Source organism: Citrobacter sp. TBCS-15, from assembly GCF_005280815.1.
In the GTDB taxonomy this organism is placed as follows: domain Bacteria; phylum Pseudomonadota; class Gammaproteobacteria; order Enterobacterales; family Enterobacteriaceae; genus Citrobacter; species Citrobacter werkmanii.
Genome location: NZ_SZWK01000101.1, coordinates 115,344 through 172,085, shown reverse-complemented (window position 1 = coordinate 172,085; position 56,742 = coordinate 115,344). Strand labels below are relative to the sequence as shown.

The following is a 56,742-nucleotide window of genomic DNA, read 5'->3' as shown; positions in this document are numbered from 1 at the left end:
TCTATAAACACCCACGCGACCAGAAAAAACTGTCTGACGAAGAACGTGATTACATTCTGAACGGCCAGGAATCACAGCATAAAAACACGACCTCGAAGAAAATGTCGCTCGGCCAGATCCTGCGTAACCGCCAGTTCTGGGGCATCGCGCTGCCGCGTTTCCTGGCTGAACCGGCGTGGGGGACTTTCAACGCCTGGATCCCGCTGTTCATGTTTAAAGTCTACGGCTTTAACCTGAAAGAAATCGCCATGTTTGCCTGGATGCCGATGCTGTTTGCTGACCTGGGCTGTATCGTTGGGGGTTACTTACCACCGCTGTTCCAGCGTTGGTTTGGCGTGAACCTGATCGTGTCCCGTAAAATGGTGGTCACCATGGGCGCGCTGCTGATGATTGGCCCAGGGATGATTGGTCTGTTCACCAGCCCGTACATCGCTATCGCCCTGCTGTGCGTCGGCGGCTTTGCTCACCAGGCGCTGTCCGGTGCGCTGATTACACTCTCTTCTGACGTATTTGGTCGTAATGAAGTGGCAACCGCGAACGGTCTGACCGGTATGTCCGCCTGGCTTGCCAGTACGCTGTTTGCCCTGGTCGTTGGCGCGCTGGCCGACACCATCGGCTTTAGCCCGCTGTTCGCCGTGCTGGCGGTATTCGACCTGCTTGGCGCGTTAGTCATCTGGACGGTACTGCAGAACAAATCAGCCAGCGAGATAGATTCAGGTCCGCAAACTGGCGATCCCGCGACGCAAAGTTAACCGGATGCGATACAAAAAGGTTATATAATGCTAAGCCGTCAGTTATCTGGCGGCTTTTTTGTCCTCGCGAGTGGAGGCGTAATCGCAAAAGTGGTATAACAAATATAGTCTGCCGTATCATGCCTGGAGCGCATATGGAAATCACCGAACCACGCCGTTTATACCAACAACTTGCCGCTGATCTTAAAGAACGCATCGAGCAGGGTGTCTATCTGGTGGGTGACAAACTCCCCGCCGAGCGCTTTATCGCCGATGAAAAAAATGTCAGCCGTACCGTGGTTCGTGAAGCGATTATCATGCTGGAAGTTGAGGGCTATGTTGAGGTGCGTAAAGGATCGGGGATCCACGTCATCTCTAACCAACCCAAACATTATGTTGCTCCCGACGAAGGTTTGGAATTCGCCAGCTACGGTCCTTTTGAATTGCTGCAAGCGCGTCAACTTATTGAGAGCAACATCGCCGAGTTTGCCGCCACCCAGGTGACCAAGCAGGACATTATGAAACTGATGGAAATCCAGGAGAAGTCGCGCAACGAAAAAAGCTTTCGTGACTCCGAGTGGGATCTCCAGTTCCATGTGCAGGTTGCGCTGGCCACGCAGAACTCCGCCCTGGCCGCCATCGTGGAAAAAATGTGGACTCAGCGTATCCATAACCCCTACTGGAAAAAACTGCACGACCACATCGACTCGCGTACGGTCGATAACTGGTGCGATGACCATGACCAGATCCTACGGGCGCTGATTCGCAAAGATCCCCATGCCGCTAAACTGGCGATGTGGCAGCACCTTGAGAACACGAAGCAGATGCTGTTTAACGAAACCAGCGATGATTTTGAGTTCAACGCGGACCGTTACCTTTTTACTGAAAATCCGGTCGTTCATCTCGATACGGCCGCTAACGGCGCAAAATAATCAATCTTATCGATACAGGCGTGACGGCGCGCCTGTACCTGATGCTGAGTAAGCATTAGGTATAAAATGTCAGCCTGTGTAAATCCTCTCGCCTCCCTCTAATGCGATAAGCAAAATCAGAGTTCAGCAACCGTAATTTCTATAACGGACAACGTTGACCTTTGTTACAATTAGATGCTATTTGAATTTTTGTGTTTAAGAGCTTGCTAACTTCACAACTTCACAGGGAACAGTTCAGGCCGTGAATTTGTATCAGACCGCGCACCTTGCAAAAAACATCAATAAAATCGCGGTGTTACAAAATCCATAAAAACCGGCATGACGATAACCGATTCTCCAGGAATATTGAATGGAACTACTGACTCAATTACTGAATGCTTTATGGGCTCAGGATTTTGAAACTCTGGCCAATCCTTCCATGATTGGCATGCTCTATTTTGTACTATTTACCATTTTGTTTCTGGAAAATGGACTGCTGCCAGCAGCGTTTTTACCCGGCGACAGTTTGCTGGTACTGGTCGGCGTACTTATTGCCAAAGGCGCAATGGGTTTTCCGCAAACAGTACTGCTACTCACCACCGCGGCCAGCCTCGGCTGTTGGCTCAGTTATATCCAGGGGCGATGGCTGGGGAATACCCGCACCGTACAAAATTGGTTGTCGCACCTTCCTGCGCATTATCATCAGCGCGCACATCATCTTTTTCATAAGCATGGCTTGTCTGCGCTGCTGGTTGGTCGCTTCATTGCGTTTGTCAGAACATTATTGCCGACCATCGCAGGGTTATCCGGCCTGAATAATGCGCGCTTTCAGTTCTTTAACTGGATGAGCGGATTGCTTTGGGTCCTGATCCTCACAACGCTTGGCTATCTGCTGGGTAAAACGCCGGTATTTCTTAAGTATGAAGATCAGCTCATGTCTTGCCTGATGCTGCTTCCTGTGGTGTTACTGGTGTTTGGTCTGGCAGGTTCACTGGTTGTGCTGTGGAAAAAGAAATACGGGAACCGAGGATAAATTATGCTGAAATCATGCATAACGTTCCGACGACTTGCCTGGACCACTACCTTTATGCTGTTTATCGGCGCGCTGCTCCTGACCTGGTCGGTTATTCGTCAGCAGGAGTCAACGCTTGCCATTCGCGCAGTAAACCAGGGAGCCAGCATGCCTGATGGCTTCTCTATCTGGCATCACCTGGATGCCAACGGCATCCGCTTTAAAAGCATTATCCCGCAAAATGACGCGCTGCTGATCACTTTTGATTCCAGCGCGCAGAGCGCAGCCGCCAAAGTGGTGCTGGACCGTACGTTGCCACATGGTTTCGTCATCGCTCAGCAGGATGATGATAATCAGGCGGTGCAGTGGTTATCCCGCTTACGTGATACCCCGCACCGTTTTGGTTAATCTCCAGGAATCTGAATTAGATCACTCACTTTGGTGATTTCACCGTTTAGCGCCTATGATTAATAAACTGGGATTATGGCCCAACGTTTTATTAATCTGGAGCATCGACCGCAAGCCACAACGTCGAATCACAATGGAAGGTTCAAGAATGAAATACCGCATCGCTTTGGCTATTAGCCTTTTCGCTCTCAGTGCCGGCAGTTACGCCACCACCCTCTGTCAGGAAAAAGAACAGGATATTCAGCGGGAGATTAGCTATGCCGAAAAGCACAACAATCAGAACCGCATCAATGGTCTGAACAAAGCGCTTAGCGAGGTTCGGGCTAACTGTACTGACAGCAAACTGCGCGCCGACCATCAGAAAAAAATCGCAGAGCAGAAAGATGAGATAGCCGAGCGTCAAGATGATTTAGCCGAGGCGAAGCAAAAAGGCGATGCGGATAAAATTGCCAAACGCGAACGTAAGCTTGCCGAAGCTCAGAATGAGCTGAAAGAACTCGAATCACGCGATTACTAAGTACGGTAACTACCCACTCAACTGGAGAAAACTATGTCGAAAGATAATGCTACGGACAACCTGCGCGCTGAGCTGAAATCTCTTGCGGATACGCTTGAAGAAGTACTTAGCTCCTCTGGCGATAAGTCGAAGGAAGAGATGAGTAAAATTCGCAGCAAAGCCGAACACGCCCTGCGGGAGAGCCGTCATCGCCTGAGTGAAACCAGCGATGTGATTGCCAAACAGACCCGTGAAGCCGCGGCCAAAGCCGATAACTATGTACGCGAAAACCCATGGACTGGCGTCGGGATTGGCGCTGCAGTCGGCGTGGTGCTTGGTGTACTGCTGTCGCGCCGTTAACAATGGCTGACTCTCAACACGCACAAGGTCCAGGCAAAAGCGTACTGGGTATTGGACAGCGGATCCTGACGATTCTCGTTGAGATCGTAGAAACGCGGTTGCGGCTGGCCGTCGTGGAACTGGAAGAGGAAAAATCAAATCTCATCCAGATCCTGCTGATGCTTGGGCTGACCATGCTGTTCGCGGCGTTTGGGCTGATGAGCCTGATGGTGCTTATCATCTGGGCCATTGATCCGCAATATCGCCTGAACGCAATGATTGCCACCACCGTTGTGCTGTTGGTTATGGCGCTTATTGGCGGGATATGGACTCTGCGTAAAGCTCGCAAAACAACGCTGCTACGCCATACGCGCCACGAACTCGCAAACGACAGGCAGGCCCTGGAGGATGATGCATAATGAGCAGTAAAGTCGAACGTCAACAACGTAAGGCGCAACTGCTTGGACAGATCCAGCAGCAACGGCTGGATCTGTCTGCTACTCGCCGCGACTGGCTGGAGGCCACCGAAGTCTACGATCGTGGCTGGAAAACGCTGTTGAACCTACGTGGCTGGGTGTTAGTGGGTAGCAGTATCATGGCAGTTCGTACCATTCGTAATCCTAATCTGCTGGTACGCTGGGCTAAGCGCGGTTTTAGCGTCTGGAGCATCTGGCGTCTGGTTAAAGCGACCATCAGACAGCAGCAACTGCGCGGCTAATCCCTCTCACTCCCCCTAACCTCAAAATTTTTGAAAAAATTTGACAGTTTTCCTTGCTAACAATTGTCATTAAGCACGTTTATGATTCTCTCCATCGACAGCAACGACGCGCTCTGCAGCGTCGTTGCACACAAAACAAAATAAGCCGCCTGAGTGGTTTCCTGGAGTGAATGATGAAGAAATTAGAAGATGTTGGTGTACTGGTAGCGCGCATTCTGATGCCAATCCTGTTTATTTCCTCAGGCTGGGGCAAAATCACCGGATATGCGGGTACCCAACAGTATATGGAAGCCATGGGCGTGCCTGGTTTTATGTTGCCGCTGGTCATCCTGCTTGAGTTTGGCGGCGGTCTGGCAATCCTGTTCGGCTTCCTGACCCGCACAACCGCGCTGTTCACCGCAGGCTTCACGCTGCTGACAGCGTTCATCTTCCACAGCAACTTTGCGGAAGGCGTGAACTCTCTGATGTTCATGAAAAACCTGACCATCGCAGGCGGTTTCCTGCTGCTGGCTATCACCGGTCCGGGCGCATTCAGCATCGACCGCGTTCTGAATAAAAAGTGGTAAGCGAGCTATACTGAACACACCAAAAAGCGAGGGGACATCTCCTCGCTTTTGCTATCTGAGGAGGCGATAAAATGGGACAACTGATTGACGGCGTATGGCATGACACCTGGTATGATACCAAATCAACCGGGGGAAAATTTCAACGTTCAGCATCGGCTTACCGCAACTGGCTCACCGCGGATGGCGCACCGGGTCCAACGGGCGAAGGGGGATTCGCTGCCGAAAAAGACCGCTATCATCTCTACGTTTCTCTGGCCTGTCCGTGGGCGCACCGTACGCTGATTTTGCGTAAGCTCAAAGGGCTGGAACCGTTTATTTCCGTCTCCGTTGTACATCCGCTGATGCTAGAAAACGGCTGGACCTTTGACGATACCTTCCCGGCTGCAACCGGCGATACGCTGTATCAACACGAGTTTCTTTACCAGCTCTATCTGCACGCCGATCCGCATTACAGCGGTAGGGTAACCGTCCCGGTGCTGTGGGATAAAAAAAATCACACCATTGTCAGCAACGAATCTGCGGAGATCATCCGCATGTTTAACACCGCTTTTGATGCTTTGGGCGCAAAAGCTGGGGATTACTATCCGCCAGCCCTGCAAAGTCAAATCGACGAGCTGAATGGCTGGATTTATGACAACGTCAATAACGGTGTGTACAAAGCCGGATTTGCCACCAGCCAGGAAGCGTACGACGACGCCGTGGAAAAAGTCTTCCAATCCCTGGCGCGACTGGAGCAAATCCTGGGGCAGCATCGCTACCTGACCGGCAATCAGTTAACAGAAGCAGATATTCGCCTGTGGACCACACTGGTACGTTTTGATCCAGTGTATGTGACCCATTTCAAGTGCGACAAACACCGGATTAGCGACTATCTGAACCTGTACGGTTTCCTGCGCGACATCTACCAGATACCGGGCATTGCGGAAACCGTCAATTTCGATCACATCCGTAATCACTACTTCCGTAGCCATAAAACCATTAACCCGACTGGTATTATTTCTGTTGGGCCGTGGCAGGACCTTAACGAACCCCACGGGCGTGACGAGCGTTTCGCCTGATTTACACGGGTCCACTTTGAGGTTAGGCCGATTATTTAACGCTTCTGTTTCAGAAAGTATCAACCAGTATTGGCGGAAGTAATGAACATGCAATATCAGAGAAAGGGTTCCGTTCACCTCATGTTAATCGTTTCTCTGAGACATCGATTCCTGTGAACGTGTAAAGGGCGTTCTCCGCCACGCCCTTTACAATCCCGGCTCCCGGCGGGAAAATTGCCACTTCGTGGTTCCCTCCGCTTATTCCTCCAGGCTACCGGGCCGGGCGCGAGGTAGCGTCCCTGCAAAGCGCGCCCTGAACCCGCATCCCTGCGGGTTCTCCCGGCCTTACGGAAACACGTCGGCAATTTTCAGCCGGACCAGCCTACACCTCACCATCTGAGTTTTGGTCTGAACAGCAAAACAGATTTAACTGGAAGTCAGAGCGTTGAAGCGATGGCCCCGGTCCGGCTGAAAATCGATGAGGCGTTGACGGCTGACCGGGGCTGTCCGCAGGGATGCGGACAGAGGGGACGGCCTGCATGGACGCAGGCTCGGCCCCGCCCCGACAGGCAGACGGCATAAGCCGAATGAATCGCATCGCGACGATTTTCCCGCCGGGAGCCTGGGATGCAAGGGAGGTGGCGATGAGCCTCCCTTGCACGTTCACAGGTATCTACGCTTCAGAGAAATCACGCAGCTAAGGTGAACGGAACCCTGAGCCGGAATCATATGTTCTCCATAATATTTAACTGACAAGCAATTCTCCAATGGGGTCAATAATTAACACCACAAATATTTACCATCATTTCATTCACGGCTATTCTTAATTTGATTACTTTAAAAACAAGTAATTGAATGCAGAACGAGGCAAAAATGGATTGGTATTTAAACGTATTAAAGAATTACTTTGGTTTTGGTGGTCGCGCGCGTCGTAAAGAATACTGGATGTTTGTGCTGGTCAACATCATCTTCACGTTCGTGCTGGGTATCCTGGACAGAATGCTTGGCTGGGAACGCGCCGGAGGGGAAGGCATACTAACAACGATTTATGGGGTTCTGGTGTTTATCCCCTGGTGGGCGGTACAGTTCAGGCGTTTGCATGACACCGATCGTTCAGCCTGGTGGCTGCTGGTGCTGCTGATCCCGATCGTTGGCTGGTTGATTATCATCATTTTCAACTGTCAAAACGGGACTCAGGGGAGTAACCGCTTCGGGCCCGATCCCAAACAGTTATCCTGACGTAGCATATGTAGATGCCTGATGGCGCTGCGCTTATCAGGCCTACAACATACTCCGTCTTCCAGGCCGGATAAGGTGCTTCGCACCGCATCCGGCGTAACAGTCCGGCTATTTACCCACAAACAGTTTGGGGATTTCCCGCAGACACCAGGATTTTGCCTCGCCCATACTGTCTCGCCGCCAGGCCATAATGATATCAATTTCACTTGTCGACTCAGGGCTTACTACCCGCAACCGACCAGCCGCAATATCCTCTTCCACCAGCGGGTAAGGCATCGTCGCCACACCCAGTCCGGCTAACAGCGCCTGACGTTTATCTTCTATCGAACTCACCGTCAGACGAGGTTGTTTATCCAACAGTTGCACAGTCAACACCGGACGTTCACGGGCGGTATCTGCAACCGCGATACCACGGTATTTCACGCGGGTGACTTCCGATAATGGTTCCGGCTCCTGATGGATAGGATGATCCGGTGCCGCCACATACACGTTCATCAACGAGTACAGCTTGCGCGAGTTGATTTCGGAAGATGAGCGAAAATGCATATCCGGCGCAATCACGATATCCGCTCGCCCTTGCTCCAGACGCTCCCACGCCCCGGCCAGAACTTCGGTGATAACGGAAAGCTGGGTATTGGCCTTCCCGGCAAGCCTGTCGATCAGCGGGAAAAACGCCGCCGTCGGCACCAACGCTTCGGTCACGATGGTCAGATGCGTTTCCCACCCACGCGCCAGCGCTTCGGCATCAGTAGTCAGCTTATCCGCAGCCTCCAGCAGGACGCGTCCACGCTCCAGCAGCATACGCCCGACGTTGGTGAATTTTGTGCGGTGACCTGAACGGTCAAACAAGACGACGTCCAGCTCTTCCTCCAGCTTCTGCATGGTATAGCTGAGGGCTGAAGGAACCCGCCCCAGTTCATCTGCCGCGGCGGCAAAGCTACCGCGTCTGTCTATTGCGTCCATGACGCGTAACGCTTCAAGCGTTAAAGCCCTTTCTTTGGCCATCTCGTTCTCATTCAGGAAATTTGAACATACCAGGCAGAATATCTGGCTAACAATGCAGCGTCTAGCCATTTAACATAAAAGGAAGTAAAGAGAGGTCAAGAACTATGATTACTACCCGTACAGCCAAACAATGCGGACAGGCAGACTACGGCTGGCTGCAGGCCCGTTATACCTTCTCCTTTGGACACTATTTTGATCCTAAACTGCTGGGTTATGCCTCGCTGCGTGTTCTGAACCAGGAAGTTCTGGCACCGGGGGCCTCTTTCCAGCCACGTACCTATCCGAAGGTAGATATCGTCAACCTGATCCTCGAAGGGGAAGCTGAGTACCGCGACAGCGAAGGCAACCATATCCAGGCTAAAGCGGGCGAAGTGCTATTGCTCGCGACACAGCCCGGGATCAGCTATAGCGAACACAATATCAGCAAAGATAAGCCGTTAACCAGAATGCAGCTCTGGCTGGATGCCTGCCCGCAGCGTGAAAATGCCTGCGTGCAGAAAGCCATGCTGAGTGCCGGTAAGCATCAACTGCTGGCCTCGCCGGACGGTGAGCAAGGCAGCCTGCATCTGCGCCAACAGGTTTGGGTGCATCATGTTGAGCTGCAACAAGGCGAATCGCTCAGTTTTCAGTTACATGGGCCGCGGGCTTACTTACAGTCGATTCACGGCAGATTCCATGCGGTGACGGCAGGTGCCGAAAAAGAAGCGCTCACCTGCGGCGATGGCGCATTTATTCGTGACGAAACTAACATAACGTTAGTCGCTGATACCCCGCTGCGCGCTTTGCTGATAGATTTGCCCGTATAGTCATGGAAAACAATGGAGTACGACTATTGAGCAAGAAAAAAACAAAAAAACGCCAGCCGCAGGTTGAGCCGCAAAAACAGGACACGGCGACTTTCGGTTATGAAGAAATGCTGACAGAACTGGAAGCGATTGTGGCCGATGCCGAGCTACGGCTCGAAGACGAAGAAGCCGCCTGAAAAGGCGGCTCAGGCTGATGCCGGGTAGCGGCTGCGCCTTACCCAGCCTACAGATTAATGCGCTTTACTGGCCATGATCTCAATGATCTGCTTGTCGGTTTCCTGCATTGACCGACACGCCAGCGCGCACAGGTTAGTGATAGATTGCTCCACATTATGCGCCACAATCCCTTCGTTACCCGTTACAGCAGTATCGTCCAGAGCCATCAGCACCGCTTTCCACGCCGCAGATGCGCTGGTTGAAACTTTCATCGCGCAGCTGTTTGAGGCGCCATCGCAAATCATTCCGCTCACGTCGCCAATCATGCTGCTGATCGCCATCGCTATGGTGTTGTAGCGCCCATCGACAATCCATGCCATACCCGCCGCAGCGCCCATCGCCGCCGTGGTTGCCGCACACAGTGCGGACAAACGTGGAAGCTGATGATGGATGTAGATTGCGCTCAGGTGAGACAGCATCAGCGCACGCGCCAGTTTTTCCTCATCCGCGCCAAAGTGCTCAGCAACCACCATCACCGGAACGGTGGCGGTAATCCCCTGATTACCGGAGCCGGAATTACTCATCGCCGGTAGCGTCGCCCCGCCCATTCGCGCATCCGATGCCGCACTGGTACGGATCAGAATGGCGGTAGATAGATCGTCTGCCAGCAGGCCACGCGCGCACTGCTTCTCAAGCGTGGTTCCGATGTGCAAACCCCAGTTACCGCGCAGCCCTTCCTGAGACAACGCCCCGTTCAGTTTTGCCGCATCGAGAATAAAGCGGATTGACGCAAACGGCACCGCATTCACAAACGCCAGAATCTCTTCCAGCGACGTGTGAGACAGCACCGCCAGCGGTGATTCCTGCTCCTCTTCCTGAGTGCTCTCTTCTGTCGCGAACACCACGCCTTTGTTGGTTTCAATGCGCACAACGTTGGTATGGCCGCCAACAATGGTCACGCACGCCCATCCTTCAGCGCTGTACACTTTCGCACGGGAAAAAAGAATATCTTCGCAAGGCTCTTGCAGCATCACCGTAACCTTCCCGGCGCTCAGCATCGCTTTGGCCTGCGCCACCGCCTCAGCCGAAGCGTCTTTCAGCACTTCCAGCCCGGCTTTGGCGTTACCACCGATCGCGCCCAGCGCGGCGGCAATCGGTAACCCCACCATGCCAGTCCCCGGAACGGTCACACCCAGGCCATTTTTCATCAGGTTTGGCGAGACCCACGCATCAATGCGTTCAACCGCGCCGTCCAGCTCAGACGATGCGACCGCCGCCGCCAGAGCCAGAGAGATAGGTTCCGTGCAGCCCAGCGCGGGCTTCACTTCTTCCTGCACTGCGCGAATAAAACTATCCCATAATGGATTCAATGTAGTCTCAAACATAACAACAACCTTTGCTCAGATAACTCAGGAAAATGCCAGGAACGGAGAAACGCACAGCAGCAAGCCCGTGATAATAATCAGATACAGGGAAGCGCCTTTGTATTTGTGCAGTGCAGGAACTTTGTAGACCAGCCACGCCGGGATCAGACAACCCACCATGCCGAAGATTGGACTACAAATAGACGTGAAGCTCAGTACCGGCGCATTGAGCACAATTGCGCTCCAGGCCAGCAGAATGGCGAAAACCATAATGCCGCGCTGCACCAGGGTTTCATTGATTTTCTCGGCTGGCATTTTACGGCGCAGCACGTTCATCACGATCCCCTGAGTAGCTTCACGGAAGCCTAAATAGACGCCGAAGAAGGCAGTCATTACGGCAAAGATGTTCAGGATAACGCTGACGATTTTCACCCAGCCAGCACCATCGCCGCTGATAAACTGCGCAGCAATCGCCAGAGCGGAAATGTTCTGCTCATAGGCTTTAACCGCTTCGTCATGGCCCATCGCCAGCGTGAAGGAAACGGCGTAGAAAAAGACCGTAACGAACAGAATACCAAACGCGATATTCATAGCGCGCAGCGCTTTATGACGCGCCACCTCAATGGATTTTTCGCGAGAACGATATGAGATAACCATTGGGCTAAGAGTCTGAATAAACAGAATCGAGGTCAGCGTAAACGGCAGCGTGATAATCGCGTTTTTGATCAGCAGCGCCATCGGCGGCAGCGAACCTACGTTATATAAATGCCACATCCCTACCATCGACACGCCAAGCGCCGCTACCACCAGCAGCTTGGTCAGTACCATACCGGTAGAGATTTTAAACAGCAGTTTTTCCCCGCGCGACGAGATGGCCACCAGGATGCAAATTAGCACCAGGCCATAGAACGGGCTGTCGGACAGTAAGCCTTCAGTCAGGCCAAACGTGTGCAGATAGGAGGCGCTGTCGTTAGTGATGGCGGTGGAATAGACGAACATCCAGATGACCAGCATCACAAAATACAATGCCCCCAACAGGATGCCCCAGTTTTTACCCAGGTAGCCGCTGATCACGCTCGGGTAGTCTTTGCATTCTGGGGATTCAGCCAGCGTATTGATAAACAGACGCTGGAACAGATACATGGCAGGGTAGCCGATGATAGAGGAGAGTAAGAATACCCACAGCCCCATCAGTCCTACCTGGACGGGAAGAAAAACAATCCCCGCGCCGATTGCCATACCGATACTCATAATGACCCAGCCGGTGTCCGTACTGTCGAATTTAATGGCTTCGCGCCATTCACTTTCGGTCATTCCCGCCCGACGTGCCGGAGCAGATGCGTCGAGTATTACGCTGCTATTCGTTGCCGTTTCCATAATTTCCCGCTCAATGTGTAGGTAGAGGTTTTTTTATTTTTTTCGTACTGCTTAATGCGATACGCAGTACATAAGGTGCAGGTGAGCTATTGGAGTAATGAAGAAATCATACGCGCAGGATCAGAGAAAAACTTTACAAATAAACCCCTGTAATTTCTAAAAGTTAAGAAATATTTTCTCTTTTAATAACATTAAATGCATTAAATTTCTGTTTTTGAAGCAGATCACAACAAAAAAGGTGCGCTAAAGTACTAATGTTTGTCAGTTAAGCATTATCGAGAACATGTGATTCTAGTTCAGGATTCCGTTCACCTCAGCGGTGTCATTTCTCTGAAACGCCGTTACCCGTGAACGTGCAAGGGAGGCTCATCGCCGCCTCCCTTGCAACCCAGGCTCCCGGCGGGAAAATCGTCGCTGCGCAATTCATTCGTCTTATGCCGTCTGCCTGTCGGGTCGGGGCCGAGCCTGCATCCCTGCAGGCCATCCCCTCTGCCCGCATCCCTGCGGGCAGACCCGGTCAGCCGTCAACACCTCATCGATTTTCAGCCGGACCGGGGTCATCGCTTCAATGCTCTGACTTCCAGTGAAACCTGTTTTGCTGTTTAAACAAAAAAACGCAGATGGTCAGGTGTGGGCTGGTCCGGCTGAAAATTGCCGACGTGTTTCCGTAAGGCAGGGAGAGCCAGCATGGATGCTGGCTCAGGGCGCGCTTTGCATGGATGCTACCTCGCGCCCGGCCCGGTCGCCTGAAGGAATAAGCGGAGGGTATTGCGCAGCAACAATTTTCCTGCCGGGAGCCGGGATTGTAAAGGGTGCGGCGATAGCACCCTTTACACGTTCACAGGAACCGGTACATAAGAGAAGCAATAAACATAAGGTGAACGGAACAATGCCTCAGATTCATCATCCTGGTCAGTGGATGTTAATTGATTCATTGCCGGATGGCGGCGCTTACGCCTTATCCGGCCTACAAACGCCCCCTTTCATCTCAGGTACAAACCACTTTAATCGCCAGGCCACCGCGCGAAGTTTCACGGTACTTGTCATTCATATCTTTGCCCGTTTCGTACATGGTCTCGATCACTTTATCGAGCGAAACGCGTGGCTCAGACGTCCGGCGTAGCGCCATACGCGCGGCGTTCACGGCTTTTACCGCGTTGATCGCATTGCGTTCGATACACGGTATTTGCACCTGCCCGGCCACCGGATCGCAGGTCAGCCCCAGGTTATGCTCCATAGCGATTTCCGCCGCAATGCATACCTGCGCAGGGCTACCGCCAAGCAACTCCGTCAGCCCGGCTGCCGCCATGGAACAGGCTACGCCAATCTCTCCCTGACAGCCCACTTCGGCACCAGAAATAGAAGCATTCATCTTATACAGCGCGCCTATAGCTCCTGCTGCCAGCAAATATCGGGCAATCGAGTTCGCATTCACCGGACGGCGGAATTTGTCGTAATAGGCCAGCACGGCGGGAATTATCCCGCATGCGCCGTTGGTTGGCGCGGTAACAACCCGACACCCGGCGGCGTTTTCTTCGCTCACGGCCAGCGCGAACATGTTGATCCAGTCGATCACGTTCATCGGGTCACTGGACAAGTTATCACTGGAAACCAACAGTCGCCGCAGCGCCACGGCGCGACGCGGGACGTTCAGCGGGCCCGGCAGGACGCCTTCGGTGTTCATGCCGCGCTCAATCCCGGCGTGCATGACGTCCCAGATGGCGGCAAAACCAGCATCGATTTCCTCTTTGCTGCGCATCGCCAGTTCGTTTTGCATCATCAGGCCGGAAACAGACAGCCCGTTGCGCTCGCACAGCTTCAGCAATTCGCTGGCGGAATGAAAATTGTAGGGTACGGGTGTTTCAACGTCATGCACCTGACCAAATTGCTCCTCTTCGACGATAAAACCGCCGCCGATGGAGTAATAGGTTTTACTTAACAGTGTCTCGTTACCATGCCACGCGGTAATACGCATACCATTTTCATGGCGCGGCAGCGTTTCGCTATGAAAGAGAATATTTTCGTCTGGGGAGAAATCGACAATATGCGTACCCTGAGCAACCGGCAAACGTCCGGTACGGGCCACTTCCTGAGTAAAACCAGGGATTGAATCTATATTAACGTTTTGCGGACTGTTACCGGCCAGTCCCATCATGATGGCGACGTCTGTCGCATGACCTTTGCCGGTCAGAGAGAGCGATCCATAAAGATCGACCACGATATGCGTGGTCCTGAAGAGTTCCCCGCTGCTGACCAACAGATCGATAAAGCTTTTACCTGCGTTCATTGGCCCCACGGTATGGGAGCTGGAAGGTCCAATGCCAATCTTGAAAATATCGAATGCGCTAATCATATCCACACCCTCGGATTGCCGTTCAGTGAAGACCAGGTTTCACACTCATTAAGGATCGGGGCGATCCTGCGATCGCCCCGCAAGGGATTACAGCGTATCGCCACGCACGGCGATGGCTTCAATCTCCAGCTTCACATCCTTTGGTAAGCGGGCGACCTGTACGCAGCTGCGCGTAGGGTAGATTGCCTTGTGCTCATCAAAAAACTGCTGGTACACCTGGTTAATGGTGGCGAAGTCGTTCAGGTCAGAAACGAAAACGGTGGTCTTGACGATATCGCTCACCTTCAACCCGGCGGACTCGACAATCGCTTTCACGTTTTCCAGGCTTTGACGCGCCTGATCGGCAACGTTTTCTGCCACTTCACCGGTCTGTGGACACACCGGAATCTGACCTGAGGTCAACACCATACTGCCCAGATCCACACCCTGTACGTAAGGTCCAATCGCCCCTGGCGCACATTCGGTTGCAATAACTTTTCTCATAACCCCTCCGGCGTTACAGCGCCTGGGTGAAAGTACGTGAAATAACGTCCTGCTGCTGTTCGCGGGTCAGCGCGTTGAAGCGCACCGCATAACCAGACACGCGGATCGTCAGGTTCGGATAGTTTTCCGGGTGCTCAATGGCATCCATCAACATTTCACGGTTCATAACGTTAACGTTCAGATGCTGCCCACCTTCCACATGCGCTTCATGGTGGAAGTAACCATCCAGCAGCCCGACCAGGTTGGTTTTACGCACGCTATCTTCTTTGCCCAGCGCAGCCGGCACAATGGAGAAGGTGTACGAAATACCGTCTTTGGCATAGGTAAACGGCAGTTTGGCGACCGAGGTTAACGACGCCACCGCACCTTTGCGATCGCGGCCGTGCATCGGGTTTGCCCCTGGCGCAAACGGCGTACCTGCGCGACGTCCATCCGGCGTGTTACCTGTTTTCTGGCCGTACACCACGTTGGAGGTGATGGTCAGAATGGACTGCGTCGGCACCGCGTTACGGTAGGTTGGCAACACCTTAATTTTTTTCATAAAGCGTTCGACCAGGTCGCAGGCAATGCTGTCTACGCGCTCGTCGTTGTTACCGTATTGCGGATAGTCGCCTTCGATTTCAAAATCGATCGCCAGACCGTTTTCATCACGAATCGGTTTCACGCGGGCGTATTTAATAGCCGACAGTGAATCCGCCGCTACGGACAGCCCCGCCATACCACAGGCCATCGTGCGATAAACATCACGATCGTGCAGCGCCATCAGCGAAGCTTCGTAGCTGTACTTGTCGTGCATGTAGTGGATGATGTTCAGCGCGCTGATGTACTGCACGGCCAGCCAGTCCATAAAGTGGTCCAGGCTCTCCATCACCGTGTCGTAATCCAGCACTTCATCCATCAGCGGCGCAGTTTTCGGTCCGACCTGGATTTTCAGTTTCTCATCCACACCGCCGTTGATTGCGTACAGCAACGTTTTGGCGAGGTTGGCGCGCGCACCGAAGAACTGCATTTGCTTGCCGATAACCATCGGGCTGACACAGCAGGCAATGGCATAGTCATCGCTGTTAAAGTCAGTACGCATCAGATCATCGTTTTCGTACTGTAAAGACGAGGTGATGATGGACACCTGAGCGGCATATTTTTTGAAGGCAATCGGTAGCTGCTCGGACCACAGCACCGTCAGGTTCGGTTCAGGCGCCGGCCCCATGGTGTGCAGCGTATGCAGGTAGCGGAACGAGTTTTTGGTCACCAGCGTACGACCATCCAGCCCCATACCACCGATGACTTCGGTCGCCCAGATAGGGTCGCCAGAGAACAGGGTGTCGAATTCCGGCGTACGCAGGAAGCGCACCATACGGATCTTCATAATGAAGTGGTCGATCAGCTCCTGCGCCTGCTGCTCGTTTAAAATTCCCGCTTTGAAGTCGCGCTCAATGTAGATGTCGAGGAACGAAGCGGTACGGCCCAGCGACATAGCGCCGCCGTTCTGCGATTTCACCGCAGCCAGGTAAGCAAAGTAGACCCACTGCACCGCTTCCTGCGCATTACGCGCCGGACGAGAGATATCGCAGCCGTATTTCGCTGCCATTTCCTGCATTTGCAGCAGAGCGCGACGGTGTTCAGACAGTTCTTCACGCAGACGAATCGTGGCTTCAAGATTCTGCCCCCACTCCAGATTCGACTGAAGATCGGCAAACTGCAGTTCACGCTCACGCACCAGGTAGCGGATACCGTACAGCGCGACGCGGCGGTAGTCACCGATGATGCGGCCACGGCCATAGCCGTCCGGCAGACCGGTCAGTACGCCGGATTTACGGCAGCGCAGCATATCCGGGGAATAAGCATCGAATACGCCCTGGTTGTGGGTCTTACGCAGGTCAGTAAACAGGTATTCAAAATTAGCATCCATCTCACGACCATAAGCATCAAAAGAGCTTTTGATCATGTTGATGCCGCCAAACGGATGCAGGGCGCGCTTGAGCGGCGCATCCGTTTGCAGACCGACGATTTTTTCCAGTTCTTGTTCAATATAACCGGCGTCATGCGCGGTTATAGTGGTGGCAATATTGGTATCGAAATCAACCGGCGCATGGGTCGAGTTTTCAATACGGATGCCCGCCATAACTTTTTCCCACAACGCCGTAGTTGCTGGCGTTGCTTCGGCGAGGAAAGATTCATCCCCTTCATAAGGCGTGTAGTTGTGCTGAATAAAATCACGGACATTAATTTCTTCTTTCCAGTCCGTACCTTTAAAGCCATTCCAGGCTTCGGCATACAGCATATCGCTGGTATCGATATTTACCTTCATGAAAAATAATCTCTCTGCTGAAAATTAATTATGCAAATGCTACTGGGATATTAATTTTGCCTAACGCAATGGCATCACGAGCAATCATTTTCTCTTCATTTGTGGGAATCACCGCACAAATAACACGAGCATCCTTATTAGAGATAATTCTTTCGCCATGGGAATTTGGCAGACTATTCATCTCGCTATCGATATTTACACCTAAAACGGCCAAATGCTCGATAACCAAACGGCGAATTAATACTGAGTTCTCACCGATTCCGCCGGTGAAAATAATGCCATCAAGACGATGCAGCGATGCGGCATGTCCGGCGATGTGACGCGCAATACGATGCACAAACGTTTTAATCGCCAATTGCGCGCGCTCATGTCCTTCGTGCCAGGCTTTTTCTAACGTACGTAAGTCAGAGGACAGACCGGAAATACCCAGCAAACCGGACTCTTTATTCACTACGCGCTCAAGGTCGCTCAGCGTCTGGTTGGTTTCAGCGGCAATCCACGCCATCGCGCCGAAATCCACGTCGCCGCTGCGTGTGCCCATCATCAGCCCTTCCAGCGGCGTCATGCCCATCGAGGTATCAACGCTCTGCCCGTTACGTACCGCACAGATAGACGCGCCGTTGCCCAGGTGCGCCACAACCAGACCTGAATCATCATTCTGCAGATCCAGAAGTTCATGCGCTCGTTGCGAAACATAGCGATGCGACGTGCCGTGGAAACCGTAACGACGAACGCCTAACTCCTCAAAATATTTCCACGGTAAACCGTACAGATAGGCTTCTGGGGCCATCGTCTGATGGAAGCTGGTATCAAATACCGCGACCTGCTGCACGCCTGGGAAAAGGTGCTGAGCAGATTCAATCCCGCTCAGGTTCGCATAATTATGTAGCGGTGCTAATGGCGATACCCGGCGAATATTGTCGATAACTTCCTCAGTAATAATTGCTGATTCGGTAAAGATATTTCCGCCGTGGGCAATGCGGTGGCCAATTAAGGCCACACTGTCCATTAAATTACGTTTTTCCAGTTCAACGGCAATCGCTTTTAATGCGTCTTCGTAGCTGTGGTGAGCCAGCTTAGCTGGCTCTCCTCCATTAATTGCTATGAACGCATTTTCAGAGTTAATACCGTCTGCAATTCCCGCCATTAAAACTTCACAGTTTGCTGCATCGAGCACTGAGAATTTAATGGAAGATGAACCACAGTTAATAACCAGTACTACCGGAAACTCATTCATTTCACTACTCCGCTCATCCTGAGCTTAAGGATTAAAACAGTTTGTAGACAATGTTCAGGATGGTCAGCAGACCAATCACGGTAACAAACACGTTATCCAGACGGCCACGGTATTTCGCCAGTGATGGCGCTTTACGGATGGCATACATCGGCAGCAGGCAGAGCAGAGAGGCAATAATCGGCGCGCCCATTGCTTCAATCAGGTCCAGGATGTTCGGGTTGGCGTATGCCACAACCCAGGTGGAACCCATGATGAAGATCATGCTGATGGTGTTGAGCTTACCCATGGAAACTTTGGTTTTATCGCCTTTGTAACCAAACTTCAGCACCAGACCGTTCAGACCTTCCAGCGTCCCCAGATAGTGGCCGAAGAAAGATTTGAAGATAGCAACCAGGGCGATGATTGAAGCACCGTATTCCAGAATGGTGGCGAAGGTAGACTTCGTACCGGACAGTGAAGCGAAGTGGTTCGCCAGGTAAGACAGCACTGGAATGTTTTGCGCTTTCGCATCCGCCATGTTTGCCGGAGAGAGCGTGAACAGGCAGCTAAAGGCGAAGAACATTACCACCGCAACCATCAGCATACTGGCGCGGGAGATGATTTTAGAACATTTCTGCTCGGTGAATTCGCGACCGTAATCTTTCTCATACTCTTCGCGTTTAGAGACTACGAAAGAAGAAACGATTGGAGAGAAGTTGAAAGAGAACACCATGATGGAAATACCCAGCCATACGGTAACCAGGATGCCGTCATGGCCAGTCAGGGCGATATTGCTGATATCCACCTGATCGATAACCGCAGAGTTCCAGTAAGGAATCAGTGACAGAGAGATAAGCACCAGGCTGGCAATGAACGGCCATACCAGGTAGCTCATCACTTTAACCATCAGATCTTTACCAAACCAGATGACGAATGCCATCAGCAGCAACAGGAACAGCGCCACGAAGCCACGGTTCAGCGCGGGCATCTGCAGCTGGTTTTCCCAGAAGGTCATAAAGGTGTTGGTAATGGTGACGCCATAAATCCACAGCAGCGGACAAATCGCAAAGAAGTAGAGGAACGTGATTACCACGCCGCCCGTTTTACCAAAGTGCTCTTCAACCGTTTCTGTGATGTTACCGGAAGGGTTAGAACCGGAAAGACACAGGCGTGCCAGCGCACGGTGGCAATAGAAAGCGATGGGGTATGCTAACACCAGCATGATCAGAATGGGGATCAGTCCGCCAAAACCTGCGCGGATAGGGAAGAACAGCACCCCTGCGCCGATGGCTGTACCAAATAAACCCAGTGTCCAGGTGGTGTCCGATTTGCGCCAGGACGACTGTTTTGTCTGGCTGGATACAATGCTATCAGTAGTACTCATATCCTATCCTCAACGAAGTATATTAAGCGTCAACTAAACCAGTAATTTGAGATACACGAGAAAGATCGATATTACCGCCAGAAATAATGCTGACTGTTTTTCTGTTCTGGATATAGCTATCTAATTTCCCGCTTAATAATGCTGCGCATGCCAGCGCACCGGCACCTTCAGTTACAACTTTATTTCGCTGAATTAATGCCACCATGCTATTGCGAATTTCATCTTCGCTGACCAGGACAATGTCATCCACCAACTCACGAACGATTTCATACGTTAAAGTACCCGGGCGAGAGACGTCACAACCATCCGCCAGGGTGCCGGTCGTTCGGTGCGTGGTTATTTCTCCAGCGCGGAAAGAAGCCGCCATGCCGTGAACGTTTTCAGACTGTACGCCAATAATCTTAATGGTCGGGTTAATAGATTTAATTGCCACCGCAATACCTGCAATCAGTCCGCCGCCGCCAATTGGCACAATCACGTTATCGACATCGTACAGATCTTCGAGAATTTCCAGACCAATAGTGCCCTGACCGGCAATGACTTTCGGGTCATCATATGGCGGAATAAAGATACGGCCTTCCGTTTCCACAATCTCGCTAACCTTCGCGATGGTGTCGTTGAAGTTGTCGCCGTGCAGCACAACTTCTGCGGAATAATCGCAGGTTGCCGCCACTTTAGACTTCGGCGCGCCTTTCGGCATCACCACTTTGCCGTCAATTCCGAGCATGGCGCAGGAGAGAGAAACCCCTTGCGCATGGTTCCCTGCAGAGCAAGCCACCACGCCTTTACATCTTTCAGCTTCGGTTAATGAACTGAGCTTGTTAAAAGCGCCACGGATTTTAAATGAACCGGTACGCTGCATGTTTTCAAACTTGAGGAAAATTTCCCCTTTGCAACGTTCACTAAAATAGTTAGAGCGAGGCATTCCCGTTTTATATATTTTCCCCGCCAGTCTTTTTTTCGCTTCGAGGATATCTTCAATTGCAACTGGGAGATCGTATGTAATGTGCATTAGAACCTCTTACCTGGGTATTAAAGTAAATAGATAGCCGTAACCATTGTCAGATATAGACAGATGGCGTTGAGTCCGTGTTAAAACAAATTCAATCTTTAATCAACTTCAACTAATTGCCTTCGTCTTCGACAATTATATGATGAATATTCCTTGGCTAATTCCACCAAAATAGATGCTGCTTTTTTAATTCGATAATTTTTCGACCACACGGCGGCATAACGCGCGACGGGTAACGTCTCTTGTACCGGGATAGTAATAAACTGGTTTGAGCCAAACGGTGTGGTCATATCACAGGGAATTACAGTTAAGAAATCAGCATTGAGAACAAGATTATAAATGGTGACGACGGAGTCAGTATTAACGATGTTTTCACTGCTGATGCCATTATTTTGTAACGTAGTTAGAAGTTCGCGGTAGTATCCCATATTCGTTTGTGGCAACACCCACTGTTCGTTTTTCAACGCGCTCAGCGAGGTGATGCCGGTGCATGTTCGGGACTTGCTGGCGACCAGGATGAAGTCTGACTCAAAGAGCGGCTCAACATGGAGATCCTGTAGTTTCATCTCATCACTCAGCGTACCGATAGCGAAGTCCAGGCGCCCATCACGAAGCGCGGGTAAGAACGAGGAGAGTTGCGCTTCATACATGGAAACCTGCGCCTTCGGAAACACCTCTTTAAATTTTTTAATCATGCCGGACATGATGGTGAAGGCGATCAGTGAAGGAAAGCCAAACGACACATCAACCACCGCGTTACTCGTCATGCTGTTCATCTCATCAACCATGTTTTTCATTTCACGAGTAATGGATTCAGACCATGAGAGCATCACCTGGCCTGCCTGAGTCAAGGTAACACCGGTATTTTTACGCACCACTAACTCAATACCAAAATAAGCCTCAACATCATTAATGATTTTGCTGACCGCTGGTTGAGTTAAACCTAATTCTTTTGCAGCCGAACCGATAGAACCACTTCTAATGACTTCCTGAAAGACCACTAAGTGCTGTGTTTTAGGGAGAGAAATAGTATTCATATCGTCCTGCTCTAATAACTTTGTTGACGGCAGGAAGTGTACCAAATTAAGCAAACGAGGATATGTGCGACCACTCACAAATCCCCTTCACTTACATTTTGTAAGATTATCATTAAATTGATAATTGCTTATTAATCATAGACATAGGAAATATCAATCTCACTTAACCCTGACTTTAATCAAAAAAAGATGGGGGGATAACGATTTTTTATGGCTATAACGACATCATTTTCTCTGTTATTTCTTCGAACCATGAAAGGCTATATTTCAATCAATTACAGAGTAATTACCGGTAAAAAATGCGTTTAAATTTAATAAGTAATTTATCAAATATAATTATATTTTATCGTTTATGGTGTTTAAATAACGCCATGCATCACATTTTTTTTCCTTGTTTGTTTGTAAAAAAACATTGCATTTATCAATATTTAAACCAATGAAAACAAACCATCATCATATGCAACATTATATTAACACTGATTTTGCGCGCTTTGTCAGCAACTAATTTTGTGATGGCGATCGATTGCGCGTGATTATTCTCGATAAAAACGTATCGCATAGCGTTTTGTGTTGCTCATCACAAAACCAGAAATATCCCGAGAGACATTTCCTCTTATAAAAGAAATCAGGAACATTAATAAGAACGAAATAAAGGTTAGATGAGTGGGAAATAAACGTCAGATTTGTGGTGAATCAATCGCAATGCCATCAGGAAAACATTTGCCGGATGGCGGCGTAACCACCTTATCCAGCCTACAAAACCCGTTCCATACACCCAGTAGGCCTGATAAGCGCAGCGCCATCAGGCATGACAACCTACTCAGAAAGCAAAAACCCCGCCGAAGCGGGGTTTTATAAAGAGTGAAGCTGACCGATAAGCCGGGTTCTGTCGTGGACAGTCATTCATCTAGGCCAGCAATCGCTCACTGGCTCAAGCAGCCTACCCGGGTTCAGTACGGGCCGTACCTTGTGAACCCCTATTTGGCCTTGCTCCGGGTGGAGTTTACCGTGCCACGGACTGTTACCAGCCGCGCGGTGCGCTCTTACCGCACCCTTTCACCCTTACCTGATCCCACTTACGTGGGCCATCGGCGGTTTGCTCTCTGTTGCACTGGTCGTGGGTTTCCCCCCCAGGCGTTACCTGGCACCCTGCCCTATGGAGCCCGGACTTTCCTCCCCTCCGCCCGTCTCCCCCGAAGAGGACGACGACGAAGCGGCGACTGTCTGGTCAGCTTCGGCGCGCAGTATAGAGGGTTTGCGGGGCAATGTCACCCCGCACTGCGCATTCCTATCGCCAGCGTGGCGGCAATGTTCCTTGAAGCACGATAAATATTATCAAATGCCCCACGGAACGCCTCTTCCAGTGTGCTGATACTGGTCAATACGCTAAACACCGCATCGATACCATATTGATGCACCACCGCCACATCATGCGTCAGGCTGCCGCCAATACCAATCACTGGCTTGTGGTACTTCTTCGCGACATTCGCCACACCTACCGGCACTTTGCCGTGAATACTCTGGCTGTCGATCCGCCCCTCGCCAGTCACTACCAGCGTGCAATCGTGAATATGTTCTTCCAGATTAAGCGCCTGAGTCACAATCTCTATCCCACTGCGCAGATCCGCGCCTAAAAAAGCCATTAACGCTGCGCCCATCCCACCAGCCGCACCGGCGCCGGGAACGTCCTTCACGTCGACCCGCAGCGATTTTTTAATGATCTCAGCATAGTGAGACAGATTACGGTCCAGTTCGAGAATGCGTTCTTCCGTTGCCCCTTTCTGCGGGCCAAAGATACGTGAAGCGCCAGTGTCGCCGGTGAGTGGATTGGTCACATCACAGGCTACGCGAATTGAACAGGTTTTTAAGCGAGGATCCAGGCCCGAGATATCGATGGCGTTCAGACTCATCAGGCTACCACCGCCGTAGCCAATTTCAGTTCCGTTGGCGTCACAGAGTTTCGCTCCCAGCGCCTGCGCCATACCCGCGCCGCCGTCGTTGGTCGCGCTACCGCCAATGCCGATAATGATGCTCTGTGCGCCGCTGTTCAGCGCCTGCAAAATCAACTCTCCGGTACCACGCGACGTAGTGACTAACGGATTGCGCTTTTCAGGAGGAACCAGCGCCAGACCACTGGCTGCCGCCATTTCGATAAACGCGGTTTTACCGTCCCCGGACATGCCCCAGCAGGCATTCACTTTTTCGCCCAGCGGCCCCGTCACCCACGCGGAATGTTCACGCCCTTGCGTGGCAGCAATCATGGCTTCGACCGTTCCTTCGCCGCCATCGGCAACCGGAACAGACACATATTGCGCATCGGGGAAAATTTCCCGAAATCCTTTTTCTATTGCCTGAGCTACCTCGGTGGCAGAAAGGCTTTCTTTATAAGAGTCTGGGGCAATTACGATTTTCATAGTTATGTAGCCTGACAGTGCCGCGCAAGGCAAGAAATACAGGGCGCGCATCCGCGCCCTTCTTGTTAGCGAGTGACTTCCACTTTCGCCAGTTTTTCGTAGTAGCATGCGAGTGCGCTGTGATCGGCGGAGCCCAACCCATCTGCGCGAAGCGCCTGCATCATCTCCATGACTGCAGCCGTCAGCGGTAACTGAGCGCCAACACCATGCGAGGTATCCAGCGCATTGGCCAGATCTTTAATATGCAGGTCAATGCGGAAACCTGGTTTAAAGTTGCGGTCCATCACCATCGGCGCTTTCGCATCCAGTACGGTGCTGCCCGCCAGCCCGCCACGGATCGCCTGATACACCAGATCCGGGTTCACACCAGCTTTGGTTGCCAGCGTCAGCGCTTCAGACATCGCGGCAATGTTCAGCGCCACAATCACCTGATTCGCCAACTTGGTGACGTTACCCGCGCCAATTTCACCTGTATGCACCACGGAACCCGCCATCGCTTTCAGCAGATCATAGTACTTGTCGAAAATCGCTTTATCACCGCCGACCATCACCGACAACGTGCCATCAATCGCTTTTGGCTCGCCGCCGCTGACCGGCGCATCCAGCATATCCACACCTTTCGCTTTCAGCGCCTCGCTGATTTCACGGCTGGCTAGCGGTGCGATGGAACTCATATCGATCAGTACCGTCCCCGGTTTCGCCCCTTCAATGATGCCGCCTTCGCCCAGCGCCACCTCTTTCACGTGCGGAGAGTTCGGCAGCATGGTGATGATCACATCACACTGCTCGGCAATGTCTTTCGCCGTGACGGCGGTTTCTGCGCCTGCGGCAATCACTTCCGCAATAGATTCTGGGTTACGGTCGGCAACCACCAGCGAGTAACCTGCCTTGAGGAGGTTTTTACTCATTGGTTTACCCATGATACCGAGGCCAATAAAACCAACTTTCATTGTCATGTCTTTATCTCTCTACTGTCGATGGTGGTTATTTCTTAAAAGAATCAGCCAGTTTCTGCGTGGCTGAACGGAACACGCCAAGGTCGCTGCCGACGGCAACAAACGTCGCGCCCCACTCCAGATAACGCCGCGCATCCGCCTCTACCGGGGCCAGAATGCCGCTTGGTTTGCCGTGGGCTTTCGCGCGGGCGAAAATGTGCTGGATAGCTTTCTGCACATCGGGATGGGACGCGTTGCCGAGGTGGCCTAACGCCGCAGCCAGATCGCTGGGGCCGACGAAGATACCGTCAACGCCTTCAGTCGCCGCGATTGCATCAACGTTATCAACGCCCTGCTGGCTTTCGATCTGCACGATGATGGTGATGTTCTTATTCGACTGCGCAAAATAGTCCGGCACGGTGCCAAACATATTGGCGCGGTGGGATACGGACACGCCGCGAATCCCTTCTGGTGGATAGCGGGTTGACGCCACCGCGTTCACCGCCTCTTCTTCGGTCTCAACAAACGGGATCAGGAAGTTGTAAAACCCGATATCCAGCAGACGCTTAATGATCACCGGCTCGTTGGTCGGCACACGTACCACCGGCGCGCTGGCGCTACCTTTAAGCGCCATCAATTGCGGGATAAACGTCGAGATATCGTTCGGCGCATGTTCGCCGTCCAGCACCAGCCAGTCGAAACCCGCCAGACCTAAAACTTCAGTGCTGATTGGACTGGCTAATGCAGACCAGCAGCCAATCTGAATCTGCTGCGCCGCGAGGGCCGCTTTAAATTTATTCGGGAAAATAGTGTTATTCATCGCCTATACCTTTGTTTATTTCTGCAATTCCATACGTTTAATGTCACCGACAATAAACAGGTAGCAAACCATTGCCATCAGCGCTGAGCACCCTACAAACATCAGCGCGGCATTAAATGAGTGCAACTCGCTCACCAGATACCCAATCACCAACGGAGTAACAATGGAGGCCACGTTGCCAAATACGTTAAATACGCCACCACACAGACCGACAATCTCTTTCGGCGCGGTATCGGAAATCACCGGCCAGCCCAACGCCCCGAAGCCTTTGCCGAAGAACGCCAGCGCCATCAGCGCTACTACCAGAGCGGTGTTATCGGTGTAGTTACACAGAATAATGGTTGATGCGAGCAGCATGCCGAGCACAATCGGCAGCTTACGCGCCAGGGTGATGCTGGAGCCACGTTTAATCAGATAATCAGAGAACACCCCACCCAGTACGCCGCCAATGAATCCACATAGCGCCGGAATAGACGCCACCAGACCAACTTTGAGGATCGACATACCTTTTTCCTGTACCAGGTAAATCGGGAACCAGGTAAGGAAAAACCAGGTAATTGTGTTAATAAAATACTGTCCGAAGAACACGCCAAGCATCATACGGTTGGTGAGCAACTGCTTGATATAATGAAGCTTAGGACCACCAGACTTCACATCGCCCGGCTTCTTATGGTCCATATCCACGACCGCGCCGTTTTCAGAGATAAACTTCAGCTCTTCTTGCGACATACGCGGGTGATCGGTTGGGTTATGAATAAACTTTACCCATAGCCCGGTGAGCACAAAACCAATCGCCCCCATCACTGTAAAGACGTGTTCCCAGCCCCAGGCGAAGGTCAGCCAGCCCAGCAGCGGAGAAAACAGCGCCAGGGAAAAATACTGTGCGGAGTTAAAAATCGCGGATGCCGTACCGCGCTCTTTGGTCGGGAACCAGGCCGCCACGATACGGGCGTTGGCCGGGAAGGAAGGCGCTTCCGAGAAGCCCAGCATAAAGCGCATGATGAACATTGAAATACCCGCCCAGGCCAGCGGGAACATGTCGACAAAGCCCTGCAGGAAGGTAAACAGCGACCAGAAGAACAGGCTCCAGGTATAGACTTTCTTCGAGCCGAACTTATCGAGCAGCCAGCCGCCGGGGATTTGCATCAACAGGTAAGCCCATCCGAAAGCGGAAAAAATATACCCCATTGAGATGGCACTGAGGTGCAACTCTTTCGCCACTTCCGTGCCGGCAATTGACAGCGTCGCACGGTCCGCATAGTTAACGGCAGTTACAATAAAAATTATCAGTAATATTAAATAGCGGGTATGTGTACCTTTCTTTTTTTCGACAATTGCATCCAAAATCATTCTATTTACCTCGGGTACATAAAAATTTTTATTATTATTTGTTAGCTATCCCTGGTGATAAATTACCGATAATAAAAACACATAATAATTTATCAGACGTTATGAAACCGTGATTTAGTATAATCAGCGGCGCAACGTTAATCATTGTGCATACGCTCACTAATCACGCGACATTAAAATAATATTTTGGGCATATGCACACATACATGGGCGCTAATGCACACATTTACGTATTCCTGTCCCTGGTAGCGCGGCCTTGCTGAGTTTAAGTGATCATGATCACATTCTTAATTTTAAACTCCTGACATTCTTATTTCACGATACCGAATCTTTATTACTTACAATTAGATTCAAAATATAAATACCCACACTATTATCACCACCTTGTTGGAGAATACTGGACAATGGCCGACATCGAAATCAGACAACAATCGCCAACGGCGTTTTATATTAAAGTTCACGCAACAGATAATGTGGCGATTATTGTCAATGACAATGGTCTGAAAGCCGGAACGCGTTTTCCAGACGAACTCGAACTCATTGAACATATTCCCCAGGGTCATAAAGTGGCGCTATGCGATATTCCTGTTCACGGCGAAATAGTGCGTTATGGCGAAGTGATAGGCTATGCCGTTCGCGCTATCCCGCGCGGTAGCTGGATTGATGAATCCATGGTTGAGCTGCCCAAGGCCCCGCCGCTGGAGACGCTGCCGCTGGCAACCAAAGTGCCAGAGCCACTGCCGCCTCTTGAAGGTTATACCTTCGAAGGCTATCGCAATACAGACGGCAGCGTTGGCACCAAGAATCTGCTCGGCATCTCCACCAGCGTGCACTGCGTTGCGGGCGTGGTGGATTATGTGGTGAAAATCATTGAGCGCGATCTGCTCCCCAAATACCCGAACGTTGACGGCGTGGTGGGGCTTAATCACCTGTACGGATGCGGAGTGGCGATTAACGCTCCGGCCGCCATTGTGCCGATTCGCACCATCCATAATATTGCGCTGAACCCCAACTTTGGCGGTGAAGTGATGGTTATTGGCCTCGGCTGCGAAAAACTGCAACCGGAGCGACTGCTGGAAGGGACTCACGATGTAAAAAGTATCCCGGTCGACAGCGCCAGCATCGTCAGTCTGCAGGATGAAAAGCACGTCGGCTTTCAATCGATGGTTGCTGATATTTTGCAAGTGGCAGAACGCCATCTGGCAAAGCTCAACCAACGCCAACGTGAAACCTGCCCGGCATCAGAACTGGTGGTCGGAATGCAGTGCGGCGGTAGCGATGCCTTTTCCGGCGTGACGGCCAACCCAGCGGTGGGTTATGCCTCCGACCTGTTAGTACGCTGCGGCGCGACCGTGATGTTCTCGGAAGTGACCGAAGTGCGCGATGCCATCCACCTTCTGACCCCGCGCGCGATTAACGAAGAAGTAGGTAAGCGCCTGCTCGAAGAGATGGCCTGGTACGATAACTACCTGGATATGGGCAAGACTGACCGCAGCGCCAACCCTTCACCGGGCAACAAGAAAGGCGGTCTGGCAAACGTGGTGGAAAAAGCGCTGGGCTCAATCGCCAAATCTGGCAAGAGCGCCATCGTCGAAGTATTGTCGCCGGGCCAGCGTCCAACCAAACGAGGTCTGATTTACGCCGCAACGCCCGCCAGCGATTTTGTCTGCGGTACGCAGCAGGTTGCTTCCGGGATCACCGTGCAGGTATTCACCACCGGTCGCGGTACGCCGTACGGCCTGATGGCGGTGCCGGTGATAAAAATGGCGACGCGTACTGAGCTGGCCAATCGTTGGTTTGACCTGATGGACATCAACGCAGGTACCATCGCTACCGGAGAAGAAACCATTGAAGACGTGGGTCTGAAATTGTTCGAGTTTATTCTCGAGGTCGCCAGCGGGCGTAAGAAAACCTTCTCGGATCAGTGGGGACTGCATAACCAACTGGCGGTGTTTAACCCGGCGCCAGTGACCTGATTATCGAAACGAAAGCCAACGAAAAAACGGGGATTTATCCCCGTTTTTTATGTCTATGTAACAACAAATAAAGTGATAACGTTCGCATTTTAAGAGGTTTTTTTAAACATCTGTTTTTTTCGATTCAAACCCACAAAATAAACCTAACAACATGAAATTAAACGAAATAATATCGCCATTGTTTTATGTTATATTTTCGTTTTGATAAAAGAGAAACCTACCGAAAGACGACCTTGTTTTAATGCGATAATCCCCTATTTTTTACCGCTTTGACTTTCTCCGATGTAAAACAGATTATTCATAGGCTCCTGTAATTTACCTCATAAGCATTCTGACCTGAATAAAGAGGGAAGTTATGTATACCCTGAATAAAAATAATGTCGCATTGGCCTGTCTTATTTCCTGTTTACTGGCAACTCCTGTCGTCGCGAGTGCTGAAGGCCAATCGGACGCAAAGCCTGTTAAATTACGCTACACGTTATGGGACCGTAATCAACTCCCTGGCGAACAACAGCTCGTTAATGAATTCGAAAAAAACAACCCTGGCATCAAAGTCGAAATCGAATTAACACCTTATGACCAATATTTTATCAAGCTAAGTTCAGCAGTCGGTGGAAATGTAGCACCGGATGTATTCTGGATGAATATGCCTAATTTCCAGCAATATGTTAAAAATGGCATGCTGGAACCACTGAGCAATTATCTGAAAGAGAAATCAGCGCCGAAACTGGATGATTTTGTTAAAAGCTCAGTCGATGCCTATCAATACCAGTCGCAGCAGTATGCCATCCCAAGGGATATTGATGCAATTGCCGTCTGGTACAACAAAAAAATGTTCGATCAGGCTGGCGTGAGCTATCCCGATAAAAACTGGACATGGGACGATTTAAAACAAAAATCAGTGCAGTTGCGTAAAGGGCTGGATAAACAGTCTTATCCACTAGCAATGGAATTCAGCAGCGGGCAGGACAGTTACTTTAATCTGCTATTACAGGCTGGCGATAAGATTGTCCTGCCTGAGGGCAAAACGGATGTTGCCAATGACAAAGCCATCGCCGTCTATCGCGATGTTCAAGGCATGCTGAACGCGGGACTAATCCAACCGCCAGGCGAGATGGAAGCCTCGGATGTCTTCCAGTCAAACCGGGTAGCCATGGTCTACGCAGGCTCATGGTGGGCATTACCCTTCTCTCAAAATGAGCTGATTAAGGATCACATCGGCGTGGTACCAATGCCTAAAATGGCAGAGCAGGCAGGTGTATCCCATAGCCTGGCATTTGCCATGTCAGCAAAAAGTCAGCATAAAGATGCGGCGTGGAAGTTCATTGAGTTCATGAGTTCTGAGCATGCGCAGCAGACGCTGGCTACGGGAAAAGTCGTGATCCCCGCGAACCAAAAAGTGGCCAAAGAGTGGGCTGAAGGCTTTAAGGGTATTGATGTTTCAGCCTATATAGATTCATTGGCTTTCTCACATAAATATCCAACCGCAGGCTCTAATACCGCCAAGTGGAATAGCATCCTGAATGATGGCTTGAAAAAAGTCTGGACGGGTACTGACCCAGAAAAAGTCATGCCTGGTGTTGCAAAACGCGTTGAACGAGAAATGCAGAAATAATCCTGAGGGAGCCATGCTCCCTCTCGCTTTCGCCCACGCAATATATTTTGGTTGCACAGTGAGCATCCCGGAGTCTGTATGAGCTATTCAGATGAAACTGCATCCCCACAATTACCAGCCAGGGAAGTGCACAAAAAATCCCTGACCAAGCTGGAAAAAGAAGAACGCTTCTGGGGATGGATAATGATTATGCCGTTACTGGCGGGGTTAATTGTTTTTTACTTTACTCCATTCTTCCAGAACGTTTTTTATAGTTTCACCGACCTGGGCGAGTTTCAGATCTGGACGACAATCAGCTTAGATAACTATATTAATTTATTCAGCGATGATGAGTTTCGTTCAGCAATATATAACACCCTGGCCTATGTTTTTATTTGCGTACCGATAATCACCATTTTGTCATTACTGCTCGCAATTGGCCTGAATCAGGCGATTCGCGGTCAGTGGTTGTTTCGCACGCTGTTATTTCTACCCGCTGTCACTATGCCTGCGGCCATTGCTATGGTCTGGCAGTGGTTGATGAACCGAAACTTCGGCTTAATTAATCAGATCCTGGCTTTTTTCGATCTTCCGGCTATCGGTTGGTTATCCGATCCCGATGTCGTCCGCCTGAGCGCCTCGTTGGTTATCATCTGGTCGGCTATTGCGCTGAAGATGATCATTCTGCTCGCTGGATTGCAGGGGATCCCCAAACAAATTTATGAAGCGATGTCGCTGGATGGCATCAGCAAATTGCGTGGATTCTGGTCTATTACTTTACCGCTAATGATCCCAACGCTGTTTTTCGTACTGGTGATCTCTTTTATCGAAACGCTGCAAATTTTCGATGTGGTTTATCTGCTGTTTGGTAGTTCATCCATGGTGGACGATCAGACGATGACCATCGCCTATCTCTTCTATAAATACGCCTTTATCTACCATGAAAAAGGGTATGCCTCAGCAATCGCCGTGGTGATTTTCGTTATCACGATGGTCCTGACGCTGCTGCAAATATGGATTGGTAAACGACTTAAAGCACAGTGAGGCACCACGATGTTCATGACAAAACGTGAAAAATGGCTAATTTACGGCCTGATGATCCTCGCGACGCTGGTAACGGTGGTTCCGTTTATCTGGATGATCATCACCTCTTTTAAAACCCAGGCAGAAAGCATCGCCTTTCCGCCGATCCTGCTACCCGCCAACCCAGGGTTTCAGGCTTACGGTAAAATCTTGCATGAAATGCCTTTTGGCAGCTTTTACTTTAACTCGATCGTCTCCACGCTGATCATCGTCATTTTGCAGACGCTGATTGCGGCAATGGCAGCGTACGGTTTCTCCCGACTGCGTTTCAAAGGACGAGATGTCCTGTTTATGCTGTGTATTTCAATTCTGATGGTGCCCGGTCAGATCTTTTTAATCCCACAGTTTTTAACCGTTGAAAAAATCGGTTTGCTGAACTCAATTCCTGGACTGGTGCTACCGGGCTTATTCAGCATATATAGCGCCTTTTTATTACGTCAGTTTTTTCTGTCAGTACCTAAAGAACTGGAAGAAGCAGCCATTATGGATGGGTATAACCATCTGACTATTTTCTTCAAAATTATGCTGCCATTAATTAAACCGGGACTGATTGCCTGCGTCATTATTAACGGACTGTGGAGCTGGAATAATTTAATGTGGCCGCTGATCGTCAACACTTCCATGGATAAAATGACATTACCAGTAGGATTAGCCTCACTTTCTGGCCGCTCAGGCGTGGAATATCCGATGTTAATGGCAGGCGCATTGCTGGCGATTATCCCGATGTTGTTACTTTATATCTTCTTCCAGCGCTATTTTATTCGCGGCATCGCTGGTGCCGGAATTAAAGGATAAGGGGCAGTGTTATGTCAGGTATTCAATTACAGGCAGTAAGCAAAGTCTATCCCAATGGCTTTCAGGCGATCCATGGCGTTGATCTTGAAATCCACGACGGCGAATTCATGGTGTTTGTCGGGCCATCAGGCTGCGCCAAATCAACGCTGCTACGCATGATTGCAGGTCTGGAAGATATCACTCATGGCCATATCGCAATCGGAGAGAAGTGCGTCAACGACCTGCTACCAAAGGAGCGAGGCGTTGCCATGGTCTTCCAGAATTATGCCCTTTATCCCCACATGACGATTTATAAAAATATGGCATTCAGTCTGTTAGGGAAAATGAGCAAAGAAGAGATTGATATCCGCGTCCGGGAAGCAGCACACAAGCTGGAAATCGAAACATTGCTCGACAAAAAGCCCGGTCAGCTTTCAGGCGGTCAATGCCAGCGCGTAGCCGTTGGCAGGGCCATCGTGCGTAAGCCAGACGTTTTTTTGTTTGATGAGCCGCTGTCCAACCTGGATGCAAAACTGCGTGTTTCAATGCGCGTGCGGCTGACAGAACTGCATCGACAACTGCGTCACGAAGGCGTGAGCGCAACCATGGTGTACGTCACGCACGATCAGATTGAAGCGATGACTATGGGAGACAGGATTTGCGTTCTAAATGGCGGCCGTATTATGCAGGTGGATACCCCAGGGAATATTTACCATCACCCCAGGAATAAATTTGTTGCTGGTTTTATTGGTAATCCGGCAATGAATATTATGCTGCTTGATATTGACCCCAGCACTCGTGGCCTGCGCCTGGCTGATAATTTAATCCTGCCACTAAATACGCGCTTGAGTAACCTACTGGAGCAATATCCGCACTCCAGCGTCTGGTTTGGCATCCGCTCAGAAGCCATTCAGTTAGCCTCGCAGCATGATGCCTCGGCGTTCGATGCGCACATTACCAACGTAGAAAGGATGGGCAACGAAGACCTTCTGCATTTTGATATTGGTGAGCAACATATGATCTTACGTATTAACTCCTCACCCGACTGGACCCCACTTCCCGGTGAATCTATCAAAGTGAAATTTAATCTGGAAGCCGCCTTTTTGTTTGATAAAAAACATGAAGAAAATTTGGTCTGACCGTTATTCAGGCTAAGTGAAAAATGAGAGGTTTATATGTGTGCGAATAAAGTGACCGTATTAGTGGTAGGGGCTGGTGCGCGCGGAGAAATATATTCTCGCTATGCGCTTGAACATCCAGACAGAATGCAGGTGGTAGGCGTTGCCGAACCCAGAGAGGCATACCGCCAGCAGTTTGTCGCACAGCATAAGATTGACCCAAATAACGTGTTTTGCGACTGGCAAGAAGCTGCGGCCCAACCCAAAATGGCCGATGTGGTACTTATTTGCACGCAGGATAATATGCACAAAGATCCTGCCGTGGCGTTTGCTAATCTCGGCTATCACATTCTGCTGGAAAAACCGCTCGCCCCTACGCCAGAAGATTGCCGGATCATTATTGATGCGGTCAAACGCAACAACGTATTACTGGCCGTCGCGCACGTCCTGCGTTACACCCGCTATACGCAAAAGCTGAAATCACTGCTTGATGATGGCGTAATTGGCGATATTGTCAGCATGCAGCATCTCGAACCCGTAGGTTACTGGCATCAGGCGCACTCGTTTGTACGTGGTAACTGGCGCAATGAAGCAGAATCGTCATTTATGTTGTTACAGAAATCCTGTCATGATTTGGACTGGATCCGCTACATCATGAGCGACAACTGCCAGGACGTAGGATCATTTGGTAGCCTGAGTCACTTTGTGAAAGAGAATCAGCCTGCTGGTGCCGCCGACCGCTGCCTTGATTGTCAGGTTGAAGCAACCTGTCCCTGGTCTGCCTGCAAAATTTATCTGGGTGAAAACCACAAATGCACTCCACACTTCCGTCGGGTGCTGACTGCAGATCCTAGCGAAGAGAATGTTCGCCAGGCGCTGCGCGATGGGCCTTATGGTCGTTGCGTTTATCGTTGTGATAATGATGTGGTGGATCATCAGGTTGTTAACTTACGTTTTGCCCACCAACAGACAGTGACCTTTACCATGACCGCGTTTACCAAAATGGAAGATCGAAAAACGCGCCTGTTTGGCACCAGAGGTTATCTGGAAGGTGATGGCGAGCAAATCCGGGTGTTTGATTTCCTGACAGACAAAGAAACAGTGCATCAGATCGAGGAGATCGCCGCTGGCACACAAACCCAGATGGGGGGGCATGGTGGTGGAGATTACTACCTGATGGATCGCTTTATCCACGCAGTGATGGCCAACGATCAAAATATGATTCTTTCTGGCCCAGATGAATCACTGGAAAGTCACTTAATGGTCTTTGCCGCAGAGCGCGCTCGCAAGGAAAACTGTCTGGTTACGCTGTGAAGCCGGAGGAGATGAGGCATGTTTTACGGTGTTGATATTGGTGGAACCAAAACTGAAATTGTCGCTTTTGATAAGGAAATGCAGGTTTGCTGGCGTAAGCGCGTCGCCACGCCAGTGCAGGATTATGAACTCTTTCTTTCGACCTTTACTTCACTTATTGATACCGCCGACTGGGCGACTGGAACGCAAGGAAAAATTGGCATCGGCATGCCCGGTCTTATGGACAGACATACCGGAAAATTACTGTCATCTAACGTGCCTTGCCTCACAGGACGCCAGGTGATGAACGATCTGGCCCACCGCCTCAATCGTTCGGTTGAACTGGACAATGACTGCTGCTGTTTTGCACTCTCGGAAGCCCATACCCAGCAGGCTCGCCAGTTCTCCCGAATTTTTGGTGCCATTATTGGCACCGGCATGGGTGGAGGGTTAGTCATTGACGGTCAGTTGTATCGGGGTCGCAACCGAATGGCCAGTGAGTTCGGCCATTTACCGCTTCCGGCAACGTTTATGCGTCGTTATCACTTGCCTGAGTTGAAGTGCGGCTGTGGCTTACAAGGGTGTCTGGAACGCTATCAATCCGGTCCTGGTTTACTGTGGCTCCACAAACACTTCAGTGGAGAACAACTCAAAATGGAGACCCTGCTGGAGCATTATCGTCATGGCAATGCCAGCGCCGTTACTACCATAGAAGCATGGATTGATATGTTGGGTTGTACGCTGGCGCAATTGCAGTTGATTCTGGATGTCGATGCTTTTGTTCTCGGCGGTGGAGTTTCCAACATCGAGGAAATTTATACGTTGCTGCCGCAGGCCATGTCACGTTACTTGTTCCCGGGATTAGAGCCTGCCCGCGTATTCCCGGCCATCCATGGTGCATCCAGCGGGGTTCGCGGTGCCGCATTGCTGCTGGTTGAACAGGGTACGCTGACCCACTAAAACACTGCTGGCGAGAAAATCTCGCCAGCAATTTCAGTTATTCATCCGCAATCACCACATCCACCCCAAGCTGGATTAACGTCCGGTGATAATTTTCAGGGATACCGCTGTCGGTAATCACCCGGTCAATCCCGCTGATTTCGCTAATCATACAGAAACTTTTGCGGCCAAACTTGCTGGAGTCAGCGACTACCGTGACCTCCTGTGCAACCTCACACATTACCTGATTCAGATGCGCTTCTCCCGGATGTGGCGTGGTTATCCCTGCTTCCAGGCAGAATCCATCAACGCCCAAAAAAAGCTTATCAAACCGGTATTGTCTGAGCTGGTGTTCTGCTGAAGGGCCATACAATGAATAGACGCTTTGCCTGACGTTCCCTCCCAGGATCATGACGTCTACGCGCTCAAAATTCGCCAGCTCCCACGCAATGTTGAGCGCATTGGTCATCACCACCAGATCGCGGCGATTCTTTAACATTGGAGGAATGAGCGTGGTGGTCGAACCGGAATCGAGGATTAACGTGTCACCATCTTTCACAAAGCTGGCTGCTTTTTCGGCAATACGCGTTTTCACATCGCGATTCAGCCGGTCCTTATCCTGCAAAGGTCGGTCAAGGGCAAAGTGCTGATTGAGAACCGCCCCGCCGTAGGAGCGCATGACGCATCCTTTCTGCTCCAGATAACGTAAGTCGTTGCGGATCGTGACCGATGACACACCAAAATGGACGCTCAGTGGCTCGACACGAACGCTACCCTGATCGCACAGCAGATCAATTATTTGCTCGCGACGTCTTAAGTTATCCAGCATTTCTATTGCTCCATCAAATATTCATGTTGTTTTGTTTTAGCGCTTTAGCACTTTCGTTTTCTTTTGAATATATTACATCAGAAGCAATAAGGTGAATTTGTGCGCACAGACTCAGCGTTTAATTTAACCAAAACTGACTATTTTCTTTCGTTTTAGCAAACCGAAACGAAGAAAACCGAAAAAATGAAAAGACTCAAAACGGGTAAGATGCGAGAAAGAGACGGGAAGCATGCAAAAAAACGAAAGCGAGCTACTAAAAAAGCTCGCTTATGGTTTGTTTTTGTTTAATTGAATGGGATCACATTTTTGAATTTTAGAGCGGGACTACTCAACAATGATCACTTCAACACCGCTGCGGCGTAGTTCCTGCAAACTCTCCTCTGGGATACCTTCATCAACAATGATGGTATGGATCCTCTGAGTATCAATGATCTTATGCAGGCTGGAGCGGTTAAACTTCGTCGAGTCGGTAACAACAATAATACGTTCAGCCACTTCACACATCCGACGGTTGAGACGCGCTTCATCTTCGTTGTGCGTGCTAACACCACGCTCTAAATCAATAGCATCAACGCCAAGAAACAGCATGTCGAAGTGATAATTTTGGAGCGATTGCTCTGCCTGATCGCCATAAAAAGATTGTGACTGACGACGCAAATGACCGCCGGTCATCAGCAGCTCAACCCCTTCTGCTTCCAGTAACGCATTGGCGACATTCATACCGTTGGTCATAGCAATGACATTGGTATGCTGGCGCATCAGGCGGGCAATTTCATAGGTCGTGGTACCGGAGTCAAGGATCACGCGGTGTCCCGGTTGAATCAGCTCTGCGGCGGCTCTGGCAATACTGCGTTTTACTGCCGTATTAAGTGAACTCTTATCTTCAACAGAAGGCTCCACAACAGGCGCATTGCTTTCGCAAATCAGCGCCCCGCCATAGGCACGTACCGCAATCCCCTGCTTTTCCAGAAAAGCGAGGTCGTTGCGAATAGTGACCGTGGAGACGCCGAAAAATAAGGAGAGATCGTTAACCTGAACGCTTCCCTGCTGCCGTAACCGCTGGATGATCTGCTCACGTCTTTCGCTGGTGCCAATAACGCGCTTGTCTGCAGAGGACTCGGTGTTACTCATAAGAAATCCTTTAGTTGAACCTTTCGTTTTATTTCGTTTTATCTATTAACGCCTTTCTTTTACGCGAATGCAAGCCCCGCAAGCAGGGAAGAGCCGGACGAACTTACGCTGAAACCTTTCATTGCGTTTCTTTTGTGAAACAGATCGGAAAACTATTATCTTTCGTTTTATTTTTATAACACCATAATGCAGTATTAAATGAAACAAAACGAAAGATTGATGTCGCAGTAATCTGACCTGGAGAGGAAAGTGAAACATCTAACTAAAATGGTCGAGCAGCATAAACGGGGGAAAGCAAACGGGATTTATGCCGTTTGTTCCGCGCATCCAATCGTACTGGAAGCCGCAATACGCTACGCCCATGCCAATCATACACCGCTGTTGATCGAAGCAACCTCTAATCAGGTTGACCAGTTTGGCGGCTATACAGGTATGACGCCAGCCGATTTTCGCAGTTTTGTCTGCCGATTAGCCGACTCGCTTGATTTTTCTCAGGATATGCTGATTCTCGGCGGAGACCATCTCGGGCCAAACCGTTGGCAAAATCTGCCTGCGGAACAGGCAATGGCCAATGCTGACGATCTGATCAAGAGCTATGTCGCCGCAGGCTTTAAAAAAATCCACCTCGATTGCAGCATGTCTTGTGCCAACGACCCGGTTCCACTGACAGATGAAATCGTCGCTGAGCGCGCCGCACGCCTGGCCAAAGTCGCCGAAGAAACCTGTATGGCACATTTTGGCGAGTCTGACCTAGTCTATGTGATTGGCACAGAAGTTCCGGTTCCTGGTGGCGCACACGAAGCGTTAACCGAACTGGCGGTAACAACGCCGGATGCGGCACGCGCAACGCTGCAGTCCCACTATCACGCCTTTGAAAAGCGCGGGCTGGAAGGTATATGGGCACGTATTATCGCCCTGGTCGTGCAACCTGGCGTTGAATTCGACCACACGCACATCATTGATTATCAACCGCAGAAAGCCGTGGCACTCAGCAAAATGGTGGAAGACTACGACACGCTGGTTTTTGAAGCGCATTCTACCGATTACCAAACGCCTCAGTCCTTGCACCAGTTGGTTAAAGATCATTTCGCGATCCTGAAAGTCGGCCCGGCGCTGACCTTTGCCCTGCGCGAAGCGTTATTTTCATTAGCCGCTATTGAAGAGGAATTGCTGCCCGCAAAAGCCAGCTCAGGCCTGCGACATGTCCTGGAAAGCGTGATGCTTGATCGTCCGGAGTACTGGCAGAGCCACTATCACGGCGATGGCAATGCGCGCCGTTTGGCCCGCGGATATAGCTACTCAGATCGGGTTCGTTACTACTGGCCGGACAGCCAGATTGATGAGGCATTCGAACGTCTGGTGCGTAACCTGGCCGACGAACCGATCCCGTTACCGCTGATTAGCCAGTATCTACCCTTGCAGTACGTAAAAGTGCGCGAGGGAGATCTCAGCGCGACACCGCGAGAACTCATCATTAACCATATTCAGGACATACTGCAGCAATATCACTGCGCCAGCCTGGGTGATTCATCCCATAACGCATAACAAGAAAGAGAAAAATACCATGCCAAACATTGTATTAAGTCGCATTGACGAACGTTTAATTCACGGTCAGGTCGGTGTGCAATGGGTCGGATTTGCGGGGGCAAATCTGGTGCTGGTCGCCAATGATGAGGTGGCTGAAGATCCGGTGCAGCAAAACCTGATGGAAATGGTTCTGGCGGAAGGGATTGCCGTGCGCTTCTGGTCACTACAAAAAGTAATCGACAATATTCACCGTGCCGCCGATCGCCAGAAAATTTTGCTGGTCTGCAAATCGCCTGCGGATTTCTACCGTCTGGTCGAAGGCGGTGTTCCTGTTAATCGTATCAACGTTGGCAACATGCACTATGCCAACGGCAAGCAGCAAATCGCCAAAACGGTTTCTGTAGACGCTGCCGATATAGCGGCGTTCAACGGGTTGAAAGCCGCTGGGGTGGAATGCTTCGTTCAGGGCGTTCCAACAGAACCCGCCCAGGACCTCTATAAACTTCTCTGAGGGATTCACAATGGAAATCAGTCTGTTGCAGGCTTTTGCGTTGGGTATTCTCGCCTTTATTGCAGGCCTGGATATGTTCAACGGGTTAACGCACATGCACCGCCCGGTTGTTCTCGGGCCGCTGGTCGGCCTGATTCTGGGCGATCTGCATACCGGTATTTTAACCGGGGGTACGCTGGAACTGGTGTGGATGGGCCTGGCTCCGCTGGCGGGAGCACAGCCGCCAAACGTCATCATCGGCACCATCGTGGGAACGACTTTCGCCATCACCACTGGCGTAAAACCGGAAGTAGCTGTCGGTGTCGCTGTACCGTTCGCGGTAGCGGTACAGATGGGCATTACCTTCCTGTTCTCTGTGATGTCCGGGGTGATGGCTCGCTGCGACCGCATGGCAGCGAATGCCGATACCGCCGGGATTGAGCGGGTCAACTATCTGGCGTTGCTGGCGCTGGGGACCTTCTATTTTTTATGCGCGTTCCTGCCGATTTACTTTGGTGCGGAACATGCCAAAACAGCTATAGATGTTCTGCCGACCCGCCTAATTGACGGCCTCGGCGTGGCAGGCGGCATCATGCCAGCTATCGGTTTCGCCGTACTGCTGAAAATCATGATGAAAAACGTCTACATCCCTTACTTCATCCTGGGTTTTGTCGCCGCCGCCTGGCTCAAACTCCCTGTGCTGGCAATCGCCGCAGCAGCACTGGCCATGGCACTGATCGATTTTCTGCGTAAATCACCTGAAACTACAGCTCCCGCAGCACAAAAAGAGGAATTCGAAGATGGCATCTAATCAAACGGCTCTGCCGAACATTTCCGAAACCGAAGAAACGCTGCTGTCCGGCACGAATGAAAACGTCTACGAAGACCAGAATATCGGTGCCGAGCTGACGAAAAAAGATATCAACCGTGTTGCCTGGCGTTCCATGTTGTTACAGGCCTCTTTCAACTATGAACGTATGCAGGCATCAGGATGGTTGTACGGCCTGTTACCTGCACTGAAAAAGATCCATACCAACAAGCGAGATCTGGCACGTTCAATGAAAGGCCATATGGGCTTCTTCAACACGCACCCGTTCCTGGTTACGTTTGTTATCGGGATTATCCTGGCGATGGAACGCTCCAAGCAGGATGTGAACAGTATTCAAAGCACCAAGATTGCCGTCGGTGCGCCGCTTGGCGGTATCGGTGACGCCATGTTCTGGTTAACGTTATTGCCTATTTGCGGTGGTATCGGGGCAAGTCTGGCGCTGCAAGGTTCTATTCTTGGCGCTGTAGTCTTTATTGTGATGTTTAACGTGGTTCATCTTGGTCTGCGCTTTGGGCTGGCACACTATGCTTACCGAATGGGCGTTGCAGCTATCCCACTGATTAAAGCTAACACTAAAAAGGTTGGTCATGCGGCATCTATCGTTGGGATGACGGTGATCGGCGCGCTGGTAGCGACCTATGTTCGCCTGAGCACCACGCTGGAAATTACTGCTGGCGATGCGGTTGTGAAACTACAGACAGACGTTATAGACAAGCTGATGCCTGCATTTTTGCCGCTGGTCTACACATTGACCATGTTCTGGCTGGTTCGTCGTGGCTGGAGCCCTCTGCGCCTTATCGCTATTACCGTAGTACTCGGCGTTGTGGGTAAGTTCTGTCACTTCCTGTAAATATAAGGGGTTGTAGATGTTAGGTATTATTTTGACGGGTCATGGCGGGTTTGCCAGCGGAATGGAAAAAGCGATGAAACAGATTTTAGGTGAACAGACTCAGTTCATCGCCATCGACTTTCCGGAAACCTCAACAACAGCCTTACTCACCTCGCAACTAGAACAGGCAGTGAGTGAGCTGGATGCTCAGCAAGACATCGTGTTTCTGACAGACCTGTTGGGCGGGACGCCATTTCGCGTCGCTTCCACGCTAGCCATGCAAAGGCAAGGTACTGAAGTGATCACTGGCACCAATCTGCAACTGCTGCTGGAAATGGTACTGGAGCGCGACGACCTGAGCAGCGAAGCATTTCGTTTGCAGGCGCTGGAATGCGGACATCGGGGTTTGACCAGCCTGGTCGACGAGCTGGGACGCTGCCGCGAGGAAAAACCCGTCGAGGAAGGGATATGACACAGGTGCTACGCGCCAAGCGTCTGCTCACGGAACAAGGCTGGCTGGACGATCATCAGGTGCGTATTGAGGATGGCACCATTACAGCCATTGAGCCTATCGTCTCAGGCGTGATGGTGCGCGATGCTGAGCTGTTGTGCCCTGCATATATCGATACCCATGTGCACGGAGGCGCAGGTGTCGATGTCATGGATGATGCGCCGGATAAGCTCGATAAGCTGGCAATACACAAAGCGCGTGAAGGGGTAGCCAGTTGGCTACCCACCACCGTCACCGCCCCATTACCAGATATTCACCGGGCGTTGAAACGTATTGCCCATCGCTACCATTCCGGCGGGCCTGGCGCGCAGGTACTGGGTAGTTATCTTGAAGGTCCGTACTTTACGCCTCAGAACAAAGGGGCGCATCCGCCTGAGCTCTTCAGGGAACTGGAGCTCAGGGAACTGGATGAACTGATTGCGATTTCCCAACAAACATTGCGCGTCGTTGCGCTGGCGCCAGAAAAAACCGGCGCATTGCAGGCTATCAAACATCTGAAGCAGCGCAACGTACGGGTGATGCTGGGCCACAGCGCAGCCACCTGGGAGCAAACCCGCGCCGCCTTTGATGTCGGGGCTGATGGACTGGTTCACTGCTATAACGGTATGACCGGTTTACACCACCGGGAGCCCGGAATGGTTGGTGCAGGGTTAACCGACTCTCGCGCCTGGCTGGAGCTTATCGCTGACGGACACCATGTCCACCCGGCGGCCATGAAGCTGTGCTGCTGTTGCGCGAAAGACAGACTGGTGCTGATCACCGATGCGATGCAGGCAGCTGGTATGCCGGACGGGCGCTATACACTCTGCGGTGAGGAAGTGGAAATGCGCAGCGGTATTGTGCGTACCGCTTCCGGTGGCCTGGCGGGCAGCACGCTCTCGGTTGATGCAGCCGTACGTAATATGGTCGAGTTCACCGGGATCACCGCTGAAGAGGCGATCCACATGGCTTCGCTCCATCCCGCTCGCCTGTTGGGAATCGATCGCCAACGCGGATCGTTAGCGGTGGGCAAATATGCCGACATTATCGCCCTCAATAGCGGCCTGCATTTGCAGCAGATCTGGATTCAGGGTCAGGCTCTCCCCCTTTAGACCTTTCATTTTGTCTCGTATTGGCCTGCGGTCTTTGATCGCCGGTCCTTTCTTTTCCTTTCGCTTATAAAATTTTGATCCGCACTATCTGCAAGCGATTATTTAAATATCAACAAGATAATTACAGCCTCCGTTCTCACGATCACAAATTTCGTTTTATTTCATTTTGCATCATTGCTCTTTCACTTTCTTTCATATAGATTTTAATCAATCGATCATATGAACAAGTGAAACGAAACGAAAGATAGCGACATTTTGCCAGCGTCTTATGTGGAATTTACGAGACTAAGGACTTAAGTTATGCCAGAAACCTACACCCCTGCTCACGCGTCGACGGGCACCTGGACAGAAGAAGAGATCCGTCAGCAACCCGCTAGTTGGATCCGCTCTCTCGCTAATATCGATAATATTCGATCCGCCATTGATAGCTTTCTCGCGCCATTGTTGCGCAAAAACGATCTGCGGATCGTACTGACCGGGGCGGGTACTTCCGCATTTATCGGCGACATTATTGCTCCGTGGCTGGCAAGCCAAACCGGAAAAAACATCAGCGCCGTGCCGACCACCGATCTGGTCACCAATCCGATGGATTATCTGAATCCAGCACATCCGTTGCTGCTGGTTTCTTTCGCGCGCTCAGGTAACAGCCCCGAAAGCGTTGCGGCTGTGGAACTGGCTAATCAGTTTGTACCTGAGTGCTATCACCTGCCAATTACGTGTAACGAAGCAGGTAGCCTGTATCAAAACGCCGTCGCAAGCGACAATGCCTTTGCACTGTTAATGCCTGCTGAAACGCACGACCGTGGCTTCGCCATGACCAGCAGTATTACTACCATGATGGCCAGTTGCCTGGCGGTATTCGCCCCGCAAAAAATCAACAGCCAGACCTTCCGCGACGTGGCCGATCGTTGCCAGACGATCCTGACTTCACTGGGTGATTTCAGCGACGGCGTGTTCGGCAACGCGCCATGGAAACGGATCGTCTACCTCGGTAGCGGTGGGTTACAGGGAGCCGCGCGTGAATCGGCACTGAAAGTCCTGGAACTGACAGCGGGTAAACTGGCGGCATTCTATGACTCGCCGACCGGTTTTCGTCATGGGCCAAAATCGCTGGTTGATAACGAAACGCTGGTAGTGGTCTTTGTTTCCAGCCACCCCTATACACGCCAATACGATCTTGATCTGTTAGCTGAGTTACGCCGCGATCGGCAGGCGCTGCGGGTAGTCGCGATTGCCGCACAAACCGATGACGTGATTGAAGCCGGCCCGCATATCCTGCTGCCGCCTGCCCGCAGCTTCATTGATATGGAACTTGCGTTCTGCTTCCTGATGTATGCGCAGGTCTTCGCCCTGACACAGTCAATCAGTATCGGTAATACGCCAGATACGCCTTCTGCCAGCGGTACCGTGAACCGCGTCGTACAGGGCGTTGTTATTCATCCCTGGAACGCCTAAAAGGATCGTTTTATGAGCATTATTTCTACAAAATACCTCCTGCAGGATGCGCAAAAAAAAGGCTATGCCGTACCGGCCTTTAACATCCATAACGCCGAAACGATCCAGGCGATCCTGGAAGTGTGCTATGAAATGCAATCGCCGGTGATCCTTGCCGGAACGCCGGGTACGTTTAAACATATCGCGCTGGAAGAGATCTACGCGCTGTGCAGCGCTTATTCCACCAGCTACGGTATACCGCTTGCGCTGCACCTCGATCACCATGAATCACTGGACGATATCCGTCGCAAGGTAAATGCCGGGGTGCGCAGCGCCATGATTGATGGCAGCCACTTTCCGTTTGAAGAAAATGTGAAACTGGTGAAATCCGTTGTGGACTTTTGCCATGCCAAAGATTGCAGCGTGGAAGCTGAGCTGGGCCGCCTCGGCGGCGTTGAAGATGATATGAGCGTGGATGCCGAAAGCGCCTTCCTGACCGACCCGCAGGAAGCGAAACGGTTTGTCGAACGTACCGGCGTCGACAGCCTGGCTGTTGCCATCGGCACAGCACACGGTTTGTACACTAAAACACCCAAAATCGATTTCCAGCGTTTAGGGGAAATTCGTGAAGTGGTGGATATTCCGCTGGTGCTGCATGGTGCAAGCGATGTTCCTGACGACTACGTCCGCCGCACAATCGAGCTGGGAATATGCAAAGTTAACGTGGCCACCGAACTGAAAATCGCCTTTGCCGACGCGGTCAAAGCATGGTTTGCAGAAAATCCGCAGGGCAACGATCCTCGCTATTACATGCGGGTCGGTATGGATGCAATGAAAGAAGTGGTGCGGAGTAAAATTAACGTCTGTGGTTCAGCAAACAAATTGATGGCTACCTGCGAATTATCGTGACCATTATTATATTCTGCGCGAGTGCTATCTGCGTGATGTCAGGTAGCGCTCATCTTTCGAATAATAAGGGGGGAAACACACCATCATGACATGTCAAAAACGGCTGCTCAGCGTGTTATACGCGGTATACGCCAGGGTTGAAGGACATCCTGAATGCTAAAGAGATCTTGCTGCTGATAGCAGGCGAAGGGAAGCACGACGCGGTAGAAAAATACCTGGCCGCCACCGTTACAACGACTATGCCTGCTTCATTTTTATGGCTGCACCGCAATGTGAGTTGCCTGATTGACGGCTCACAATACCCTGATAAATAAAATTTACAGCAAGCGCCACATCCTCCTTTTTGTCGCGCCACCGCGTTGCAGTTTGCCTTTTAGCTGCAACGCTTTCAGCGGGTTCTTCCGACATTTCTTCCGACATTTCTTCCGACAAGCAGACGTTTAATCTCAGTCTTTTTACTCCCCCTGCTGGTCCAGCGCGTACTTATACAGCGCATTCTTTTTCACGCCGTGGATTTCCGCTGCCAGCGCCGCCGCTTTCTTCAGCGGCAGCTCTTTTTGTAACAACGCCAGCGTACGCAGCGCATCAGCCGGGAGGTCATCTTCTTGCGCTTTATGCCCTTCGACAATCAGCACCATTTCGCCCTTACGACGGTTTTCATCTTCCTTGACCCACGCCAGCAGTTCGCCGACCGGCGCGCCGTGAATGGTTTCCCAGGTTTTGGTCAGTTCGCGCGCCAGCACCACATAACGGGATTCTCCCCAGACGGCGACCATATCTTCCAGGCTATCCAGTAAACGGTGGGTGGATTCATAAAAAATAAGCGTACGCGGTTCTGCCTCAATGGCTTTCATCGCATCGCGGCGGCCTTTTGATTTCGCAGGCAGGAAGCCTTCGTAACAAAAACGGTCAGATGGCAGACCAGCAGCACTCAGCGCGGCAATCGCCGCGCACGGGCCAGGCAGCGGTACCACGCGGATGCCTGCTTCGCGACAGGTGCGCACCAGATGGTAGCCCGGGTCGTTAATCAGCGGCGTTCCGGCATCGGAAACCAACGCGATGTTTTGCCCCTCTTTAAGCTTTGCCACCAGCGTCTCGGCTTTTTGTTGCTCATTGTGATCGTGTAAGGCAAACAAACGGGCGTTAATCGCGAAGTGTTGTAACAATAATCCGGTATGACGGGTGTCTTCAGCGGCAATTAAATCAACGGCTTGTAAAACTTCGAGCGCTCGTTGGGTAATATCAGCCAAATTTCCGATAGGAGTAGGTACAATAAAGAGTTGGCCTTGAGAATTATCCGCCGATTCGTGTTGTTTCATTGTGTCGTCCGTATTGCCGATTTAATATTGAGCATTGCGTAAAAAAATATCACTGGATACAGTATGGTACCCTCAACATTTTCTCGTTTGAAAGCCGCGCGCGCGCTACCAGTCATTCTGGCAGCATTGATTTTCGCAGGCTGTGGCACCCAGGCGCCAGACCAGAGTGCAGCCCATATGCAGGGCACTGCGCAGGCTGATTCCGGCTTTTATCTGCAACAGATGCAGCAAAGCTCAGATGATAGCAAGACCAACTGGCAATTACTCGCCATTCGTGCACTGCTGAAAGAAGGCAAGAGCCAGCAGGCTATCGAATTGTTCAACCAGTTACCGCAGAAGCTAAACGATGCCCAGCGTCGTGAGCAGTCACTGCTGGCCGTCGAGATCAAACTCGCGCAGAAAGATGTCGCGGGAGCACAGGCCCTGCTGGATAAACTCACGCCCGCCGATTTCGACCAAAACCAGCAGGCGCGTTACTGGCAGGCGCAAATCGACGCCAATCAGGGCCGCCCGTCGCTGACTCTGCTGCGCGCCCTGATCGCACAGGAACCACTGCTGGCCGCGAACGCTAAGCAGAAAAACATAGATGCAACCTGGCAAGCGCTGTCGTCCATGACCCAGGAACAAGCTCAGACGCTGGTCATCAATGCTGATGAAAACGTACTGCAAGGCTGGCTGGACCTCCAGCGCGTCTGGTTCGATAACCGTAACGACCCGGACATGATGAAAGCCGGTATTGCCGACTGGCAAAAACGTTACCCACAAAACCCGGGGGCAAAACTGCTGCCAACGCAGTTGGTTAACGTGCAGAGCTTTAAGCCAGCTTCCACCAGCAAAATTGCCCTGCTGCTGCCGCTGAACGGTCAGGCCGCTGTATTTGGTCGTACTATTCAGCAAGGCTTTGAAGCCGCGAAAAACATGGGCACTCAACCGGTAGCAGCTCCTGTTGCCGCCGCGCCTGCTGCGGATGCCTCTGCTGCTGCGACTACGGAACAACCGCAAACGACAGACGGTGTTGCCAGCCCTTCTCAGGCGTCAGTAAGCGATCTGACCAATGAGGATCCTGCACAGCCAGAAACGACAGCCCCACAGCCTACAGCGCCTGCACAACCAACAACCGCCAGCGCGCCGGCAAATCCGTCCGCTGAGCTGAAAATCTACGACACCTCGTCGCAGCCGCTGAATCAGATCCTGACCCAGGTACAGCAGGATGGCGCCAGCATCGTGGTTGGCCCGCTGTTGAAGAATAATGTTGAAGAGCTGATGAAAAGCAACACGCCATTGAACGTCCTGGCGCTTAACCAGCCGGAGGCGGTGAAAAACCTGCCGAACGTCTGCTACTTTGCCCTGTCGCCAGAAGATGAAGCGCGCGATGCCGCACGCCACATCCGTGATCAAGGTAAACAAACGCCGCTGCTGTTGCTCCCACGCAGTTCGTTAGGCGATCGCGTGGCTAATGCTTTTGCGCAGGAGTGGCAAAAGCTGGGTGGCGGCGTAGTGCTGCAGCAGAAGTTCGGCTCCACTGCTGAGCTGAAAATGGGCGTCAACGGCGGATCGGGGATTTCCCTGACGGGCAGCCCGGTAGCCTCTTCTGTACCTGCGCAGCCTGGCGTGACGATTGGCGGTCTGACGATTCCGGCAGCGCCTACAGATGCACAAATCACCGGCGGCAGTGGTCGTGTTGACGCCGTGTATATTCTGGCGACGCCGGAAGAAATCGCCTTTATTAAACCGATGATCGCCATGCGTAACGGCAGCCAGAGCGGAGCATCGCTGTATGCCAGCTCCCGTAGCGCTCAGGGAACCGCTGGCCCGGACTTCCGTCTGGAAATGGAAGGCTTGCAGTACAGCGAAATCCCAATGCTGGCAGGCGCTAACACGCCTCTCATGCAGCAGGCGCTTGGCGCGGTGCGTAACGACTACTCGCTGGCGCGTATGTACGCAATGGGTGTCGATGCCTGGTCGCTTGCCAACCACTTCTCGCAAATGCGTCAGGTGCAGGGCTTCGAAATTAACGGCAACACTGGCGCATTAACCGCAAATCAGGATTGTGTGATTAACAGGAAGTTATCATGGCTCAAATACCAGCAAGGACAAGTCGTCCCCGCCAGTTAACGAGTAAACAGACCGGTGACGCGTGGGAATCCACCGCGCGTGACTGGCTGCAGAGCAAAGGACTGCATTTCATCGCCGCCAACGTGCGTGAACGTGGCGGCGAAATCGACCTGATAATGCGTGAAGGCAACACCACCGTATTTGTTGAAGTTCGCTATCGGCGTTCAGCCCAGTTTGGCGGTGCGGCGGTGAGTGTGACCCGGAGCAAACAACACAAATTATTACAGACCGCCCGCTTGTGGCTTGCGCGCCACAATGGGAGTTTTGATACTGTGGATTGCCGGTTCGATGTGTTAGCCTTCACCGGAAATGATGTTGAGTGGTTTAAAGACGCGTTCAACGACCGCTCATAGTTGAAGATTCAGAGCCTGGTTCTTAAGGATTAGCGTGTTAGATAGAATTAAAGTCTGCTTTACAGAAAGCATTCAAACTCAGATAGCTGCGGCTGAAGCGCTCCCGGATGCGATCTCCCGTGCAGCCATGACGCTGGTTCAGTCCCTGCTCAATGGCAACAAAATTCTCTGTTGTGGTAATGGGACGTCCGCTGCCAACGCACAGCATTTTGCTGCCAGCATGATCAATCGTTTTGAAACGGAACGACCAAGTTTACCTGCTATTGCACTAAATACTGATAATGTGGTCTTAACTGCGATTGCCAACGATCGCCTGCACGACGAAGTTTATGCAAAACAAGTCCGTGCGCTGGGACATGCAGGTGATGTTCTGCTGGCAATCTCTACGCGTGGTAATAGCCGCGATATCGTAAAAGCTGTTGAAGCCGCAGTGACACGCGACATGACAATCGTCGCGCTGACCGGGTATGACGGAGGGGAGCTGGCCGGATTGCTGGGGCCGCAGGATGTTGAAATCCGCATTCCCTCACACCACAGTGCCCGCGTTCAGGAAATGCATATGCTGACGGTCAACTGCCTTTGCGATCTCATCGATAACACGCTTTTTCCTCACCAGGATGATTAAGGAGTACACATGAAGGCATTTTCGCCGCTTGCTGTGATTATCGCTGCACTGCTGCTGCAAGGCTGTGTAGCTGCCGCCGTGGTCGGAACCGCAGCCGTCGGGACTAAAGCCGCGACGGATCCGCGTAGTGTCGGCACTCAGGTAGATGACGGAACCCTGGAATTACGCGTCAATACGGCGTTGTCGAAAGATGCCCAGATCAAGAAAGAAGCGCGTATCAACGTTAGCGCCTATCAGGGCAAGGTTCTGCTGGTCGGTCAGTCACCGAATAGCGAACTGTCTGCGCGGGCAAAACAGATTGCAATGGGCGTAGAAGGTACCACTGAGGTCTTTAATGAGATCCGTCAGGGTCAGCCAATCGGCCTGGGCGATGCGTCCAACGATACCTGGATCACCACCAAAGTACGTTCCCAGTTGCTGACCAGCGATCAGGTGAAATCCTCTAACGTGAAAGTCACCACCGAGAACGGGGAAGTGTTCCTGCTGGGTCTGGTTACTGAACGTGAAGCGAAGGCGGCGGCAGATATCGCCAGCCGGGTAAGCGGCGTGAAACGCGTCACTACGGCCTTTACGTTTATTAAGTAATACCGATGCCGGATAGCGACGCATAAGCGTCTTATCCGGCCTACAGGACGTCATCGTTTGTAGGTCGGATAAGCGTCCACGCCACCCGGCATTTTATTTTGCCCTTTCGCGTAGCTCGGAAGAGGTCAGGATGGTAACGCCCTCATCTCCTGGCGCCAGCGCTTCTGCCAACATTGCCCGTGCAACATCCCGCGCGTCAATCGACTTCCAGTTACCCGGTAGCAGCCTGAACAACGGCGCTAAAAACTTCTCATTCGTCCGCTGCTTATCCCGTTCCCCCAGTAGCATCGAAGGTCGGACAATCGTCAGGCGCGGCCATTTCTGCGCGATTAACGCCTGCTCCATTTCCCCTTTCACCCGGTTATAAAAAAACGGTGAATTCGTATTCGCGCCCATCGAACTCACCACCAGCATATGCTGAGCGCCTAACCGACGTCCCGTCAGGGCGGTGTCCACCACCAGCGTATAGTCAGCGTGGATAAACGCCTCTTTCGAGCCGGCTTCACGTCGGGTGGTTCCCAGACAACAAAAAACGATATCGACCGGATCGGTGACTTGTGCCAGAGCATCGGTTAGCTGCGGATCATGGGGATTATAAACGCCAACCGTATCAGCCAGCGGTCGACGCGTCGGCGCCGTAATGGCGTTGACCCGGGGTTCATTAAGCAGCATACGCAGCAAATTTCCGCCTACCAGCCCCGTTGCGCCTGTTATTAACACCTGACTCATCCTCGCTCCTTTACAGAATTGTCCGTCTTGCACTCTCAGCCTTAGCGACCAGACTTAATAGTCCGTGAGGTAATTATCCGTCAACATGGAAATTCTGCCTTATTCGCAACCAACTCAACGGAGGAAACATGAGCAAGAAGATTGCCGTTTTAATCACTGATGAGTTTGAAGATTCAGAATTTACATCACCAGCAGCAGAATTCCGCCAGGCCGGGCATGAAGTCATCACCATTGAAAAACAGGCAGGCAAAACGGTGAAGGGGAAAAAAGGTGAAGCCAGCGTCACCATCGACAAAGCGATCGAGGATGTGCGCCCTGCCGATTTTGACGCCCTGCTACTGCCAGGCGGTCACTCGCCGGACTACCTGCGCGGGGACGATCGTTTCGTGACCTTTACCCGGGATTTCGTTAACAGCGGCAAACCGGTGTTTGCTATTTGCCATGGCCCACAGTTGCTGATCAGCGCGGATGTCATTCGTGGCCGTAAACTTACCGCCGTGAAACCTATCATCATTGATGTAAAAAATGCGGGCGCCGAATTTTACGATCAGGAAATGGTGAATGATAACGATCAGCTGATAACCAGCCGAACACCGGACGATCTTCCGGCGTTTAACCGTGAGGCATTACGTATTCTCGGGGCGTGAATCACGTAGCCAGAGCATCTTTTTGCCAAAGCCCAGCGTGTTATCGGTGAATTTGATTTCATCCAGCCGAATCTCCCACACGGGTGCAGGCAACATTCTGGCCACGGGGAAGCGGCGATTATACGCTTTACGCGCAACGTCGCTCTCCTCTCCCTCAAGACGGCGGATTTCCCCTTTAAACTGTACCCCACGAATCAGGGCGACCGTTTTGGGCTGGCCGTTTACCGTGCCAGCAACGGGCGCGCGCGGGCCGGACATCTGAGCATGGCGCGTTTTCTCTTCGGTCAGCACATAGAATGCCATCTTCTGAGCATCAAACAGGTAAAACGCATTCGCGCACCACAATTCACCCTCATGATGTACACACCAGGTCACGACATGCTGCTTCGCCAGCCAGCGGGTCACCGCAGTCAGTGTTTCCATTTCTGTTCTCTTTTATACTGTAGGCCTGAAAATTATCACGTCGATGGTGACAATGACACCCTGGTATCTGTACCTGATCCGTACCGCGGACAACGCCTTATACACCGGAATTACCACCGATGTGGAGCGCCGATATAAGCAACATCAGAGCGGGAAAGGCGCGAAGGCGCTGCGTGGAAAGGGGGAACTCTCCCTGGCATTTGCGGCGCAGGTCGGCGACCGTTCGCTGGCTCTGCGCATCGAGTATCGCGTCAAACAGCTCACAAAGCGTCAGAAAGAGCGCCTTGTAGAAGGCGAAGGGCTTGAGGCTCTACTGAGCAGCCTGCAAGCCCCGGATGTTAAAAACGATTGAAGTGGTCGTGGTATTCCACAAGGCCCGTCACGCCCTCCAGCGCATCGTCCGCCAGGCGATGAACCTGGAACGCGCTTTCGGTGCCCGGCCAGCGGCAGCGCAGGTCATGATGTGCTGCCAGCTCAAAGCCAAAGCGGCTGTACAATGCTGGATCCCCCAGCGTAACCACTGCGGCGTAGCCAAACTCGTTCAGGGAATCGAGTCCTTCATAGACCAGCTGACGCGCCAGCCCCTGCCCCCGGTAGTTTTTATCCACCGCGAGCGGCGCCATGCCGACCCATTGCAGATCTTCGCCCTGAACATCGACAGGACTAAACGCGACGTAACCCACTACCTGACCTTCATCATCGGTAGCAACCAAACCCAGCGTTAAGAAACCATCTTCACGCAGGTCGTGCACTAATTTCGCTTCCGCATCGCTCTCAAATGAACGGCGTAACAGCGCATCAATACCAGGGGCATCAATGGGAATCTCAACTCGAATCAGCATGGCTCACCTACCGAGGTCTGTTTGGTGTCTGGCGTTGTTTTCATTCCCGCCTCAACAAAATCCGCCAACTGCATCAGCATGACGCGCAGCGCTTTAGGCATCTGATCCAGCTCGATGGCGTCCATCAGATTTTTTACATACAGCCCTAATTCTGTATCACCTTCAATTACCAGGCGACGCTGGAAGAAAAGCGTATCCGGATCCTGCTTACGTGCTGCAATCATCAGTAAGTCACTGGCGTCAGCGCTAAAACTCACATCCGCATCGGCATTTTGGCTGACGATAAGTTTATCGTTCTCAACAGAGGTATACCATTTGAGACCAATGTCACGTACATGGATGCTTAACCAGCGGCCTTCGAGAAACTCCAGCTCTCCATCAGCCAGCGCCTGGCTAAACTGCCAGCTCAGAACCTGCTCCAGGACCTGGCGCTTCAGCGCAAAGGGCGTCAGTTTAACCGGTACACTCATCAGAGAAGGACCAAAATGTACTAAGCGTGAACGCAGTTTATCCAACACGAGCTTTACTCCCTGTTTCAATAGTCCTGCTATTTTGCCATATCAAATAAACGACATAGCGGCATAAATCAACAATTCGATGCGAAATTGTTACCTCTTTATTGCTGTCACCAATACGACTTTAACTGCCTCAAATCAAAAATTGTCTCAGCAAGGTTAACTAAAATCCCTCTTCGTTAACATTTCTGCGCCTTTCACGGCGCAACGTTCAGGATAAATTATGGAGCTGCTCTGCCCTGCCGGAAATCTCCCGGCGCTTAAGGCGGCCATCGAGAACGGCGCTGATGCTGTCTACATCGGGCTGAAAGATGATACCAACGCCCGTCATTTCGCCGGCCTTAATTTTACCGAGAAAAAATTGCAGGAAGCGGTGAGTTTTGTCCATCAACACCGCCGTAAGCTGCACATCGCGATTAACACCTTTGCGCATCCGGATGGTTATGCGCGCTGGCAGCGTGCCGTAGATATGGCGGCGCAACTGGGTGCGGATGCGCTGATCCTTGCCGATCTTGCCATGCTTGAGTATGCCGCAGAGCGCTATCCGCATATTGAGCGCCATGTCTCTGTTCAGGCATCTGCTACCAACGAAGAGGCGATTAATTTTTATCATCGCAACTTTGATGTCGCCCGCGTGGTGCTGCCGCGCGTGTTGTCTATTCATCAGGTGAAACAGCTCGCTCGCGTCACGCCTGTTCCACTCGAAGTGTTCGCCTTTGGTAGTTTGTGCATTATGGCGGAAGGCCGGTGTTATCTTTCATCCTACCTGACGGGCGAATCGCCTAACACGGTTGGCGCCTGCTCTCCCGCGCGTTTTGTTCGCTGGCAGCAGACCCAACAGGGCCTGGAATCCCGCCTTAATGAAGTGCTGATCGACCGCTATCAGGACGGAGAAAACGCCGGTTATCCGACGTTGTGTAAAGGCCGCTATCTGGTTGACGGCGAGCGCTATCATGCGCTGGAAGAACCCACCAGCCTGAACACGCTGGAGCTGCTGCCGGAGCTGCTGGCGGCCAATATTGCCTCGGTAAAAATCGAGGGACGCCAGCGTAGCCCGGCCTATGTCAGCCAGGTGGCGAAAGTGTGGCGTCAGGCGATCGATCGCTGTATAGCCGACCCGCAAAACTACGCACCACAGGCGGCATGGATGGAAACGCTCGGTTCCATGTCCGAAGGCACGCAGACCACGCTTGGCGCATATCACCGTAAATGGCAGTGAGAGAAGCAATGAAATATTCCTTAGGGCCGGTGCTGTGGTACTGGCCAAAAGAAACGCTGGAAGATTTTTATCAGCAGGCCACCGCCAGCCAGGCCGATATTATCTATCTTGGCGAAGCGGTATGCAGTAAACGCCGTGCCACCAAAGTGGGCGACTGGATCGATATGGCGAAGTCGCTCGCTGGCAGCGGTAAACAGGTGGTGCTGTCAACGCTGGCACTGGTGCAAGCCTCATCTGAGCTGGGCGAATTAAAGCGCTACGTTGAAAACGGCGACTTCCTGCTGGAAGCCAGCGATCTCGGCGTGGTAAACATGTGCGCCGAGCGTAAGCTGCCGTTTGTCGCCGGACACGCGCTCAACTGCTACAACGCGGTGACGCTGCGTTTACTGCTCAAACAAGGGATGGTGCGCTGGTGTATGCCGGTAGAATTATCTCGCGACTGGCTGATCAATCTGCTCAACCAATGTGAAGAGTTGGCTATCCGCAATAAGTTTGAAGTAGAGGTATTGAGCTACGGCCATCTGCCGCTGGCGTACTCTGCCCGCTGCTTTACGGCGCGCTCCGAAGACCGACCAAAAGACGAATGTGAAACCTGCTGCATAAAATACCCGAACGGGCGAGATGTGCTGTCGCAGGAGAATCAGCAGGTCTTTGTTCTCAACGGGATCCAGACCATGAGCGGCTATGTTTATAACCTCGGCAACGAGCTGACATCCATGCAGGGTCTGGTGGATATTGTGCGCCTGTCACCTTCTGGCACGGAAACATTCGATATGCTTGATGCCTTCCGCGCCAATGAAAATGGCACTGCCCCATTACCGCTCGCCGCTCATAGCGACTGCAACGGTTACTGGAAACGTCTGGCCGGGCTGGAGCTGCAGGCGTAAAAAAGCTCACTTTGTTAACAACGTTAATCAAATTTTAATGCAGTATTAAATGATTAACCGGTAACAAAGTGAGCCGTTATGACTGACAAAACTATTCCGTTCTCGGTGCTGGATCTGGCGCCGATCCCTGAAGGATCTTCGGCAAAAGAGGCCTTCACGCACTCGCTTGATCTCGCTCAACTGGCCGAAAAACGCGGTTACCACCGTTATTGGCTGGCAGAGCATCACAACATGACCGGCATCGCCAGCGCCGCTACCTCGGTGCTGATTGGCTATCTGGCTGCTAATACCACCACGCTGCATCTCGGGTCTGGCGGCGTTATGCTGCCCAACCATTCGCCGCTGGTGATCGCCGAGCAGTTTGGCACCCTGAACACGCTGTATCCGGGACGCATCGATCTCGGGCTTGGCCGCGCGCCAGGGAGCGATCAGCCGACGATGCGCGCGCTGCGCCGCCATATGAGTGGAGATATCGATAACTTCCCACGCGATGTAGCAGAACTGGTGGACTGGTTCGACGCCCGCGACCCGAACCCCCATGTACGCCCGGTTCCAGGCTATGGCGAGCAGATCCCGGTCTGGTTATTAGGTTCCAGCCTGTTCAGCGCACAGCTGGCGGCTCAGCTGGGTTTGCCGTTTGCCTTCGCCT

At 51.7% G+C, this 56,742-nt stretch carries 59 protein-coding genes, 1 other RNA gene and 1 pseudogene (2 of these 61 running past the window's edge); 38 read left to right on the top strand and 23 right to left on the bottom strand.

Annotated features, from left to right (window positions below):
- The 11 genes from FDW96_RS03990 to FDW96_RS03935 form a co-directional block, all read left to right on the top strand.
- On the top strand, positions 1 to 752 hold the 3' portion of the coding sequence (locus FDW96_RS03990) for an MFS transporter (protein WP_042311133.1). Its footprint begins 550 nt before the window's first position; 752 of the gene's 1,302 nt are visible here — the last part of the coding sequence; its start codon lies off the left edge, out of view; it ends in the stop codon at positions 750 to 752.
- 134 nt (positions 753 to 886) lie between these two features.
- Entirely contained in the window at positions 887 to 1,663 is a 777-nt protein-coding gene (gene exuR, locus FDW96_RS03985; protein WP_038634073.1) for a transcriptional regulator ExuR, read from the top strand.
- A gap of 349 nt (positions 1,664 to 2,012) precedes the next feature.
- Positions 2,013 to 2,675 (top strand): DedA family general envelope maintenance protein YqjA, encoded by a 663-nt coding sequence (gene yqjA, locus FDW96_RS03980; RefSeq protein WP_003024820.1) that lies wholly within the window; start codon positions 2,013 to 2,015, stop codon positions 2,673 to 2,675.
- Between the two features lie 3 nt (positions 2,676 to 2,678).
- Positions 2,679 to 3,062 (top strand): EnvZ/OmpR regulon moderator MzrA, encoded by a 384-nt coding sequence (gene mzrA / locus FDW96_RS03975; protein ID WP_137365239.1) that lies wholly within the window; start codon positions 2,679 to 2,681, stop codon positions 3,060 to 3,062.
- A gap of 148 nt (positions 3,063 to 3,210) precedes the next feature.
- Positions 3,211 to 3,579, top strand: a complete 369-nt coding sequence (locus FDW96_RS03970; RefSeq protein WP_038634079.1) for a DUF1090 domain-containing protein — start codon at positions 3,211 to 3,213, stop codon at positions 3,577 to 3,579.
- Between the two features lie 33 nt (positions 3,580 to 3,612).
- A complete protein-coding gene (locus FDW96_RS03965; RefSeq protein WP_006687949.1) occupies positions 3,613 to 3,918 on the top strand; it encodes a YqjD family protein in 306 nt (101 codons plus the stop codon).
- A gap of 2 nt (positions 3,919 to 3,920) precedes the next feature.
- Entirely contained in the window at positions 3,921 to 4,316 is a 396-nt protein-coding gene (locus tag FDW96_RS03960) for a phage holin family protein (protein ID WP_038634082.1), read from the top strand.
- Positions 4,316 to 4,615: a YqjK-like family protein gene (locus tag FDW96_RS03955; RefSeq protein WP_038634085.1), complete on the top strand. Its 300-nt coding sequence runs from the start codon at positions 4,316 to 4,318 to the stop codon at positions 4,613 to 4,615. Before FDW96_RS03960 ends, FDW96_RS03955 begins: the two co-directional genes overlap by 1 nt.
- Before the next feature lie 173 nt (positions 4,616 to 4,788).
- Positions 4,789 to 5,181 carry a DoxX family protein gene (locus FDW96_RS03950; RefSeq protein ID WP_137365394.1) on the top strand — a complete coding sequence of 131 codons (393 nt, stop codon included), beginning with the start codon at positions 4,789 to 4,791 and terminating at the stop codon, positions 5,179 to 5,181.
- A gap of 71 nt (positions 5,182 to 5,252) precedes the next feature.
- The gene (yqjG, locus tag FDW96_RS03945; RefSeq protein WP_061382491.1) at positions 5,253 to 6,239 is read left to right on the top strand and encodes a glutathionyl-hydroquinone reductase YqjG; all 987 of its coding nucleotides are present in this window, start codon (positions 5,253 to 5,255) and stop codon (positions 6,237 to 6,239) included.
- An 852-nt stretch (positions 6,240 to 7,091) separates the two neighbouring features.
- Positions 7,092 to 7,457: a DUF805 domain-containing protein gene (locus tag FDW96_RS03935; protein WP_038642883.1), complete on the top strand. Its 366-nt coding sequence runs from the start codon at positions 7,092 to 7,094 to the stop codon at positions 7,455 to 7,457.
- A gap of 108 nt (positions 7,458 to 7,565) precedes the next feature.
- Here the strand turns inward: FDW96_RS03935 and yhaJ are convergent, their stop codons facing one another.
- Positions 7,566 to 8,462, bottom strand: a complete 897-nt coding sequence (gene yhaJ / locus FDW96_RS03930) for a DNA-binding transcriptional regulator YhaJ (RefSeq protein WP_042311140.1) — start codon at positions 8,460 to 8,462, stop codon at positions 7,566 to 7,568.
- A 104-nt stretch (positions 8,463 to 8,566) separates the two neighbouring features.
- On the opposite strand from yhaJ, the gene FDW96_RS03925 reads away from it, so the two are divergent.
- Positions 8,567 to 9,268, top strand: coding sequence for a pirin family protein (locus FDW96_RS03925; protein WP_042311142.1), 702 nt, complete (start codon positions 8,567 to 8,569; stop codon positions 9,266 to 9,268).
- A 26-nt stretch (positions 9,269 to 9,294) separates the two neighbouring features.
- Entirely contained in the window at positions 9,295 to 9,444 is a 150-nt protein-coding gene (locus FDW96_RS25000; RefSeq protein WP_165406919.1) for a hypothetical protein, read from the top strand.
- A 54-nt stretch (positions 9,445 to 9,498) separates the two neighbouring features.
- Here FDW96_RS25000 and FDW96_RS03920 read toward each other — a convergent pair whose 3' ends face one another.
- The 14 genes from FDW96_RS03920 to FDW96_RS03850 form a co-directional block, all read right to left on the bottom strand.
- Complete coding sequence (locus FDW96_RS03920; RefSeq protein ID WP_061382494.1) at positions 9,499 to 10,809, bottom strand: serine dehydratase subunit alpha family protein; 1,311 nt, start codon at positions 10,807 to 10,809, stop codon at positions 9,499 to 9,501.
- Positions 10,810 to 10,833: 24 nt separating this feature from the next.
- The gene (locus FDW96_RS03915) at positions 10,834 to 12,165 is read right to left on the bottom strand and encodes an amino acid permease (protein ID WP_137365238.1); all 1,332 of its coding nucleotides are present in this window, start codon (positions 12,163 to 12,165) and stop codon (positions 10,834 to 10,836) included.
- A gap of 988 nt (positions 12,166 to 13,153) precedes the next feature.
- Positions 13,154 to 14,518: an L-serine ammonia-lyase gene (gene tdcG, locus FDW96_RS03905; RefSeq protein WP_042311189.1), complete on the bottom strand. Its 1,365-nt coding sequence runs from the start codon at positions 14,516 to 14,518 to the stop codon at positions 13,154 to 13,156.
- 87 nt (positions 14,519 to 14,605) lie between these two features.
- Complete coding sequence (locus tag FDW96_RS03900; protein ID WP_003828585.1) at positions 14,606 to 15,001, bottom strand: enamine/imine deaminase; 396 nt, start codon at positions 14,999 to 15,001, stop codon at positions 14,606 to 14,608.
- Between the two features lie 13 nt (positions 15,002 to 15,014).
- Entirely contained in the window at positions 15,015 to 17,309 is a 2,295-nt protein-coding gene (gene tdcE / locus FDW96_RS03895; RefSeq protein WP_137365237.1) for a 2-ketobutyrate formate-lyase/pyruvate formate-lyase, read from the bottom strand.
- Positions 17,310 to 17,337: 28 nt separating this feature from the next.
- Positions 17,338 to 18,546 carry a propionate kinase gene (gene tdcD / locus FDW96_RS03890; protein WP_079225955.1) on the bottom strand — a complete coding sequence of 403 codons (1,209 nt, stop codon included), beginning with the start codon at positions 18,544 to 18,546 and terminating at the stop codon, positions 17,338 to 17,340.
- Between the two features lie 31 nt (positions 18,547 to 18,577).
- Complete coding sequence (gene tdcC / locus FDW96_RS03885; RefSeq protein ID WP_006687934.1) at positions 18,578 to 19,909, bottom strand: threonine/serine transporter TdcC; 1,332 nt, start codon at positions 19,907 to 19,909, stop codon at positions 18,578 to 18,580.
- 22 nt (positions 19,910 to 19,931) lie between these two features.
- Positions 19,932 to 20,921: a bifunctional threonine ammonia-lyase/L-serine ammonia-lyase TdcB gene (tdcB, locus tag FDW96_RS03880; protein ID WP_042311192.1), complete on the bottom strand. Its 990-nt coding sequence runs from the start codon at positions 20,919 to 20,921 to the stop codon at positions 19,932 to 19,934.
- Between the two features lie 98 nt (positions 20,922 to 21,019).
- Entirely contained in the window at positions 21,020 to 21,958 is a 939-nt protein-coding gene (gene tdcA, locus FDW96_RS03875; RefSeq protein ID WP_038634113.1) for a transcriptional regulator TdcA, read from the bottom strand.
- 859 nt (positions 21,959 to 22,817) lie between these two features.
- Positions 22,818 to 23,194, bottom strand: an RNA gene (rnpB, locus tag FDW96_RS03870) — RNase P RNA component class A.
- Between the two features lie 32 nt (positions 23,195 to 23,226).
- Entirely contained in the window at positions 23,227 to 24,372 is a 1,146-nt protein-coding gene (gene garK / locus FDW96_RS03865) for a glycerate 2-kinase (RefSeq protein WP_061388437.1), read from the bottom strand.
- A gap of 65 nt (positions 24,373 to 24,437) precedes the next feature.
- Entirely contained in the window at positions 24,438 to 25,328 is an 891-nt protein-coding gene (garR, locus tag FDW96_RS03860; protein WP_137365236.1) for a 2-hydroxy-3-oxopropionate reductase, read from the bottom strand.
- Between the two features lie 28 nt (positions 25,329 to 25,356).
- Positions 25,357 to 26,127: a 2-dehydro-3-deoxyglucarate aldolase gene (gene garL, locus FDW96_RS03855; protein ID WP_038634122.1), complete on the bottom strand. Its 771-nt coding sequence runs from the start codon at positions 26,125 to 26,127 to the stop codon at positions 25,357 to 25,359.
- Between the two features lie 15 nt (positions 26,128 to 26,142).
- The gene (locus FDW96_RS03850) at positions 26,143 to 27,477 is read right to left on the bottom strand and encodes an MFS transporter (RefSeq protein WP_061382501.1); all 1,335 of its coding nucleotides are present in this window, start codon (positions 27,475 to 27,477) and stop codon (positions 26,143 to 26,145) included.
- A gap of 404 nt (positions 27,478 to 27,881) precedes the next feature.
- Between FDW96_RS03850 and garD the strand changes: the two genes are divergently transcribed.
- The 7 genes from garD (at position 27,882) to FDW96_RS03810 (ending at position 36,275) form a co-directional block, all read left to right on the top strand.
- Positions 27,882 to 29,453, top strand: a complete 1,572-nt coding sequence (gene garD / locus FDW96_RS03840) for a galactarate dehydratase (RefSeq protein ID WP_137365235.1) — start codon at positions 27,882 to 27,884, stop codon at positions 29,451 to 29,453.
- Between the two features lie 355 nt (positions 29,454 to 29,808).
- The gene (locus tag FDW96_RS03835; protein ID WP_042311206.1) at positions 29,809 to 31,068 is read left to right on the top strand and encodes a sugar ABC transporter substrate-binding protein; all 1,260 of its coding nucleotides are present in this window, start codon (positions 29,809 to 29,811) and stop codon (positions 31,066 to 31,068) included.
- Positions 31,069 to 31,146: 78 nt separating this feature from the next.
- Positions 31,147 to 32,091: a carbohydrate ABC transporter permease gene (locus tag FDW96_RS03830; protein WP_042311208.1), complete on the top strand. Its 945-nt coding sequence runs from the start codon at positions 31,147 to 31,149 to the stop codon at positions 32,089 to 32,091.
- Between the two features lie 9 nt (positions 32,092 to 32,100).
- Positions 32,101 to 32,925, top strand: coding sequence for a carbohydrate ABC transporter permease (locus tag FDW96_RS03825; protein ID WP_137365234.1), 825 nt, complete (start codon positions 32,101 to 32,103; stop codon positions 32,923 to 32,925).
- Positions 32,926 to 32,936: 11 nt separating this feature from the next.
- Entirely contained in the window at positions 32,937 to 34,043 is a 1,107-nt protein-coding gene (locus FDW96_RS03820) for an ABC transporter ATP-binding protein (RefSeq protein WP_042311210.1), read from the top strand.
- 36 nt (positions 34,044 to 34,079) lie between these two features.
- Positions 34,080 to 35,336 (top strand): Gfo/Idh/MocA family protein, encoded by a 1,257-nt coding sequence (locus tag FDW96_RS03815; RefSeq protein ID WP_042311212.1) that lies wholly within the window; start codon positions 34,080 to 34,082, stop codon positions 35,334 to 35,336.
- Between the two features lie 18 nt (positions 35,337 to 35,354).
- Complete coding sequence (locus FDW96_RS03810) at positions 35,355 to 36,275, top strand: ROK family protein (RefSeq protein WP_008785896.1); 921 nt, start codon at positions 35,355 to 35,357, stop codon at positions 36,273 to 36,275.
- 37 nt (positions 36,276 to 36,312) lie between these two features.
- Here FDW96_RS03810 and agaR read toward each other — a convergent pair whose 3' ends face one another.
- The gene (gene agaR / locus FDW96_RS03805; protein WP_003024920.1) at positions 36,313 to 37,083 is read right to left on the bottom strand and encodes a transcriptional repressor AgaR; all 771 of its coding nucleotides are present in this window, start codon (positions 37,081 to 37,083) and stop codon (positions 36,313 to 36,315) included.
- A gap of 324 nt (positions 37,084 to 37,407) precedes the next feature.
- On the bottom strand, positions 37,408 to 38,214 hold the full coding sequence (locus tag FDW96_RS03800) for a DeoR family transcriptional regulator (RefSeq protein ID WP_003024922.1): 807 nt from the start codon (positions 38,212 to 38,214) through the stop codon (positions 37,408 to 37,410).
- A 249-nt stretch (positions 38,215 to 38,463) separates the two neighbouring features.
- Between FDW96_RS03800 and kbaZ the strand changes: the two genes are divergently transcribed.
- From kbaZ to FDW96_RS03755, 9 genes and pseudogenes are all read left to right on the top strand, one after another.
- Positions 38,464 to 39,759, top strand: coding sequence for a tagatose-bisphosphate aldolase subunit KbaZ (gene kbaZ / locus FDW96_RS03795; RefSeq protein WP_137365233.1), 1,296 nt, complete (start codon positions 38,464 to 38,466; stop codon positions 39,757 to 39,759).
- A gap of 19 nt (positions 39,760 to 39,778) precedes the next feature.
- Complete coding sequence (gene agaV / locus FDW96_RS03790) at positions 39,779 to 40,252, top strand: PTS N-acetylgalactosamine transporter subunit IIB (protein WP_038634137.1); 474 nt, start codon at positions 39,779 to 39,781, stop codon at positions 40,250 to 40,252.
- A gap of 10 nt (positions 40,253 to 40,262) precedes the next feature.
- A complete protein-coding gene (gene agaW / locus FDW96_RS03785) occupies positions 40,263 to 41,042 on the top strand; it encodes a PTS N-acetylgalactosamine transporter subunit IIC (RefSeq protein ID WP_137365232.1) in 780 nt (259 codons plus the stop codon).
- The gene (gene agaE, locus FDW96_RS03780) at positions 41,032 to 41,910 is read left to right on the top strand and encodes a PTS N-acetylgalactosamine transporter subunit IID (RefSeq protein WP_042311219.1); all 879 of its coding nucleotides are present in this window, start codon (positions 41,032 to 41,034) and stop codon (positions 41,908 to 41,910) included. Before agaW ends, agaE begins: the two co-directional genes overlap by 11 nt.
- Positions 41,911 to 41,926: 16 nt before the next feature.
- On the top strand, positions 41,927 to 42,361 hold the full coding sequence (agaF, locus tag FDW96_RS03775; RefSeq protein ID WP_042311221.1) for a PTS galactosamine/N-acetylgalactosamine transporter subunit IIA: 435 nt from the start codon (positions 41,927 to 41,929) through the stop codon (positions 42,359 to 42,361).
- On the top strand, positions 42,358 to 43,491 hold the full coding sequence (nagA, locus tag FDW96_RS03770; RefSeq protein ID WP_137365231.1) for an N-acetylglucosamine-6-phosphate deacetylase: 1,134 nt from the start codon (positions 42,358 to 42,360) through the stop codon (positions 43,489 to 43,491). Before agaF ends, nagA begins: the two co-directional genes overlap by 4 nt.
- A gap of 300 nt (positions 43,492 to 43,791) precedes the next feature.
- The gene (locus FDW96_RS03765) at positions 43,792 to 44,946 is read left to right on the top strand and encodes an AgaS family sugar isomerase (protein WP_137365230.1); all 1,155 of its coding nucleotides are present in this window, start codon (positions 43,792 to 43,794) and stop codon (positions 44,944 to 44,946) included.
- Between the two features lie 12 nt (positions 44,947 to 44,958).
- Positions 44,959 to 45,834, top strand: a complete 876-nt coding sequence (gene kbaY, locus FDW96_RS03760; RefSeq protein WP_042311227.1) for a tagatose-bisphosphate aldolase subunit KbaY — start codon at positions 44,959 to 44,961, stop codon at positions 45,832 to 45,834.
- A 72-nt stretch (positions 45,835 to 45,906) separates the two neighbouring features.
- Positions 45,907 to 46,148: pseudogene (locus FDW96_RS03755) on the top strand (galactosamine-6-phosphate isomerase); the annotation flags it as partial.
- On the opposite strand, the gene FDW96_RS03750 reads toward FDW96_RS03755, so the two are convergent.
- A complete protein-coding gene (locus FDW96_RS03750; RefSeq protein WP_137365229.1) occupies positions 46,072 to 46,254 on the bottom strand; it encodes a hypothetical protein in 183 nt (60 codons plus the stop codon). The pseudogene FDW96_RS03755 and the gene FDW96_RS03750 sit on opposite strands and share 77 nt — an antisense overlap.
- A 35-nt stretch (positions 46,255 to 46,289) precedes the next feature.
- Positions 46,290 to 47,153: a 16S rRNA (cytidine(1402)-2'-O)-methyltransferase gene (rsmI, locus tag FDW96_RS03745; RefSeq protein ID WP_038634156.1), complete on the bottom strand. Its 864-nt coding sequence runs from the start codon at positions 47,151 to 47,153 to the stop codon at positions 46,290 to 46,292.
- 63 nt (positions 47,154 to 47,216) lie between these two features.
- Between rsmI and FDW96_RS03740 the strand changes: the two genes are divergently transcribed.
- Genes FDW96_RS03740 through dolP form a run of 4 tightly spaced genes read left to right on the top strand, consistent with a single transcriptional unit; the run spans position 47,217 to position 50,831 of the window.
- The gene (locus FDW96_RS03740) at positions 47,217 to 49,268 is read left to right on the top strand and encodes a penicillin-binding protein activator (protein WP_137365228.1); all 2,052 of its coding nucleotides are present in this window, start codon (positions 47,217 to 47,219) and stop codon (positions 49,266 to 49,268) included.
- Complete coding sequence (locus FDW96_RS03735) at positions 49,226 to 49,621, top strand: YraN family protein (RefSeq protein WP_137365227.1); 396 nt, start codon at positions 49,226 to 49,228, stop codon at positions 49,619 to 49,621. Before FDW96_RS03740 ends, FDW96_RS03735 begins: the two co-directional genes overlap by 43 nt.
- A gap of 34 nt (positions 49,622 to 49,655) precedes the next feature.
- Positions 49,656 to 50,246, top strand: coding sequence for a DnaA initiator-associating protein DiaA (diaA, locus tag FDW96_RS03730; RefSeq protein ID WP_003024948.1), 591 nt, complete (start codon positions 49,656 to 49,658; stop codon positions 50,244 to 50,246).
- A 9-nt stretch (positions 50,247 to 50,255) separates the two neighbouring features.
- On the top strand, positions 50,256 to 50,831 hold the full coding sequence (gene dolP / locus FDW96_RS03725; protein WP_003024954.1) for a division/outer membrane stress-associated lipid-binding lipoprotein: 576 nt from the start codon (positions 50,256 to 50,258) through the stop codon (positions 50,829 to 50,831).
- A 93-nt stretch (positions 50,832 to 50,924) separates the two neighbouring features.
- On the opposite strand, the gene FDW96_RS03720 is transcribed toward dolP, so the two are convergent.
- Positions 50,925 to 51,560, bottom strand: a complete 636-nt coding sequence (locus FDW96_RS03720) for an NAD(P)H-binding protein (RefSeq protein ID WP_137365226.1) — start codon at positions 51,558 to 51,560, stop codon at positions 50,925 to 50,927.
- 128 nt (positions 51,561 to 51,688) lie between these two features.
- Between FDW96_RS03720 and FDW96_RS03715 the strand changes: the two genes are divergently transcribed.
- Entirely contained in the window at positions 51,689 to 52,207 is a 519-nt protein-coding gene (locus FDW96_RS03715) for a type 1 glutamine amidotransferase domain-containing protein (protein ID WP_038634164.1), read from the top strand.
- Here the strand turns inward: FDW96_RS03715 and FDW96_RS03710 are convergent.
- A complete protein-coding gene (locus FDW96_RS03710; RefSeq protein ID WP_079225936.1) occupies positions 52,187 to 52,630 on the bottom strand; it encodes a YhbP family protein in 444 nt (147 codons plus the stop codon). The two genes, FDW96_RS03715 and FDW96_RS03710, sit on opposite strands and share 21 nt — an antisense overlap.
- Positions 52,631 to 52,673: 43 nt before the next feature.
- On the opposite strand from FDW96_RS03710, the gene FDW96_RS03705 reads away from it, so the two are divergent.
- Positions 52,674 to 52,982, top strand: a complete 309-nt coding sequence (locus FDW96_RS03705; RefSeq protein ID WP_094301043.1) for a GIY-YIG nuclease family protein — start codon at positions 52,674 to 52,676, stop codon at positions 52,980 to 52,982.
- On the opposite strand, the gene FDW96_RS03700 is transcribed toward FDW96_RS03705, so the two are convergent.
- Positions 52,969 to 53,472 carry a GNAT family N-acetyltransferase gene (locus FDW96_RS03700; RefSeq protein WP_137365225.1) on the bottom strand — a complete coding sequence of 168 codons (504 nt, stop codon included), beginning with the start codon at positions 53,470 to 53,472 and terminating at the stop codon, positions 52,969 to 52,971. The genes FDW96_RS03705 and FDW96_RS03700 overlap by 14 nt on opposite strands.
- Complete coding sequence (locus tag FDW96_RS03695) at positions 53,466 to 53,990, bottom strand: SCP2 domain-containing protein (RefSeq protein ID WP_042311251.1); 525 nt, start codon at positions 53,988 to 53,990, stop codon at positions 53,466 to 53,468. Before FDW96_RS03695 ends, FDW96_RS03700 begins: the two co-directional genes overlap by 7 nt.
- 220 nt (positions 53,991 to 54,210) lie before the next feature.
- Between FDW96_RS03695 and FDW96_RS03690 the strand changes: the two genes are divergently transcribed.
- The 3 genes from FDW96_RS03690 to FDW96_RS03680 all read left to right on the top strand — a co-directional run.
- Positions 54,211 to 55,206, top strand: coding sequence for a peptidase U32 family protein (locus FDW96_RS03690; RefSeq protein WP_006687898.1), 996 nt, complete (start codon positions 54,211 to 54,213; stop codon positions 55,204 to 55,206).
- The gene (locus FDW96_RS03685) at positions 55,197 to 56,093 is read left to right on the top strand and encodes a U32 family peptidase (protein ID WP_137365224.1); all 897 of its coding nucleotides are present in this window, start codon (positions 55,197 to 55,199) and stop codon (positions 56,091 to 56,093) included. Before FDW96_RS03690 ends, FDW96_RS03685 begins: the two co-directional genes overlap by 10 nt.
- 78 nt (positions 56,094 to 56,171) lie before the next feature.
- On the top strand, positions 56,172 to 56,742 hold the 5' portion of the coding sequence (locus tag FDW96_RS03680) for a luciferase-like monooxygenase (protein WP_137365223.1). Its footprint extends 437 nt past the window's final position; the window shows 571 of its 1,008 coding nt (coding positions 1-571); its start codon is at positions 56,172 to 56,174; the stop codon falls past the right edge of the window.

Excerpts from the sequence above, each read along its gene's own strand:
- exuR (WP_038634073.1), top strand. The coding sequence starts at position 887 with ATGGAAATCACCGAACCACGCCGTTTATACCAACAACTTGCCGCTGAT.
- yqjA (WP_003024820.1), top strand. The coding sequence starts at position 2,013 with ATGGAACTACTGACTCAATTACTGAATGCTTTATGGGCTCAGGATTTT.
- mzrA (WP_137365239.1), top strand. The coding sequence starts at position 2,679 with ATGCTGAAATCATGCATAACGTTCCGACGACTTGCCTGGACCACTACC.
- FDW96_RS03970 (WP_038634079.1), top strand. The coding sequence starts at position 3,211 with ATGAAATACCGCATCGCTTTGGCTATTAGCCTTTTCGCTCTCAGTGCC.
- FDW96_RS03965 (WP_006687949.1), top strand. The coding sequence starts at position 3,613 with ATGTCGAAAGATAATGCTACGGACAACCTGCGCGCTGAGCTGAAATCT.
- FDW96_RS03960 (WP_038634082.1), top strand. The coding sequence starts at position 3,921 with ATGGCTGACTCTCAACACGCACAAGGTCCAGGCAAAAGCGTACTGGGT.
- FDW96_RS03955 (WP_038634085.1), top strand. The coding sequence starts at position 4,316 with ATGAGCAGTAAAGTCGAACGTCAACAACGTAAGGCGCAACTGCTTGGA.
- FDW96_RS03950 (WP_137365394.1), top strand. The coding sequence starts at position 4,789 with ATGAAGAAATTAGAAGATGTTGGTGTACTGGTAGCGCGCATTCTGATG.
- yqjG (WP_061382491.1), top strand. The coding sequence starts at position 5,253 with ATGGGACAACTGATTGACGGCGTATGGCATGACACCTGGTATGATACC.
- FDW96_RS03935 (WP_038642883.1), top strand. The coding sequence starts at position 7,092 with ATGGATTGGTATTTAAACGTATTAAAGAATTACTTTGGTTTTGGTGGT.
- yhaJ (WP_042311140.1), bottom strand. The coding sequence starts at position 8,462 with ATGGCCAAAGAAAGGGCTTTAACGCTTGAAGCGTTACGCGTCATGGAC.
- FDW96_RS03925 (WP_042311142.1), top strand. The coding sequence starts at position 8,567 with ATGATTACTACCCGTACAGCCAAACAATGCGGACAGGCAGACTACGGC.
- FDW96_RS03920 (WP_061382494.1), bottom strand. The coding sequence starts at position 10,809 with ATGTTTGAGACTACATTGAATCCATTATGGGATAGTTTTATTCGCGCA.
- FDW96_RS03915 (WP_137365238.1), bottom strand. The coding sequence starts at position 12,165 with ATGGAAACGGCAACGAATAGCAGCGTAATACTCGACGCATCTGCTCCG.
- tdcG (WP_042311189.1), bottom strand. The coding sequence starts at position 14,518 with ATGATTAGCGCATTCGATATTTTCAAGATTGGCATTGGACCTTCCAGC.
- FDW96_RS03900 (WP_003828585.1), bottom strand. The coding sequence starts at position 15,001 with ATGAGAAAAGTTATTGCAACCGAATGTGCGCCAGGGGCGATTGGACCT.
- tdcE (WP_137365237.1), bottom strand. The coding sequence starts at position 17,309 with ATGAAGGTAAATATCGATACCAGCGATATGCTGTATGCCGAAGCCTGG.
- tdcD (WP_079225955.1), bottom strand. The coding sequence starts at position 18,546 with ATGAATGAGTTTCCGGTAGTACTGGTTATTAACTGTGGTTCATCTTCC.
- tdcC (WP_006687934.1), bottom strand. The coding sequence starts at position 19,909 with ATGAGTACTACTGATAGCATTGTATCCAGCCAGACAAAACAGTCGTCC.
- tdcB (WP_042311192.1), bottom strand. The coding sequence starts at position 20,921 with ATGCACATTACATACGATCTCCCAGTTGCAATTGAAGATATCCTCGAA.
- tdcA (WP_038634113.1), bottom strand. The coding sequence starts at position 21,958 with ATGAATACTATTTCTCTCCCTAAAACACAGCACTTAGTGGTCTTTCAG.
- garK (WP_061388437.1), bottom strand. The coding sequence starts at position 24,372 with ATGAAAATCGTAATTGCCCCAGACTCTTATAAAGAAAGCCTTTCTGCC.
- garR (WP_137365236.1), bottom strand. The coding sequence starts at position 25,328 with ATGACAATGAAAGTTGGTTTTATTGGCCTCGGTATCATGGGTAAACCA.
- garL (WP_038634122.1), bottom strand. The coding sequence starts at position 26,127 with ATGAATAACACTATTTTCCCGAATAAATTTAAAGCGGCCCTCGCGGCG.
- FDW96_RS03850 (WP_061382501.1), bottom strand. The coding sequence starts at position 27,477 with ATGATTTTGGATGCAATTGTCGAAAAAAAGAAAGGTACACATACCCGC.
- garD (WP_137365235.1), top strand. The coding sequence starts at position 27,882 with ATGGCCGACATCGAAATCAGACAACAATCGCCAACGGCGTTTTATATT.
- FDW96_RS03835 (WP_042311206.1), top strand. The coding sequence starts at position 29,809 with ATGTATACCCTGAATAAAAATAATGTCGCATTGGCCTGTCTTATTTCC.
- FDW96_RS03830 (WP_042311208.1), top strand. The coding sequence starts at position 31,147 with ATGAGCTATTCAGATGAAACTGCATCCCCACAATTACCAGCCAGGGAA.
- FDW96_RS03825 (WP_137365234.1), top strand. The coding sequence starts at position 32,101 with ATGTTCATGACAAAACGTGAAAAATGGCTAATTTACGGCCTGATGATC.
- FDW96_RS03820 (WP_042311210.1), top strand. The coding sequence starts at position 32,937 with ATGTCAGGTATTCAATTACAGGCAGTAAGCAAAGTCTATCCCAATGGC.
- FDW96_RS03815 (WP_042311212.1), top strand. The coding sequence starts at position 34,080 with ATGTGTGCGAATAAAGTGACCGTATTAGTGGTAGGGGCTGGTGCGCGC.
- FDW96_RS03810 (WP_008785896.1), top strand. The coding sequence starts at position 35,355 with ATGTTTTACGGTGTTGATATTGGTGGAACCAAAACTGAAATTGTCGCT.
- agaR (WP_003024920.1), bottom strand. The coding sequence starts at position 37,083 with ATGCTGGATAACTTAAGACGTCGCGAGCAAATAATTGATCTGCTGTGC.
- FDW96_RS03800 (WP_003024922.1), bottom strand. The coding sequence starts at position 38,214 with ATGAGTAACACCGAGTCCTCTGCAGACAAGCGCGTTATTGGCACCAGC.
- agaV (WP_038634137.1), top strand. The coding sequence starts at position 39,779 with ATGCCAAACATTGTATTAAGTCGCATTGACGAACGTTTAATTCACGGT.
- agaW (WP_137365232.1), top strand. The coding sequence starts at position 40,263 with ATGGAAATCAGTCTGTTGCAGGCTTTTGCGTTGGGTATTCTCGCCTTT.
- agaE (WP_042311219.1), top strand. The coding sequence starts at position 41,032 with ATGGCATCTAATCAAACGGCTCTGCCGAACATTTCCGAAACCGAAGAA.
- agaF (WP_042311221.1), top strand. The coding sequence starts at position 41,927 with ATGTTAGGTATTATTTTGACGGGTCATGGCGGGTTTGCCAGCGGAATG.
- nagA (WP_137365231.1), top strand. The coding sequence starts at position 42,358 with ATGACACAGGTGCTACGCGCCAAGCGTCTGCTCACGGAACAAGGCTGG.
- FDW96_RS03765 (WP_137365230.1), top strand. The coding sequence starts at position 43,792 with ATGCCAGAAACCTACACCCCTGCTCACGCGTCGACGGGCACCTGGACA.
- kbaY (WP_042311227.1), top strand. The coding sequence starts at position 44,959 with ATGAGCATTATTTCTACAAAATACCTCCTGCAGGATGCGCAAAAAAAA.
- FDW96_RS03750 (WP_137365229.1), bottom strand. The coding sequence starts at position 46,254 with ATGTCGGAAGAAATGTCGGAAGAACCCGCTGAAAGCGTTGCAGCTAAA.
- rsmI (WP_038634156.1), bottom strand. The coding sequence starts at position 47,153 with ATGAAACAACACGAATCGGCGGATAATTCTCAAGGCCAACTCTTTATT.
- FDW96_RS03740 (WP_137365228.1), top strand. The coding sequence starts at position 47,217 with ATGGTACCCTCAACATTTTCTCGTTTGAAAGCCGCGCGCGCGCTACCA.
- FDW96_RS03735 (WP_137365227.1), top strand. The coding sequence starts at position 49,226 with ATGGCTCAAATACCAGCAAGGACAAGTCGTCCCCGCCAGTTAACGAGT.
- dolP (WP_003024954.1), top strand. The coding sequence starts at position 50,256 with ATGAAGGCATTTTCGCCGCTTGCTGTGATTATCGCTGCACTGCTGCTG.
- FDW96_RS03720 (WP_137365226.1), bottom strand. The coding sequence starts at position 51,560 with ATGAGTCAGGTGTTAATAACAGGCGCAACGGGGCTGGTAGGCGGAAAT.
- FDW96_RS03715 (WP_038634164.1), top strand. The coding sequence starts at position 51,689 with ATGAGCAAGAAGATTGCCGTTTTAATCACTGATGAGTTTGAAGATTCA.
- FDW96_RS03710 (WP_079225936.1), bottom strand. The coding sequence starts at position 52,630 with ATGGAAACACTGACTGCGGTGACCCGCTGGCTGGCGAAGCAGCATGTC.
- FDW96_RS03705 (WP_094301043.1), top strand. The coding sequence starts at position 52,674 with ATGGTGACAATGACACCCTGGTATCTGTACCTGATCCGTACCGCGGAC.
- FDW96_RS03700 (WP_137365225.1), bottom strand. The coding sequence starts at position 53,472 with ATGCTGATTCGAGTTGAGATTCCCATTGATGCCCCTGGTATTGATGCG.
- FDW96_RS03690 (WP_006687898.1), top strand. The coding sequence starts at position 54,211 with ATGGAGCTGCTCTGCCCTGCCGGAAATCTCCCGGCGCTTAAGGCGGCC.
- FDW96_RS03685 (WP_137365224.1), top strand. The coding sequence starts at position 55,197 with ATGGCAGTGAGAGAAGCAATGAAATATTCCTTAGGGCCGGTGCTGTGG.